Source organism: Streptomyces sp. NBC_01471, assembly GCF_041438865.1.
Taxonomy (GTDB): Bacteria; Actinomycetota; Actinomycetes; order Streptomycetales; family Streptomycetaceae; genus Streptomyces.
The window spans coordinates 4,129,092-4,170,000 of record NZ_CP109450.1 but is presented as its reverse complement, the minus strand read 5'-3'; the positions used below and the strand labels follow the sequence as shown (position 1 = coordinate 4,170,000).

At 70.2% G+C, this 40,909-nt stretch carries 33 protein-coding genes, 1 tRNA gene and 1 riboswitch (1 of these 35 running past the window's edge); of the genes, 18 read left to right on the top strand and 16 right to left on the bottom strand.

Annotation, left to right across the window (positions count from 1 at the left end):
• Positions 1-806, top strand: partial view of an MFS transporter gene (locus OG285_RS18375; protein ID WP_356835032.1) — the 3' portion only. 463 nt of this gene lie to the left of the window's left edge; 806 of the gene's 1,269 nt are visible here — the last part of the coding sequence; its start codon lies off the left edge, out of view; the stop codon is at positions 804-806.
• A 48-nt stretch (positions 807-854) separates the two neighbouring features.
• Here the strand turns inward: OG285_RS18375 and OG285_RS18370 are convergent, their stop codons facing one another.
• Together OG285_RS18370 and OG285_RS18365 are read right to left on the bottom strand one after the other, a co-directional pair.
• Positions 855-2,534: a SpoIIE family protein phosphatase gene (locus tag OG285_RS18370; RefSeq protein ID WP_371791586.1), complete on the bottom strand. Its 1,680-nt coding sequence runs from the start codon at positions 2,532-2,534 to the stop codon at positions 855-857.
• 144 nt (positions 2,535-2,678) lie between these two features.
• Positions 2,679-4,103: an NAD(P)/FAD-dependent oxidoreductase gene (locus OG285_RS18365; protein WP_371791585.1), complete on the bottom strand. Its 1,425-nt coding sequence runs from the start codon at positions 4,101-4,103 to the stop codon at positions 2,679-2,681.
• Between the two features lie 290 nt (positions 4,104-4,393).
• On the opposite strand from OG285_RS18365, the gene OG285_RS18360 reads away from it, so the two are divergent.
• Together OG285_RS18360 and OG285_RS18355 are read left to right on the top strand one after the other, a co-directional pair.
• The gene (locus OG285_RS18360) at positions 4,394-5,179 is read left to right on the top strand and encodes a TetR/AcrR family transcriptional regulator (protein ID WP_371791584.1); all 786 of its coding nucleotides are present in this window, start codon (positions 4,394-4,396) and stop codon (positions 5,177-5,179) included.
• A 392-nt stretch (positions 5,180-5,571) separates the two neighbouring features.
• Complete coding sequence (locus OG285_RS18355; RefSeq protein ID WP_371791583.1) at positions 5,572-7,509, top strand: sigma-70 family RNA polymerase sigma factor; 1,938 nt, start codon at positions 5,572-5,574, stop codon at positions 7,507-7,509.
• Positions 7,510-7,635: 126 nt separating this feature from the next.
• On the opposite strand, the gene OG285_RS18350 is transcribed toward OG285_RS18355, so the two are convergent.
• A complete protein-coding gene (locus OG285_RS18350; RefSeq protein ID WP_371791582.1) occupies positions 7,636-9,717 on the bottom strand; it encodes an asparagine synthase-related protein in 2,082 nt (693 codons plus the stop codon).
• Between the two features lie 571 nt (positions 9,718-10,288).
• On the opposite strand from OG285_RS18350, the gene OG285_RS18345 reads away from it, so the two are divergent.
• The 4 genes from OG285_RS18345 (at position 10,289) to OG285_RS18330 (ending at position 15,662) form a co-directional block, all read left to right on the top strand.
• Positions 10,289-11,710 carry an MFS transporter gene (locus OG285_RS18345; protein ID WP_356834861.1) on the top strand — a complete coding sequence of 474 codons (1,422 nt, stop codon included), beginning with the start codon at positions 10,289-10,291 and terminating at the stop codon, positions 11,708-11,710.
• 70 nt (positions 11,711-11,780) lie between these two features.
• Positions 11,781-13,160: an L-2-hydroxyglutarate oxidase gene (lhgO, locus tag OG285_RS18340; RefSeq protein WP_371791581.1), complete on the top strand. Its 1,380-nt coding sequence runs from the start codon at positions 11,781-11,783 to the stop codon at positions 13,158-13,160.
• Positions 13,161-13,292: 132 nt separating this feature from the next.
• The gene (gene trmB, locus OG285_RS18335) at positions 13,293-14,087 is read left to right on the top strand and encodes a tRNA (guanosine(46)-N7)-methyltransferase TrmB (protein ID WP_356834865.1); all 795 of its coding nucleotides are present in this window, start codon (positions 13,293-13,295) and stop codon (positions 14,085-14,087) included.
• 108 nt (positions 14,088-14,195) lie between these two features.
• Positions 14,196-15,662, top strand: coding sequence for a PrsW family intramembrane metalloprotease (locus OG285_RS18330; protein ID WP_356834867.1), 1,467 nt, complete (start codon positions 14,196-14,198; stop codon positions 15,660-15,662).
• A 61-nt stretch (positions 15,663-15,723) separates the two neighbouring features.
• Here OG285_RS18330 and OG285_RS18325 read toward each other — a convergent pair whose 3' ends face one another.
• The 7 genes from OG285_RS18325 to OG285_RS18295 form a co-directional block, all read right to left on the bottom strand.
• Positions 15,724-16,668, bottom strand: coding sequence for an aldo/keto reductase (locus tag OG285_RS18325; protein ID WP_371791580.1), 945 nt, complete (start codon positions 16,666-16,668; stop codon positions 15,724-15,726).
• A 277-nt stretch (positions 16,669-16,945) separates the two neighbouring features.
• A complete protein-coding gene (locus OG285_RS18320) occupies positions 16,946-18,010 on the bottom strand; it encodes a M23 family metallopeptidase (RefSeq protein WP_356834871.1) in 1,065 nt (354 codons plus the stop codon).
• 11 nt (positions 18,011-18,021) lie between these two features.
• Positions 18,022-18,161: riboswitch (cyclic di-AMP (ydaO/yuaA leader) on the bottom strand.
• A gap of 225 nt (positions 18,162-18,386) precedes the next feature.
• The gene (locus OG285_RS18315) at positions 18,387-19,535 is read right to left on the bottom strand and encodes a PP2C family protein-serine/threonine phosphatase (RefSeq protein WP_371791579.1); all 1,149 of its coding nucleotides are present in this window, start codon (positions 19,533-19,535) and stop codon (positions 18,387-18,389) included.
• Between the two features lie 104 nt (positions 19,536-19,639).
• A complete protein-coding gene (locus tag OG285_RS18310; protein ID WP_371791578.1) occupies positions 19,640-19,777 on the bottom strand; it encodes a hypothetical protein in 138 nt (45 codons plus the stop codon).
• A 27-nt stretch (positions 19,778-19,804) separates the two neighbouring features.
• Positions 19,805-19,878: transfer RNA gene (locus OG285_RS18305), tRNA-Met, on the bottom strand.
• 200 nt (positions 19,879-20,078) lie between these two features.
• Positions 20,079-20,795 (bottom strand): DUF4232 domain-containing protein, encoded by a 717-nt coding sequence (locus OG285_RS18300; RefSeq protein WP_371791577.1) that lies wholly within the window; start codon positions 20,793-20,795, stop codon positions 20,079-20,081.
• 931 nt (positions 20,796-21,726) lie between these two features.
• The gene (locus OG285_RS18295) at positions 21,727-23,655 is read right to left on the bottom strand and encodes an ATP-dependent endonuclease (protein WP_371791576.1); all 1,929 of its coding nucleotides are present in this window, start codon (positions 23,653-23,655) and stop codon (positions 21,727-21,729) included.
• A gap of 533 nt (positions 23,656-24,188) precedes the next feature.
• Here OG285_RS18295 and OG285_RS18290 point away from each other — a divergent pair.
• From OG285_RS18290 to OG285_RS18250, 9 genes are all read left to right on the top strand, one after another.
• Positions 24,189-24,842 (top strand): HAD-IA family hydrolase, encoded by a 654-nt coding sequence (locus OG285_RS18290; protein ID WP_371791575.1) that lies wholly within the window; start codon positions 24,189-24,191, stop codon positions 24,840-24,842.
• An 89-nt stretch (positions 24,843-24,931) separates the two neighbouring features.
• On the top strand, positions 24,932-26,134 hold the full coding sequence (locus OG285_RS18285) for a helix-turn-helix domain-containing protein (protein ID WP_371791574.1): 1,203 nt from the start codon (positions 24,932-24,934) through the stop codon (positions 26,132-26,134).
• 193 nt (positions 26,135-26,327) lie between these two features.
• Positions 26,328-26,774, top strand: coding sequence for a hypothetical protein (locus OG285_RS18280; RefSeq protein WP_371791573.1), 447 nt, complete (start codon positions 26,328-26,330; stop codon positions 26,772-26,774).
• 272 nt (positions 26,775-27,046) lie between these two features.
• Positions 27,047-27,934 carry a glycosyltransferase gene (locus OG285_RS18275; RefSeq protein ID WP_371791572.1) on the top strand — a complete coding sequence of 296 codons (888 nt, stop codon included), beginning with the start codon at positions 27,047-27,049 and terminating at the stop codon, positions 27,932-27,934.
• On the top strand, positions 27,931-28,812 hold the full coding sequence (locus OG285_RS18270) for a phosphotransferase (protein ID WP_371791571.1): 882 nt from the start codon (positions 27,931-27,933) through the stop codon (positions 28,810-28,812). Before OG285_RS18275 ends, OG285_RS18270 begins: the two co-directional genes overlap by 4 nt.
• Positions 28,809-29,540 (top strand): glycosyltransferase, encoded by a 732-nt coding sequence (locus tag OG285_RS18265; RefSeq protein ID WP_371791570.1) that lies wholly within the window; start codon positions 28,809-28,811, stop codon positions 29,538-29,540. The genes OG285_RS18270 and OG285_RS18265 overlap by 4 nt, the downstream gene beginning before the upstream one ends.
• 16 nt (positions 29,541-29,556) lie before the next feature.
• Positions 29,557-30,438 (top strand): PIG-L deacetylase family protein, encoded by an 882-nt coding sequence (locus OG285_RS18260; protein ID WP_371791569.1) that lies wholly within the window; start codon positions 29,557-29,559, stop codon positions 30,436-30,438.
• Positions 30,432-31,046 (top strand): hypothetical protein, encoded by a 615-nt coding sequence (locus OG285_RS18255; protein ID WP_371791568.1) that lies wholly within the window; start codon positions 30,432-30,434, stop codon positions 31,044-31,046. Before OG285_RS18260 ends, OG285_RS18255 begins: the two co-directional genes overlap by 7 nt.
• A gap of 2 nt (positions 31,047-31,048) precedes the next feature.
• Positions 31,049-32,083 carry a glycosyltransferase gene (locus tag OG285_RS18250; RefSeq protein ID WP_371791567.1) on the top strand — a complete coding sequence of 345 codons (1,035 nt, stop codon included), beginning with the start codon at positions 31,049-31,051 and terminating at the stop codon, positions 32,081-32,083.
• On the opposite strand, the gene OG285_RS18245 is transcribed toward OG285_RS18250, so the two are convergent.
• From OG285_RS18245 to OG285_RS18220, 6 genes are all read right to left on the bottom strand, one after another.
• The gene (locus OG285_RS18245; RefSeq protein ID WP_371791566.1) at positions 32,080-33,123 is read right to left on the bottom strand and encodes a phosphotransferase; all 1,044 of its coding nucleotides are present in this window, start codon (positions 33,121-33,123) and stop codon (positions 32,080-32,082) included. The genes OG285_RS18250 and OG285_RS18245 overlap by 4 nt on opposite strands.
• A gap of 118 nt (positions 33,124-33,241) precedes the next feature.
• On the bottom strand, positions 33,242-34,945 hold the full coding sequence (locus OG285_RS18240; protein WP_371791565.1) for a relaxase/mobilization nuclease domain-containing protein: 1,704 nt from the start codon (positions 34,943-34,945) through the stop codon (positions 33,242-33,244).
• A 4-nt stretch (positions 34,946-34,949) separates the two neighbouring features.
• Positions 34,950-35,387, bottom strand: a complete 438-nt coding sequence (locus OG285_RS18235) for a plasmid mobilization relaxosome protein MobC (RefSeq protein WP_371791564.1) — start codon at positions 35,385-35,387, stop codon at positions 34,950-34,952.
• A gap of 236 nt (positions 35,388-35,623) precedes the next feature.
• Positions 35,624-36,349 (bottom strand): DUF2637 domain-containing protein, encoded by a 726-nt coding sequence (locus OG285_RS18230; RefSeq protein WP_371791563.1) that lies wholly within the window; start codon positions 36,347-36,349, stop codon positions 35,624-35,626.
• 272 nt (positions 36,350-36,621) lie between these two features.
• Positions 36,622-37,872 carry a DUF3631 domain-containing protein gene (locus OG285_RS18225; RefSeq protein WP_371791562.1) on the bottom strand — a complete coding sequence of 417 codons (1,251 nt, stop codon included), beginning with the start codon at positions 37,870-37,872 and terminating at the stop codon, positions 36,622-36,624.
• A gap of 233 nt (positions 37,873-38,105) precedes the next feature.
• Positions 38,106-38,300: a hypothetical protein gene (locus OG285_RS18220; protein ID WP_371791561.1), complete on the bottom strand. Its 195-nt coding sequence runs from the start codon at positions 38,298-38,300 to the stop codon at positions 38,106-38,108.
• A gap of 130 nt (positions 38,301-38,430) precedes the next feature.
• On the opposite strand from OG285_RS18220, the gene OG285_RS18215 reads away from it, so the two are divergent.
• Both OG285_RS18215 and xerC read left to right on the top strand, forming a co-directional pair.
• Positions 38,431-39,117: a transcriptional regulator gene (locus tag OG285_RS18215; protein WP_371791560.1), complete on the top strand. Its 687-nt coding sequence runs from the start codon at positions 38,431-38,433 to the stop codon at positions 39,115-39,117.
• The gene (xerC, locus tag OG285_RS18210) at positions 39,114-40,745 is read left to right on the top strand and encodes a tyrosine recombinase XerC (protein ID WP_371791559.1); all 1,632 of its coding nucleotides are present in this window, start codon (positions 39,114-39,116) and stop codon (positions 40,743-40,745) included. The genes OG285_RS18215 and xerC overlap by 4 nt, the downstream gene beginning before the upstream one ends.
• Positions 40,746-40,909: the final 164 nt, after the last annotated feature.

Genomic DNA, 40,909 nt, shown 5'->3' with positions numbered 1-40,909 from the left:
GCCGGCCCGGTAGCTTCACGCTGCTCTTCGCCATCGAAGCCGCGATGTTCCTGGCGCTCGCCGGGATCGCGGCCTCGGTCCGGCTGCCGCGCGCTCCCGGTCTTGAACTGGCCCCGCAGCCCCAGGGCGGCGGAGTGCGCGCACTGCTGCGGCACCGCGCGATGGTGCAGCTCTGCGTGCTCGGATTTGTCGTCTTCTTCGCTTGTTATGGGCAATTCGAATCCGGGCTTGCCGCTTACGGGACCGAGGCCGCCGGAATTCAGCCGTCGACACTCGGAATCGCGCTGGCCGCCAATACGGCCGTGATTGTCGTCGCGCAGTTCGTGGTGCTGAAGGTCGTGGAGAAGCGGCGGCGCTCGCGGGTGATCGCCGTAGTGGGTCTCATCTGGGCGTTCGCCTGGGTCATCGCGGGGTACGCAGGGCTGGGGCACGGCAGCCAGACCATGGCGACGGCCGCGTTCATCTCGACGTACGCGCTGTTCGGGCTCGGGGAGTCCATGCTGTCCCCGACCGTCGCACCGCTGGTCGCCGATCTGGCGCCCGATTCCATGGTCGGTCAGTACAACTCGGCCTTCGCGCTGGTCAAGCAGCTGGCCCTGGCCATCGGACCTGCTGTCGGCGGGCCGATGGGGGCTTCGGCCCATCTCGTGTACATCGCGACCTTCGTGGTGTTCTCCCTCGGCATCACCACGCTGGCCCTGCGGCTGGGGCGGCGGCTCACCCCCGTACAGGACAATCCGTCGCTCGGACACGGTTCGCGGGTCGTGGCGTCGCATCTGCCGGAGCCGGCGGCTGCCCCGCACTGACGACCGGCCCCTGGCAGACAGCAGCTCACGGCCGGTGGGGCGGCAGGCCTACGGGAGAGAGCCCTGCCGGTCCGCCGAGTGCTCGGGGAGGGCGAACTCGCACCAGACCGCCTTTCCGCCGCCCGGTGTACGGCGGGAGCCCCAGGACGAGGCGATCGTCGCGATGATCGAGATACCCCGGCCCGCCTCGTCGGCGGGCTCCGCGCGGCGGCGGCGCGGCAGATGGTCGTCGCCGTCCGTCACCTCGATGATCAGCCGGCGATCGGTCCTGCGCAGCCGCAGCCGCATCGGCGGGGTGCCGTGCTGGAGGGAGTTGGCCACGAGTTCGCTGGCTGCCATGACGCCCAGATCGTGCAGTTCCACGTGAAACCTCCAGGACGTCAGCACGCCGGAGGCGAAGGCCCGCGCGCGCGGAGCCGCTTCCACCCCGCCCAGCAGGTCCAGCGCCGCGTTGTGGAACAGCTCGGCGGCCGGGCCCGTCCGCGCGGGATGCTGGACGACCAGGACCGCGACGTCGTCGTCGTGCTCGGCCGTGACGCCGAGCGAGCGGATCAGCCGGTCGCAGACGACCTGCGGGGCACCGGACGCACCGGACAGAGCCCGCTCCAGAGCGGCCACGCCCTCGTCGATGTCCTCACCCCGGCGCTCCACCAGGCCGTCGGTGTAGAGCACGGCGGCGGAGCCGGGCGGCAGCGCGATCGAGTCCGATGTGTGCTGCCAGCCGCCCGTCCCGAGCGGCGGCCCCGTCGGGTCGGCGGCGCGGCGTACCGTGCCGTCCTCGTCCCTGACCAGGACCGGCAGATGGCCGGCCGACGCGTAGACCAGGCGCCCCTCGTTGGGGTCGTGGACCGCGTAGAGGCAGGTGGCGATCTGGTTGGCGTCGATCTCGGAGGCGAGGCCGTCCAGGAGCTGGAGGATCTCGTGCGGGGGCAGGTCGAGCCGGGCGTAGGCCCGGACTGCCGTACGCAGCTGGCCCATGACCGCGGCGGCCCGGACCCCGCGGCCCATGACATCGCCGATGACCAGGGCGGTGCGCCCGGCGCCCAGGGTGATCACGTCGTACCAGTCGCCGCCGACGGCCGCGTCCGTGCCGCCCGGCTGGTAGGTGGCCGCGATGCGCAGGTCGTCGGGCTGCTCCAGCTCCTGGGGCAGCAGTGATCTCTGGAGGGTGACTGCCGTTTCGCGCTGTCTGCGCTCGCTGGTCCGCAATCGTTCGGCCGCGTCGGCGTGGTCGGAGACGTCGGCGGCGAAGACGAGGACCCCGCCGTGCTCCGGGAGGTTGGGGACCGGGGTGCAGGTCACGGTGTACGAGCCCGCACCCGGACCGGACTGCACGCGACGCGACTTGACGGTACGGGGGGTTCCGCTCCGCAGTACCTGGTCCATCAGGGGGAGGAGCCCCAGCTCGGCGAGTTCGGGCAGTTCGTCCGCCGCGCACGCGCCGGTGGTGCGGGTGCCGAAGGCCGCGGTGTAGGCGTCGTTGACGTACGCGACGCGGTGCTCGGTCCCGTACACCAGGGCGACCAGTGCGGGCAGGCTGCCGAGGATCTCCCGTACGGAGAGCTCGTCCAGCGCCGGAAGCCGGTCGGTGTCAGCGGTCAACTCGGCTTCCGGGCCCGGGGGCTGGGCGGACTCACCGCGGGCTGCTGGCACGGAACTGTGATCGGTCCGCGCGGCGGCGCGGCGCTGTGTTCCGGGGAGCCGGGCGCTCCAGCGCGTGAAGTTCACTGCTTTTCAAGCCTCGTTTGTCGTGACGGGACGGCTGGGACCTGCTGCTCACCCGGTGGGGGATCCGGGTCGTACGGGGTGTTCTGTGCTGATCTGGAACCACCTATGGTCACACGTCCAGTGTGACCGGCGGCACTCTCGGCGTCAGTCCCGCTGCGGGCGGTCGCCGCCGGCGGCCCATTCGAATTCGGCCCGCGGGTGTTCCAGCGAGCCGAGCGAAACGATCTCGCGTTTGAAGAGTCCGGCGAGCGTCCACTCGGCGAGGACCTTGGCCTTCCGGTTGAAGGTGGGTATACGGCTGAGGTGGTACGCGCGGTGCATGAACCAGGCAGGGTAGCCCTTCACCTTGCGTCCGTAGATGTGGGCGACACCCTTGTGGAGGCCGAGCGAGGCGACCGAACCCGCATACGCGTGTGCGTAGTTGCGCAATGGCCTGCCGTGCAGTGAGGCGACGATGTTCTCGGCGAGGACCTTCGCCTGGCGCACTGCGTGCTGTGCGTTGGGCGCGGTCTCCCTGCCGGGCTCGTCCGATGTGAGGTCGGGGACGGCTGCCGCGTCGCCCGCCGCCCAGGCGTGAGCGGTCCCTTCGACGGTGAGCTGGGCCGTGCAGCGCAGCCGGCCGCGGGCGTCGAGCGGGAGGTCGCTGGCGGCGAGGACCGGGTTCGGTTTGACGCCCGCGGTCCAGACGAGGGTCCGGTTGGGGAAGCGGGCGCCGTCGCTCAGCACGGCGACCCGGTGGTCGCAGCTGTCCAACCGGGTCTCCAGCCGGACGTCGATGTTGCGGTTGCGCAGCTCGCGGATCGCGTACTGGCCCATCTCGTGGCCGACTTCGGGCAGGATGCGGTCGGCGGCCTCCACCAGGATCCAGCTCATGTCGTCGCGGTCGACGTTGTGGTAGTAGCGCGAGGCGTAGCGCGCCATGTCCTCCAGCTCGGCGAGGGCTTCGACCCCCGCGTAGCCGCCGCCGACGAAGACGAAGGTCAGCGCGGCATCGCGGACCGCGGGGTCGCGGGTCGACGAGGCGATGTCCATCTGCTCGATGACGTGGTTGCGCAGGCCGATGGCCTCCTCGATGCTCTTGAAGCCGATGCCGTACTCGGCGAGGCCTGGGATCGGCAGCGTGCGGGACACGGATCCCGGGGCCAGTACGAGTTCGTCGTAGGGGATCTCTGTCGCACCGGTCCCGTCCTCGGGGCCCGCGAGGGTGGTGACGGTCGCGGTGCGCTCGGCGTGGTTGACGGCGGTGGCTTCACCGATGACGATCCGGCACCTGTCGAGGAGCCGCCTGAGCGGCACGACGACATGGCGGGGCGAGATGGAACCGGCCGCGGCCTCGGGGAGGAACGGCTGATACGTCATATAGGGGTCGGGGGTGACCACGGTGATCTCCGCTTCGCCGCCCTTCAGCTTCCGCTGGAGACGCAGCGCCGTGTACAGACCGACATAGCCGCCGCCGACGACGAGAATGCGTGTGCCGGTCCGGGGTCCCTGGCCGGACCCGGGGTTCGTCTCGTGGGAGAGGGGAGCAGTCACTGTCCCATGAGGCAACGAGCAATCGACTTTGTCCACAGGCCCGACAAATTGTGTGACCGGAGAACCCCGGCGCGCAGCAGCGGACCGTTCCCCCGCGGGAAGGGAAGGGCCGCAGGTCAGCGGGTGGGGCGGTCAGCGGGCACTGGGGCGGAATACGGAGAGTCCAGGCCCATACTCCGATCGGGGGGCGCTCCGTGCGGAACTACCCTCTTCTGAATCGCCCCTTGCTCAACTATGTTCGTAGTTCGCCGGGGTGTCGGGTCTGGGCCCCGGCGGGACCAGGCGGGGAGTCTCCGGGGGGAGACATCATTACCGGGGGATCGCATATGCACATTCAGGACGCTCATTGGCAGGCCGCTGTCCCGGCCGGGAGCAGCGCACGGGCGGCTGCGGGCACGGTCCCGCGCTCGGCGCCGCTTCGCGTGGACGCACAGCGCAATCTGGAACATGTACTGCGGGCCGCCCGCGAGGTGTTCGGTGAGCTCGGGTACGGCGCACCGATGGAGGATGTGGCGCGCCGGGCGAGGGTCGGGGTCGGCACCGTGTACCGCCGCTTCCCCAGCAAGGACGTCCTGGTCAGCCGGATAGCGGAGGAGGAGACCTCCCGCCTGACGGAGCAGGCCCGTACGGCACTTGGGCAGGAGGACGACCCGTGGTCCGCGCTCTCGCGCTTCCTGCGGACCTCGGTGGCCTCGGGTGCGGGACGGCTGCTGCCGCCCCAGGTGCTGCGCGTGGGGGTGGCCGAAGCGGCCGAAATCGGCGACGCGGTCCTCGGTGGAGATCCGCAGCAGGCCGGACCGGGCTCCCCGGAGGAGACGCGCGTACCGCAGCAGCGGTCTGCTCCCCAGGGCGCCGACGGACCGCCGGTGACCGGCGCACTGCCCGGGCTCTCCGACGACAGCACAGGGGCCGTGGAGCTGCTGGAGGTCGTGGGCCGGCTGGTGGACCGGGCGCACACAGCAGGGGAGTTGCGGGGCGATGTCACCGTGGCGGACGTCCTGCTGGTGATAGCCACGGCGGCGCCGACGCTGCCCGACGCGGCACAGCAGGCCGCCGCGTCCTCACGGCTGCTGGACATCCTGCTGGAGGGGCTGCGGTCGCGTCCGGCGTGAGCGAAGCCTGAGGCCTCACGGCGGGCTGCCCCACGGCGGCAGCCGTACCGGCAGGCCTCGCAGCGCCGTCCCTCGTATCGGCAGGCCTCGCAGCGGCAGCCGTCGTATCGCAGGTACTCGTATCGCCAGTGCTCGCATCGGCGGCACTCGTTTCGGCCTCGCTGCTCGGTACGGCTCGGCTTCGGCTGCTCGGTACCGCTCGTCCTGCAACCGCTCATCCGGGGCCTGGGGACAATTAGTTGAGCCTTCCCCCATCGAGTGAAGGTTAGTGCTCCGATTCGGGAAAACTCCCCGGATGAGTGGTTGCCGGACGCGGACGGCCGGTTGTAGCCCTCTCTGTGTCAGTCTTGGCCGGTGTTCTGGTCCGAGGGTGTGTACGGGGGCTTTCCGCGATGAGCAGTGAAGGGCGGGACGAGCCACTCGGCGCGGCCGGCGGAGCGCATCGGCTCCCCGGACAGGTCCCGGGTCAGTCGTCCGGGAAGGCATCCGGGCAGACATCCGGCAAGGGGCCCGGGCCGGCGTCCGGCCAGGGCGGGCCTCCGGACGGTGAGTGGTTCGCGAGCGTGCCCCAGCAGCGTGAGGGCGGCAGCAGCGTGCTCCCGCCGCCGCGCTCCCTGGATCTGCCGCCGTCGGACGCCGAGCTGATCGCGCAGATGAGGGAGGGCGACGACAGCACCGACAGCGCCTACGAGGAGCTGTTCCGCAGGCACTCCGACGCGGTGCGCCGCTACGCCCGTACCTGCTGCCGTGACGCGCACACCGCCGACGACCTGACGGCCGAGGTGTTCGCGCGCACGCTGCAGGCGGTACGGGGCGGGGCAGGGCCCGAGCAGGCGGTGCGGGCGTATCTGCTGACCACGGTGCGCCGGGTCGCGGCCGCCTGGACGAAGACAGCCAAGCGGGAGCAACTGGTCGAGGATTTCGCCCTCTTCGCCGACCAGGCCGCCAGGTCCTCGTCGTCGGAGGTGTCCGACCAGGACACGCTGGACCTGGGCGCCGATGTCCAGGCGATGCGGATCGCCGAGAAGTCGCTGGCCATGGAGGCGTTCCGGTCGCTGCCGGAGCGCTGGCAGGCGGTCCTCTGGCACACCACCGTGGAGGAAGAGTCCCCGAGCGACGTCGCCCCGCTGTTCGGGCTGACGGCCAATGCCACCGCGGTCCTGGCCAGCCGGGCCCGTGAAGGGCTCAAGCAGGCCTACCTCCAGGCCCATGTGAGCCAGACGCTCACGGCGGGCGGCGACTGCGCGCAGTACGCCGACCGGCTCGGCGCGTACGCCCGCGGCGGCCTGCGGATGCGGGCCGAACGGGGGCTGCGGAAGCATCTGGAGGAGTGCGCCAAGTGCCGGCTCGCCGCGGGCGAGCTGAAGGACGTCAACTCCGGGATTCCCGGGCTCGTTCCGGTCGCGGTCATCGGCTGGTTCGCCGGGGGGTCCGCGCTCAAGGCCGCCGGGCTCGTCGCGGGCGGCGCCGCCGGGGCAGCCGGCGCGGGCGCCGCGTCGGGCGGAGGTTCAGCGGGCGGCGGGGCTGCCGCGTCCGAAGGGCTCGGCATGCCCGCGAAGGCCGGTATCGCAGCCGGTGTCGTCGTCGCGGCGGCCGCCGGTCTGGCGTTCGCGCTGTCGGGCAGCGACGCTCCCGCACCGAAGCCGCACGCGGCGCCCCCCGCCGCGCAGCCTGTCGTACCGCCCAAGCCCACACTGCCGCCACGGCCGAAGGCACCGCCCGCTCCCCCGGCACCCGCGCCCAGGCCCGCCCCGAAGCCGAAGCCCGCGCCGGAACCCCCGAAGGCCGCGCCCAAGCCCCCCGCGCCGAAGCCGGCCCCCACCCCACCGCCGACGCACAGACCCACCCCACCGCCGAAGCCCACCCCGACCCCGAAGCCGCCGCCCGCGCCGGTACCGGCCGTCTACCAGGTCGCCGCCCTCGCGTACTCGCTCGTCGGCGACCACACCGCGCCCGAGCTCAGCCTCAAAGACAGCGGCCCGGTCTGGCAGCGCCGCCAGCCGGTCATGCGGGGAACCCAGTACAACAGGGGCATCAGCGTGCACGCCCCGTCCAGCGTGACCATCCAGCTCAACCGCCAGTGCTCCACCTACGAAGCACTGGCCGGGCTGGACGACATGTCGCTCGGGCTCGGCGCGGTGCGCTTCTCGGTGTACGGGGACGCGACCCGGCTGTGGAGTTCGCCCGTCGTGCACGGCCGGGATCCGGCCAGGCGGGTGCGGGTCGCCATCGCGGGCTACCGGACGCTCCGGCTCGTCGTCGAACGGAGCGGACCGTTCGGCTCGGTGGCGGTGGCCGACTGGGCGCAGTCACAGATCAGCTGCCGTTGACCGACCGGACCTGATCCCGGCTCGCGAGTTCCGGGCGGCCCCGCGAGCCGCTGCTTCCCTCCCCCCGATTGCCCCTGACCGCGCGAGTCCCTGGCCACGCCGCCTCCGCCCTCCGCGCGTGAGCCCCTAAAGACTCCGCCGCGGCACGACCCCGCCCGCCACCGCCCGCTGTTTCGGTGCCGCTGTCCCGGTCCAGCAGCTGCCGCGCCGGGACAGCAGTCTGCGCAGCCACAGCTCCGTGGAGACCAGGTCGGCGAGCCCGTCGAGTGGCAGCCGCTCCCCCTCGGCGGCCGCACGCAGCGCCTTGCGGACCACCCGCGCCTCGATCAGGCCGGCGTCCGCGAGCAGCGGGGCGTCGAACAGGGCGATCAGCGAGGGGAGCGAGGCGCGCAGCCCCTGGTGGAACGAGGCCGTCGCGGTGGTGTGGGACGGGGCGCCCCAGCCGGCCGGCAGGTCGTGGATGCCCGCGCCCGCCAGCACCGTACGGAGGATCTCGGCCCGGGCGCCCGGCTGGACCCGCAGCGATTCGGGGAGCAGCCGGGCCGCCCGTACCACCTGGTTGTCGAGGAACGGCGCGTGCAGCCGCTGGCTCCGTACCTCCGCCGCCTGTTCGAAGACCCGGTGGTCCGCCGCGTACCGGGCGAGAGCGGCGCGGGCGCGGGCCTCACCGGGGCGCTGCACCGAGGTGGGGCGCAGCGCCGACTCCTCGAGGCGTACGGAGACTTCGGCGAGCGCCTCACCGGTCAGCCAGCGCGCCGCGGGCCCCGGACGTGACCAGGTGAGGGCCGCCAGCGAGGCGTCCAGCGTGGAGCCTTCCGCGATGTGCTGGACATCGCGGTCGCGCAGCAGGGCGGCGGCCGCCTCGATGCCCGCGCGGTACGGGGTGCGGGCCAGTCTGCGCGCGGCGCGGTAGACGGTGAAGGGGATGAGGACCGATCCGTCCGCCTTGGCCAGCGCCGCCACCGGTTTGACCAGATGGCGTCTGCGACGGTCCATCAGCAGGTCGGCCAGGCGCGCGGGGTGGGCGTCGAGCACCTGCCGTGCGCCGTCCCCCACCAGGTGGTCCGCGCTGCCCGCGGCGAGCCGCAGCCGGTGGCGCTCCGAAGTGATCAGCGACGGGCCCGGCTCGTCGGTCAGCGGGCCCGACTCCAGATCGGCGTACGGCAGGGCCTCTTCGCCGCCCGCGACGACCACGTGGTGCAGTCTCGGATTGGCCGCGATGGCGCCCGCCCGTTCCAGTTCGGGCCCGTGGCCCCGCGCGGAGAGGTCGTTGAAGGTGACGGCGAGGAGACGCTCCCCGGCACCCGTGCCATGGCCGAGGATCGTGCCCGGCACCCCGGGCAGTCCGGCCGCGAGGAGCGTGAGAGTGGCGGACGCGCTTCCGCCGGAGAGGTCGGCGCCGATTCCGGGGGCGGGCGCCGGGGCCCCGCGGGCCGCGCGCCGTTCGGCCGGGCCCATCCCCGGGACCGGGCCGGGATCGGGCGGCAGCGTCTCGGGGGCGTGGCGCGGCGCGGTGAGCCGGGCGCGTACGGCTTCGACGAGCGCGTCCCGTACGCCGTCCACGGCCCGGTCCGGGTCGATCTGGGCGGCGGCCACGGCGAGCGAGGCCACCTGTTCGTACCCGGTGATCTCCCGGGAGCCCTCGCGCAGGATGAGGGCGTGGCCCGGCGGGATGCGCCGCACCCCGGCGTAGGGGGTCGAGTCGCGCAGCGCCTCGGGTACGTCGGGGCAGGCGAGCAGCGCGGCCAAGTAGCCGATGTCCAGCTGGGCTTCGACCAGGTCGGCGAGGGGGAGGGCCGCGGTGGCGTACGCGGTGCCGTTGGCCCAGGGGGTGTGGAAGACGGGCCGTGCGCCGGCCAGGTCGCCGACGACGGTGACCCGGCGCCCGGACTGCACGACGACCGTGTAACTGCCCGCCCAGGCCGTGAGATGGCGCAGGGCGCCACCGCGCGCGGCGAACAGACCGACCCGCAGCTCCTCGTCCGTCGCGGCACAACAGCCCAGTACGGCAAGGCGGGTGAAGGGATCGACCGAGATGACCCGCACCTCGTCCGGCCGCCAGTCACCGACCGCCCAGAGGGGGTCGGGGTCGCCCCACAGCAGCTGCGAGCCGACGGGGTGAACCGTGCGGCCCTCGTCCGTGCCGCCCACCGAACCGGCCGTGCCGAAGCTCGCGGCGGTACTGCTCCACCCCACCAACCACCGCATCGCCGCCTCCACAGGCTGTGGACAACTGAACGCCGGGGGCGTTCAGGACCATGCTGCCATGACAACGGCGTACCGGAGGGGGTACGGGAGCGCGCACCCACATGCGAATGCGCCCCCGGCAAAGGCCATTCGGTCTTGCACCACGAGGGTCGTCATCCGGCCATTCTGGCGGAGTGGCATCTGTGCGGGAACGGGGGCCGACGGGCCGCAGAGCGCTTCGGTCCGGGAGACGTCACACGCCTCCCGGACCGGCCGGCCGCCCGCGGGGATTGAGGCGGCCGTATCCCCCAGCCCACTGGATCCTGTGCAGCGGGCCGACCCACGCACTCCACATGGAAGACCTCACCGGACGGCCGGACCAGAGCGCACGGCCGGGCGCACGGCCACACAACGGGAGCACGGGCCGCGGTTGAGAGCGCTCCGTGCGGGCAACAATCCCGCCATCCGGAACATCACCCCTTAACGGTAGGGATGCGGCGAACTACGCTGGGTTTACGAATGCCGTGCACGGCTTCTCGGACAAGAGGAGTTGCCGCGACACGGCGGCCGTCTGTGTGTCGAGGGGTGGCGCATGTCCAGGGAGCTACGCGGGCCGAACGACAAACTCGGCACCGTTCTCGCCGTAGCGGGAATCAGCAACGCCGGACTGGCGCGACGGGTCAACGACCTCGGCGCCCAGCGCGGCCTGACGCTTCGGTACGACAAGACGTCCGTGGCCAGGTGGGTCTCCAAGGGCATGGTGCCCCAGGGCGCCGCGCCCCACCTGATCGCGGCGGCGATCGGCGCCAAGCTGGGCCGGCCCGTACCGCTGCACGAGATAGGCCTCGCGGACGCGGATCCGGCCCCCGAGGTCGGGCTCGCCTTCCACCGCGACGTCAGCTCAGCCGTGGTGTCGGCGACCGATCTGTACCGGCTGGACCTCGCGGGGCGCCGGGCCGGAAGTGGCGGGATCTGGCAGTCGCTCGCCGGGTCGTTCGCGGTCACGGCATATGCGACCCCTGCTTCGCGGTGGCTGATAACACCCGCCGACTCCTCGGTGGAGCGGGGTGCCGAGGAGCTGGCGGACCCGGCCGCGCTGCGGGTCGGCCACAGCGACGTGACCAAACTGCGGGAGGCCGCGGAGGACGCCCGGCGCTGGGACTCCAAGTACGGCGGCGGGGACTGGCGTTCGTCGATGGTGCCCGAGTGCCTCCGGGTGGACGCGGCTCCACTGCTCCTCGGCTCGTACTCCGACGAGGTGGGCCGCGGGCTCTTCGGCGCGACCGCCGAACTGACCAGGCTCGCCGGGTGGATGGCGTTCGACACCGGCCAGCAGGAGGCCGCCCAGCGCTACTACATCCAGGCGCTGCGGCTCGCCCGCGCGGCAGCCGATGTCCCGCTGGGGGGATATGTCCTGGCTTCGATGTCGCTCCAGGCGGTCTACCGCGGCTTCGGGGACGAGGGGGTGGACCTCGCGCAGGCGGCGGTCGAACGCAACAGGGGCCTCGCGACGGCCCGCACGATGAGCTTCTTCCGACTGGTCGAAGCACGGGCGCACGCGCGCGCCGGTGACTCGGCGGCGGCCGGCGCGGCACTGAAGGCGGCCGAGGGCTGGCTGGAACGCTCGCGCGAAGGCGACGCCGATCCGTCCTGGCTCGGCTTCTACTCGTACGACCGCTTCGCCGCCGACGCCGCCGAGTGCTACCACGATCTGAAGGCGCCGCGGCAGGTGCGGCGCTTCACCGAGCAGGCGCTGTCGAAGCCGACGGAGGAGTTCGTCCGGTCGCACGGGCTGCGGCTGGTGGTGAGCGCGGTGGCGGAGCTGGAGTCCGGCAACCTCGACGCGGCGTGCGCCGCGGGCACCCGGGCGGTGGAGGTAGCCGGGCGGATCTCGTCGGCGCGCACCACCGAGTACGTACGGGATCTGCTGCACCGCCTTGAACCGTACGGCGACGAGCCGAGAGTGGTGGAGTTACGGGAGCGGGCCAGACCACTTCTGGTGGCGCCCGCGTAGAACGGTCCTCCCCCCTGGTTTGAGGGCATTGTCAGTGGGCCAGTGCACTATCGGGGTGGGAGGAGGTGCGATGTCTTACGGGAACGGCAGCACGCGAAGCAGCGGCACGCGTGGCGACAACAGGCATGGCGGCAACAGGCATGGCGGCAGCAGCCGGGACAGCGGCGGCGCTCATGGCGGCAGCAGCCGGGGCAGCGGCAGTCGGGACAGCGGCACCCGGGACGGCCACGGCGGCTACCGCGGCGGTTTCGACTGCGATGTGCTGATCATCGGCGGCGGGATCGTCGGGCTGTCCACGGCGTACGCCCTGACGCGCTCCGCACCGGGCACGCGGGTCCTGGTGCTGGAGAAGGAACAGCGCACCGCCCACCACCAGACGGGCCGCAACAGCGGGGTCATCCACAGCGGGATCTACTACCGGCCCGGCTCCCTGAAGGCGCGGTTCGCGGTGCGCGGCGCTGCCGAGATGACCGAGTTCTGCGCGGAGCACTCCCTGCCGTACGAGGTGACGGGCAAGCTGATCGTCGCCACGGAGCGGGACGAGCTGCCCCGGCTGCACGCCCTGGCCCAGCGCGGCCGGGAGAACGGGATTCCGGTACGGGAGCTGGGTCCCGCCCAGATCGCCGACGACGAGCCCGGGGTCCGGGGACTGGCCGCGATCCGGGTCGCCACCACCGGGATCGCCGACTACGGCGCGGTGGCCGCGCGCCTCGCGGAGCTCTCGGAGTCGGCGGGGGCCGAGATCCGGTGCGGGGCCGAGGCCGTCCGGATAGCGCGGCGCCCGGAAGGCGTCGCGGTCGCCACATCGGACGGAGCGGTGATACGGGCCAGGGCCCTGGTCAACTGCGCAGGGCTGCACTGCGACCGGATCGCACGGCTCGCGGGCGACGACCCGGGGATGCGGATCGTGCCCTTCCGGGGTGAGTACTACACGCTGGCCCGCCCCGGCATGGTGCGTGGCCTCGTCTATCCGGTGCCCGACCCGGCCTTCCCCTTCCTCGGCGTCCATCTGACCCGGGGCACCGACGGCACCGTCCACGTCGGGCCGAACGCGGTGCCGGCGCTGGCCCGCGAGGGGTACGACTGGGGCACGGTGCGCCCCGCCGAGCTGGGCACGACGCTGGCCTGGCCGGGCGCGTGGCGGATAGCGGGGCGCCACTGGCGGTACGGGGCGGGCGAACTGCACCGCTCGCTGTCCAAGCGCGCCTTCACCGAAGCGGTGCGGCGGCTGCTGCCCGCTGTCGAGGAGGCGGATCTGCGCCGTTCCCCGGCCGGGGTGCGGGCCCAGGCGGTGCTCAGGGACGGCACGCTGGTCGACGACTTCCTGATCCGGGAGGCCCCGCGCACGGTCCACGTGCTGAACGCCCCCTCACCCGCCGCGACGGCAGCCCTGCCGATCGGCCGCGAGATCGCCCGCAGGGCACTGGCCTCGGTGGGGGTACGGGCCTGAGCGTGCGGCGCGACCGCGGGGCCGGGGCACCGGCGGGATCGTCGAGGCGTCGCACCGGCGAGACCACAGAGCCGGGGCACCGGCGGGACCGAAAAGGCGCCGCACCGGCGGGACCGTAGAATCGGGGGCACTGTGTCCGATCTCCTGAACCCCCCACCAGAGCCCTCGCCGCCCCGCCGCGCCAAGGGCGAGCCGCGCTTCCCCGGCGGGCCCGCGGCCGACCCCGCGGGCTCGCACCACGAGCGCCGGATCCGCAGCTTCCAGCCGCGCCGCAGCCGCGTCACGACCGGGCAGGCCGACGCCCTGGAGCGGCTGTGGCCGCAGTGGGGCCTGGACATCGACGGGCGGCGGGTCCTCGATCTGCCCACCCTGTTCGACGGTCTCCCCGTGGTCCTGGAGATCGGCTTCGGCATGGGCGAGGCCACCGCGCAGATGGCCGCGGCCGACCCGTCGACCGGGATCCTCGCATCCGATGTGCACACCCCGGGCCAGGGCAACCTGCTGCGTCTCGCGGAGCGGAACGGGCTGTCCAACATCCGGGTGGCCAACGGCGACGCGATCATCCTGCTCCGCGAGATGCTGAAACCCGACGCGCTCGCCGGACTGCGGGTGTACTTCCCCGACCCGTGGCCCAAGAGCCGCCACCACAAGAGGCGCCTGATCCAGCCCGAGTTCCTCGACCTGGCCGCGGCCAGGCTCGCACCGGACGCCGTTCTGCACTGCGCGACCGACTGGGTCCCGTACGCCGAACAGATGCTGGAGGTGCTCACCGCGCACCCCTGCTTCGAGAACACCACGGCGGACGGCGGCTACGCACCGAGGCCCGGCTTCCGGCCGCTGACCAGGTTCGAGGGCCAGGGACTCGACAAGGGCCACGCGGTGCACGACCTGCTGTTCCGCCGCAACGACCGCCCGAGCGACCACTAGGGTCTTCCGTCCGGGTCAGCCACGGGCACGCACGGGCAGGGCGCGGAAACGGCGTGGAAAGCCGGTACGGCGTCGCGGTTGTCAGTGCCGCTCGTTAGGCTCAATCGGGTGTACGAGTCGAGCGCGCCGCCCGGGGCGGCCCATCCGGTGGTCCCGGTGTACGAGGAGCAGCCGCGCTTCGACGCCGTTCCACCGCGTGCACACTGGCGCTACGCACCCCGCAGGGACTTCTGGCGGAGCAAGGCGCTGCGCGCCTCCGCGGTGATCATCGTCCTCGCGATCTGCGGCCTGCTGATCCTCTCGCTGGTCCGCGAACAGACCGGCACCGAAGGCTTCCTGGTCGGCATCGGTCTTGCCGTGCTCCCGGTACCACTGCTCATGGCGGCCTTCCGCTGGCTGGACCGGGTCGATCCGGGGCCCTGGCGCAACCTGATCTTCGCCTTCGCCTGGGGTGCGTGCGCCGCGGCGCTCGTCGCGATCATCGCCAACTCCTTCGCCACGCACTGGATAGCGACGGCCACAGCGGACCCGACGAGCGCGGACACCCTCGGCGCGAGAGTGGTGGCGCCGATCGTCGAGGAGAGCGCGAAGGCCGCGGCGATCCTGCTGATCTTCCTCTTCCGCAGGCGCCACTTCACCGGGATCGTGGACGGTGTGGTCTTCGCGGGCTTCACGGCGACCGGCTTCGCCTTCACCGAGAACATCCTGTACCTGGGCAGCGCCTTCGGCGAGGACAAGTCCCTCGGGTTCTCGGGCGTTCCCTCCGTGACGGCGGCGACCTTCTTCGCCCGGGTGGTCCTCTCGCCCTTCGCGCACCCGCTGTTCACCGTGCTGACCGGCATCGGCTTCGGCGTCGCGGCGCTGGCCGCCGAGCACCAGCGGCTGCGCCGGACCGTGCCGCCACTGCTCGGCCTCCTCTGCGCCATGGGGATGCACGCCCTGTGGAACAGCTCCTCGGCCTTCGGCACCTATGGCTTCTATCTGGTCTACGGCGCGTTCATGGTCCCGGTCTTCGGGGTGATCACCTGGCTCTCGATCTGGACCCGCCAGCGGGAGCTGCGTACGATATCGGCCGAACTGCCCGCGTACGCGGCGGCGGGCTGGCTGGCTCCCGCGGAGCCGCTGGCACTCTCGTCGATGCGGGCGCGCGCCATGGCCCGGGGCTTCGCGGCGCGCACGTTCGGCGGAGGGTTCGGCGCGACGAGCCCGCACCTGGGCCCCCACCCCGACGCAGCCCCGCACGCCCCCGGCCCGTATCCCCCCGGTCCGTACGGCCAGAGCCCGTACCACCGGCCGCCCGCGCACGCCGATGCGAAGTCGCGGGCCAGGGCAGCGTCCCGCGCGGTCTCCGAGTACGAGGCCTTCGCGACCACCCTCGCCTTTCTGCGGCACCGGGCCCACCGCGGGGTCGTGGGCCCGGACTTCGAGGCGCGTGAGCAGGAGCTGCTGCACCACCTCTGGCAGCGCAAGGAGATCGCCGGACCCGCGCTGCTCTACGCGGCGCAGGCGACCGGGCGGGTACGGGTGCCGCCGCCGCACCTGCACTACGGCGGCTACAACCCGTACCAGCACTGATCGGCCACCCCGGCCGTTCCTCAGGCGGAGAACTCAGGGCGGAGGACTCAGGGCGGAGGACTCAGGCGGAGGCCGCGGTCAGCTCCGCCACCTCGGCGTCGGTGAGCTCCAGCTCGGCCACGGCGGTCAGCGCCGGCAGCTGCCCGACCGTACGGGCCGAAGCGATCGGCGCGACGACGGTCGGCTGTGCGGCCAGCCACACCAGGGCGACGGTCGCGACCTCGGCTCCGTGCGCCGCGGCGACCTTGTCGAGTGCGGCCAGGACCTTCGGTCCCCGCTCGGTCCCGAGGTGCTTGGCCGCACCCTCGGCCCGCACACTGTCGACGTCCACACCGGGCCGGTACTTGCCCGTGAGGAAGCCGGAGGCCAGCGAGAAGTACGGCACGGCCGCCAGACCGTGCCGGGCCGCCGCGTCCTGGAGCCCGCCCTCGTACGTGTCGCGGGAGACCAGGTTGTAGTGGGGCTGCAGGGCGACGTACCGGGCGAGCCCTTCGGCCTCGGAGAACGCCATGAAGGCGTCTAGCCGCTCGGCGCTCACATTGGACGCGGCGATGGCGCGCACCTTGCCGGCCTTCACCAGCTCGTCGAGGGTGGAGATGATCTCCTCGACCGGGACGGAGACGTCGTCGAAGTGCGTGTAGTACAGGTCGATGTAATCGGTGCGCAGCCTGCGCAGCGACTCGTCGGCCGCGGCCTTGATGTTCGCGGCCGAGAGCCCCTTGTACTCGGGGTGTGCGCCGACCTTGGTGGCTACCACCACATCGGAGCGGTTCCCCCGCGCGGCCAGCCAGTTGCCGATGACGGTCTCGGACTCGCCGCCCTCGTTGCCGGGCACCCATGACGAGTAGGTGTCCGCGGTGTCGATGAAGTTGCCGCCGACGGCGGTGTAGGCGTCGAGGACGGAGAAGGACTGCTGTTCGTCGGCGCTCCATCCGAAGACGTTGCCGCCGAGGGAGAGCGGGAAGACCTGGAGGCCGGAAGAGCCGAGTGCGCGGAGAGAAGTCATACGCTGATCAACCCTGGGGAGACGCGGCGCTATTCCGCCGGACCGGCCGTACGGGTGGCCGGGCCGGACAGGTGCCGATGCCTGCACACGACGAACCGGCAGCCCTGACGTCGGGGGGATGTCGTCAGGGCTGCCGGGGTACGGGGGGGCGGGGCCGCGCGAACCGGCGGTACGCGTCAGCCACACCTCGACGGTGCGCGCCAGGCGAGGGGGACTAACCCCTTGGAGGACGTTCAGCCCCCGGGGCCTGTTCGGTCACTCGGGGACGTTCAGCCCCTCACGGGTGGAGGCCCTTGCCCTGGAGCCAGGTCATCGGGTCGATCGGGTCGCCGCCGCCCGGGCGGACCTCCAGGTGCACATGCGGCCCCGTGACATTGCCGGTGGCGCCGACCCGGCCGATGACCTCGCCGGTGCTGACCTTCTGGCCCGCGCTGACCGAGAGCGAGGACTGGTGGCAGAACCACAGCTCCGTACCGTCGTCGAGTGTGACGACCGTGCGGTAGCCGTACGCCCCGGCCCAGCCTGCGGACTTGACCGTTCCGCTGTGCACGGCCTTGATCGGAGTGCCGGTCGGGGCGGCGAAGTCGAGGCCGGTGTGGTGGCCCGAAGACCACATCGAACCGCCGTCGTCGAACCGCGAGGTGAGGGTGTACGAGGAGACCGGGAGCGAGTAACTGGCGGCCAGCTTGGCGAGCCGCTCCTTCTCCGCCTTGGCCTTGGCCTCCGCCTCGGCCTTCTCCTTGGCCGCCTTCTCCTTGGCCGCCGCCTCGTCCTGCTTCTTCGCGGCCTCCGCCGACGCCTTCTCCGCCGCTGCCTTCTCGGCTGCCGCCTTGGCCTCGTCGTCGACCGCGCCCTGCTGCTGCTCGGCCTGCTGGAGTATCCGGGCGCGAAGGGCCTCGCCCGCGTTCGCGCTGCCCTTGGTGCCGGCCACCGCTGTGGTGAGCGCCGCGTCGGTGGCGTCCGTGCCCGTGCCACCGTGGTCCGAGGAGTGATCGCCGAGGTCGGAGATCAGCGTCCCCACGCCGGGCAGCGACTCGGCTTCCGGCAGCTTGTCCTTGACGGACTGCGGAAGGTCGGGGAGGGAGATCGCGACCGCGGGCTTGCCCTGCGCGCTGGCCATGCCGCCCGCGCCGACGGCTGCGATCACGCCAACGCCGAGCACCGTCGAACTGCGGGCGAGACCGCTGCGCTGCTTGGCCACACGGTGCTTGCCCCGGACCGGACGGAGGGAATCCTCGGTGGGATTCCACTCATCGAGCGGACCGCCGTCCTCACCGCCGAAACCGAGAGCATCGTCGTTCGGGAAGTAAAGCGTTTCGGGGGCAGGGTTGTTGGACGCCACGGAGGCGCACTCCTTTCCTTCCTTACCGCCTACCGGGTTAGCTGACGGGTTCGGAGCAGGAAGGTCTCCTACGGGCAGCCCTGACGGATAGCCCGATTCACCCCAATTGGTGGTTCCCCGGTTCCCTTGCGGGATTCGGCGCGTGCGCACGGTGTCGCCTCTTGCGACGACTGGGACAACCGCGCTGCGTTATCGAACGTTAATAGACGCGAGGGCCGGATTCCAAGCTGTTCCGACTGATCGTTAACGTCTTTGGCCTGCACTTATCGGGGCATAAGGGGGCGGATTCGGGCGACTTGATCAACCCTCAGCCGCCGCCGGGAAACATCGAGTTTCTGATAGTGCATCAAACGTTATGCGGAGGGGTGCTCTTCGACTACGGATCGTGTCGTTCGCGGTGCACGATCTCGACCGTCCTGCGCCGGTCCGGCTGCCCCTGGAGCGGACGGCCCACGGCGAGCAGCGCCATGTCGTCCGTGGAGCGCCCGCCCGTGTGCAGCCGCACGTCGTCGGTCACCGCCGTCAACAGCTCCTCGGGCCCCGGAAAGATCCGCCCGCGCAGGCGCTCCTGCGGTTCGTAGAAGGCCCCCTGCGCGTTCCTCGCCTCGGACAGCCCGTCGGTGTAGAGCAGCAGCGTGGCCCCCGGCGGGAACGCCGTCTCGTCCGCCCGGTCCGGCCAGGCCGCCAGATCGGCCAGCCCCAGCGGCAGCGCGGGGTCGGTCGGCTCGAGGACGTGGATGCCCCCGTCCGCGTACAGCAGCAGCGGCTCGGGGTGGCCCCGGTTGAGCAGCCGGATCAGCCCCTGGTCACTGCGCGGGATCTCGGCGAGCGCCGCCGTGGTGAACCCCTCGAAGGCGTCAAGCCCCTCCCGCCGCACCCCTTCACGGGTCAGCGCACGCTCCAGCCGCTGGGCGACCTGCTCGATCGTCACCTCCTGCTCGGCGGCCTCCCGGAAGGCCCCGATCACCACGGCGACGGCCTCGACCGCACCGAGCCCCTTGCCCCGTACGTCACCCACCACCAGCCGGACCCCGTACGGGGTGTCCTGCACGGCGAAGAGGTCACCGCCGATGAAGGTGCCGGCCTGCGCCGCCTCGTACCGCGCCGCGACGTGCAGCCCGGCGATCCGTTCGGAGGGCACCGGCAGCACCGCACGCTGCGCGGTCTCCGCCACCACGCGCGCCGACGCGAGCTCCTCACCGCTGACCCGGATGACGCGATTGATGATGAGGGCGACGACGGACACCGTGAGGACAGTGATCAGCTCGGTGATCGCCGCGCCCTTGGACGAGGTGTTGTTGTAGACGTGCAGCCCCGCCATGGACAGCACCGCGATGATCCCGGTGATCAGAGTGGCCCGGTACGAGAAGAACGGGGCGGCGATCACCGGCGCTGCGGCGAAGAACGGGGCAGCCGTGAACGCGGCCGGTGTCAGCTGGTCGAAGACCAGCCCGCCCACGATCAGCACGGCAGGCAGCGCCCGGACGAACCGACGCGCCCAGCCCGAGTCCTCTCGCTGCCCCACCAGTACCCTCCTGCCCGGTCCGCGGCGGACGGTACCGCACCCCACCAGGCTGGCCGCACCCGCGCCGGTGTGCGATTCGGCCTCGGCCAAGTGGGGGAAGGGCGTCAGCCCGGCAGCGCGACCACCGACCCCGTCACCACGGCGAGCACCATCGCGACGAACAGCAGACAGGCCCGCAGCGCCCGCCCCCGATCGATGCCCCGGCCCGGAACCTGGCCGGGAAACGACTGAAGGCCCAGCACATGATGTGCTGGGCCTTCGGTCTTGAGTAGCGGGGACAGGATTTGAACCTGCGACCTCTGGGTTATGAGCCCAGCGAGCTACCGAGCTGCTCCACCCCGCGTCGGTAAACCCAACTCTACGGCATGCGCGGGGGTGGTTCGAACCATTAACCGCTGCGGACAGCCAACGAGATCAAGTGACCCCAGCCACTGCTGTGCTGCCCGCCGTCCTCGGCACCGTCAATACGGCGGCGTCGCGTTCCGCCCTTGATGAAGCGCCGGAGTGACGAGGGTCAAGGGCACGCGTCGCCGTCAGTGGCTGTCAGTGGCTGTCCACGCCGTCACCGGGAACGGCGTTCTGGGCCGTGGTGTGCCAGTTGGTGACGATCGGCTTGTCGACGGTGATGCTGCCGGTGTGCAGGCTGACCGGGTCGGTCCGGTCGTCCTCGCTCACCGAGGTGATGATCTCGTTCAGTTCCTTGCCGCCATTGGTGTTGGTGGTCTTGGGGTTCACCCCGGCGTAGGCGGTGGTGGCGCCGCTCAGTTCCACTTCTTCGCCGACGGCCTGCTCGGCCGGCCCCGCCTGGGTGCCGTCGGACCCGAACGCCACCATCGGAAGCGCAGCCGGGAGGGAGCAGGTGATACCCGGCTTGGCCTTCACCGAGATGAGGATGTAGCCACCGGCCTGGGTCTCGGAACTGGCGTTCCACGTGAGGTCGTTGGCGCCACAGACCTGCCCGTAACGGCCGGTGTGACCGTTCCCGTTGCCGCCGCTGCCCGACGCGCTGGTGCCATTTCCTGCCGCGCTGCTGCCCGTCGGACTCCCGCTCTCCGACCTTGCCGAGGTGTCGGCCCCGGAGCCCACGGCCTTGCCGCCCCCGCCGCCCTCGGCTTCCTGCCCCTTGTCCGCAGACTGCGCCGCGCTGCGCGAGGACGAAGTGCCAGCGGAGCCGGGCCCGCCCTCGCAGGCGCTCAGCGACAGGACGGCGGCCACCGCCATGGCGGCCAGGGTGGTCGTGCGGATGAGGTTCTTGCGCATGGGTGGACTCCCCCGTAGAGATTCGGACCGCTTACGCCGGACACGGCGCCGGACCGGCGCCTGCTGGCAACAACGAGCTTCGTGGCGGGCCGGCCGCACCCGCAATGCTCTACGGAAAGGCAGGGACACTGGAACGGCGGAACAGCCCCTGAGCTGCGAGAACTCCCCACCGCTGGAACGGTGTCCCGGAACAGGGAGACGGACAGGAATGCTGAGCAGCACGCCACGAACGGCCCGAACGAAGAAGATCGAGGGCGGTGAGTTCGGTGAGTTCGGTGAGGCCGATCGCGGTCGAACCAGGGGCGGTGATGAGGGACGCGAGGGATCGAGGGCGGGTCAGGGCAGGCGCGAGTCTCCTGGCGAGGGCGCGTCACCGCTCACGCATCACTCAGGCCTGGCCCCGGAAAACGCGGGAGCGCCCCGACCGGATCACTCCGGTCGGGGCGCTCCCCAGCAGGTCAGAAGGGGTTTGGCCCTCCCGCGCTTCGTAGACCGTGTGGGACTCGAACCCACAACCAATGGATTAAAAGTCCCGGCGGTCTCCTGTCAGGGCGGTCCGGACGGTGCTCGGCTGTCGGGACTTGCCCGGTCAGAGACGTACGCTCTGCCGCTTGATCCGGTTGATGACGTCCTTTGCCGCGCCGTCCGCTCACGCATCGCTCACGCATGAGGCTCCGCCGGACGAGCGCCGAAACCACGGGAGCACTCGGTCGGGCCGACCGCCCTGGGATGAGTCGGGGCCTCTGCCGGGGAGGAGCGGCTACGAGCGTCAGCGCTGAGCCTTGGGTGGGGAGGTCGGACGGAGGCCGTTGCCGTCACCTGGGCGACCCCGAAGTCACACCTCCCGTGGTGTGCGCCCAAGTAGAGGTTGGATGCCGTCTCGCGGGATGAGTCCGTGCAAGTGGCCGGCACCAGAATGAGGCTTCGCTCCCTACTTGACGAGCGCCGCCGCGTTCTCCAAGAGCGCCAGGAGAACGAAGGGAGGCTCCCCGTCGGCCGTCCTCGCCGCTTCCCTGTACGTCGCGGCATTCTTCGCGGGAAAGCCCTCACCGGAGTCGATCAACTCCCTGACCCTCCTTCCCCAAGCAGGCCACGACTCAGCGAGGAGCGCCTCCAAGTGATCCTCGAACACCGCGTGCCCTGCAGCGGACTCCGTCGTCGGCCATGGCACGCGCGAAGACGCTCCGAGATACCCCAGAAGGTTCGCGTTCTCGCCCGCATCCCGCCTGTACTCGTCCTCGATGGCCCGCTCCTTCTTCGCCCTCTCCTCCCCCACGATGCTCGGCTGAATGTTCCCCAGACTGCGCTCGCGCTTGCCCGCGTCACCGTCGAAGACGGCGTAACAAGAGACACCCATCGCGTTGAGGATGGCGTGACAGAGTGCGATGTTGCCCTTCCCGCCCGCATTGATCACGCTGATCCCCTGGGCACCCCAGTTCCGCCGCTCCCGCTCCGAGCAGCCGAGAATGACCGCACGGTCGGTGACGCCTTCGACGAGCACAACGGCTCGGGCGAAGAACCCTTCCGCTAGGTTCTCGGCACACAGGATGCCCACCTTGCGCCGGACGGCACCCTCGCTCACCAGTTCCTCCGGCAGCACCTGGATGAGCTCGGGCTCAGACACCTGCCAGACCTTGGTGACGGGGTGTTCCTCGGCGCCGTCGCAGCTGAGCCGCCGGATCTCGTGGTAACTGCGCGGCTCGATGAAGACCGGGTTGTGCGTCGCGTACATCACCTGCGTGAGCCCGGCCGGGGACTCGTCCACGAGGGCGCGCAACACCTCGGCAAAAGTCCTGGCCTGCGGAGGATGCTGATAGAGCTCCGGCTCCTCGATCGCCAGACAGAGCGTGCGCGTCCCGCCCTCCGGGCGCCTCTGCAAGGCGAGGTATTTGAGCGCCGCGATGATCAGTGCCCGCTGGAAGCCGTGTCCCTGCCGGTGGACGGAGGTCTGGGCGGCACCGTCCCTGACGGTGATCTGAAACCCCGTCCGCGCGGCCCTCTGCGGCTGCACCGTGGGCGTGACGACGATGTCCCGGCCGGTGGTGAACTCCGCGAGCCCCCGTGAGAGCGCGGCCGAAAGCCTCCCGAGCGGCTCGCCGTACTCGGCTGCCTGCGCCTCCTGCCGTGCCTGGTGCGCGGACTCGTCGATGTCGGCGAGCCTCTTGTTGACCGCGGTGCGGTCCACGGAGTGTTCCAGGATCCGGCCGAGCGCCGTTGCCTTGCTGTCGTCGGCCTCTTCGTAGGCGCGGAGGTCAGCAGAGACAAAGACGAAGTCGATCAGCTCTGCCAACTTGCTCTGCCCGGCGAACCCGAAGAAGTGCGTCGCCTCGACCTCAGTCTCCGTGAGCCGGTCGCGGTGCAGGGACTCCCAAGCGGTCATGGCTGCTTCGGCAGCGGCCTTGCTACCGGCGGGCGAGAGCCCGAGGGAGGGATCGGACTCCCGGAGCTCCTTGTACGCGTTCCGCAACTCCGTGGCAGTGGTGTGCAGCCGGACCCGCTCGAAGGGCCCGTACGCGAATGCCTTGCCAGTGATCTTGTCGTCGCCGTCCTCCCAGGTACGCCAGATGCTCACGGTCTCCGCACCCTCGGGCGCGTACCGCCCGAGGGCGGCGCGGTCGGCGTCGGTCAGTCCGTCGAATTCCACCTCGACGATGATCCGTCCGCCCTCCTCGACTGCGGAGTGGACGTCCTCCGTGCTGAGTCCGGTCTCCTTTTCCCCATTGAAGAACCAGTCGAGGCCCCGAAGAACGGTGGACTTGCCTGCGCCGGTGGGCCCGACGAAGCAGGTGATCGCGTCGAAGGCAATGTCCACCTTGTGCAGACAACGGAAGTTCTCGATGCGAACGCGTTTGATCTTCAAAGGAATTGTCCTGGGAACGTGAGGATGGCGCCGGGACGGTGGTGTGCCCGGTGGGATAGATGTGATGTTAGCGGCATATGTGATTGGAGATCAGTTTGTTTTTGCGACAGGGGCGTTGATGGACAACGGCGCGATCGTCGCCAGTTTGAGATGGGTACCAGGAATCGTTCCTGACAGCGCTGACAGCGCTGACAGCGCTGACAGCGCTGACAGCGGGAAACGGCCCAGTACTGCGCTCAGTTCCTGTGGCATGCAAGATCAGCTAACGGAAGTGCATGCCGTAGGGGCATGCCGGGTCAGAATGGACCAAAATGGATTATCGATCCCAAAAAGTAGCGACTGGCGCAATAGCGCGGTGCGAGCCGCTGTAGTGGCGCGTGCTGGCACGCTTGACCAGCTCACCAAAGTGGTTTACCGCGAGCCAGCCAGAGCATGTGGAAGACCAGAGACATTAGGGATGCCTCGCACTTCCACGTAGGTGGGGGCACGGTAGCGTCGCCGGGAGAACCCAGCAGGGAAGGGAAGATCACCGGATGCCGCACGGGACCGATGGCGCCGAAATTCACGGCCTGATCCTCGACTTCGCCGGAGTCCTTACCGCCAACCCCGGCCCCGTACATCGCGCCTGGTGCACCTCGGAGGGGCTGGCCCAGGGGGCGTGGCGCAGCACCCTCAACGATCACCCCGAAGGGCGGCGCCTCTACACCGCGCTGGAGATTGGCGAGATAGGGCAGGCCCAGTGGAACGAGGGCACGGCCGCTCTCCTCGGGAAGCACGTGGATCCGGTGAACCTGATGGGGCGGGCCTGGGCAGGGGTTCCTGTAGCTCGCCGGATGGTCGCACTCGCCCGAGCCGCGCGTTCCGCCGGTCACCGGCTGGCCCTGCTGTCAAACAGCTTCGGCCTCGACCCGTTCAACCCGTACGAACACGTCGGTATCTGGGACCTGTTCGACGTGCACGTCGTATCCGAGCTGGTCGGAATGGCAAAGCCTGATCCTGCGATCTACCGTCTCACCCTGGATCGGATCGGGTTGCCCGCAGAGCGGTGCGTCTTCGTGGACGATCACGCGGTGAACCTTCCGCCGGCGGCCGATTTGGGCGTCACAACCGTCCACGTCACAGACGAGGACGCGGCCGTAGCTGAGCTGGAGGAGCTCCTCGACGTCACGGCGGTTCTCGCCGCGTGAGCCCAACAGCATAGTGATTCAGAGGCTGTTGGCGCACTGCTCCAGCCAGTACTGTCCGTGTAGAGACCATCACGCGGAGGTTCTGGATCATGCAGTGGTCGGAATACACCACCTCTGAGCGCATGAAGGCGCTCCGCGGTGGCATGACGCAGGAGCAGTTGGCAGAAGCCGCCGCTGTTTCCGTCGGCGTGGTCCGCAAGCTCGAACGCGGTGGGACCGCTTCCCTCCCGTCCCTGCTCTCGATCGCCGACGCACTCGGCACGGACATCGCCGTGCTCCTCGGCCAGCAGGCGCCACGGCGGTCCATGGACCGCGACGAGCGGGCCGCCTTGCGCCTGGTCTCCGCAGCCACCCATGACGCCGCTATTGGCATCCCCGCCGATGTCGAGCCCGGCACCGCCGAAGAACTCCGTGCCGTCGTCCGCCGTGCGGACGCCGCTTACTGGGCAGGCCGGTACACCGAACTCGGCACCCTCCTGGGGCAACTTCTCCCCGAGGCGCGAGCCAGGTTCGACGTGACCGGCCCCGCCGAGCGGGAGGCCGCCGCCGGCATCCTGATCGACACCTTCCAGACCGCGGGCATGGCCGCCAACGTGCTCGGTTCCCGCGATCTCGCGTACGCGGCACTTACGTACGGCCGCCAGATCGCCGTGCAAGCCGGTGACGATCTGCGTGACGCCCACCTCGCAGCCACAACTGCGTGGGTCAACCTTAGAGACGGCCGTACGAAGCAAGGGTTCCTCCTCGCCGCAGCCCAGGCCGACCGGATCGAGCCCAAGATGAGCGAGCACGATCCGGACCGGCTGAGCGTGTACGGGCAGCTCGTCACCAACGCTGCCGTCGCCGCGTCCCGAGGCGGTGCCGGTGCGGACAGTGCCCGCGAGTACCTCTCCCAGGCTCATGCCGTCGCCGCCCGCATCGGTAAGGAATGTGCCCGTGGCTTCCACGCCCAGCCGTACGGGCCGATGTACGCCGCTACGCAGGCCATGAGCATCGCCGTGGCGCTCGGCGACACCGCAGGAGCGCTGCGGCTGATGGACACCGTTCGCCTGGACGACAACGTCCCCCTGGCCACCCGGGCACGCTACGGCCTGGACGTCGCCCTCACCCAGGTTGAATCCCGGCGCTGGGACGCCGCCGCCGACACCCTCCAGGCCGTCTGCACGATGGCCCCGGGGTGGGTGCGCCACCAGATGCTCCCCGGCGTCATCATCAGTCGGCTCGCCGGGGTGTCCGTCCACCGGCTGAGGGGGCTCGCCGACTCGGCAGGTGTTCCTCTCGGCGTGCGCTGACCTCCGTCGGCACTGCAACGCTCCATGGTGGTCGTAGGGCTGCCATCGGCCGGACTGATACGGGTCGTTACACCTGACCGAGCGGGCTTTCCTCCGCTGCCACGGGACGTGGCACAGCAACAAGGTACGGAGTGCCGTCGACGTCACGGGCCGTGCCTGGGCTCATGCGGGCCAGCACAGCAGCCTTGTGGGCATGCCGATCAATCCACCCGGTGGTCTGGGAAACGTCCCCGTCGCCATCTACGCCTGCGCCCCCACCTCCAGCGCCACCCATGAGGGAGAAGAGCGAGGTCGCTACTACGCCGGCGCTCGCCTCTGGCACGTGGCAGGCGTCTGGTCCGACTTCGATCCGGCGCTTCCGCTCGCGGAACGGCCCGGCTGGCAGGCCGTCACGTCCGCCCTCTCCGCCGGGATGATCAGGGGCGTCATCGTCAGCACCCTGAACCACGTCGCCATCGATGAAGCCCAGTTCGCCGGCCTCGGTGCCCTCATCCGTGAGCGAGGCGGGTTCCTGGTGGATGCCTCGGGCGCCTCGCCCGCCCGTCGTACCCCCGGCCAGAGCGGGCGACGGCGCGACATCGCGGACGCGGCCTCCGGATGGTCTCCGCGGAGCGATGCGCCCGAGGAGGGCACCGCGTGACTGTGGAGCGGGCCTGGGTCGGCGATCTCGTCAGGGACGGAAGCGGACGCCGAGCGATCGTCACCGACGTGCGAGCCGGCGGCACCGTGTGGGTATTGCGACCGCCGACCGGCGGCGGCCCTCACTGGGAGACCGACGGCCCCAACACCCTCGAAGTCCTCGCCCGTGCAAGAACCCGGGACAGTCCGTAAGCCCCCACGCACCCGGTGCCCTTCGACAGCTGTCGACCTGTTCCTCATGCCCGTGCACCACGCCCGAAAGGCGAAGCGCCCATGTACGCGTTCGGCCTGTGCATCGACCAGCAATATCTTGTCCCCGGCCTCGCCGCCCTCGGTGGCCTGGCCGACAGTCTCACTCCTACCGCCCGCCGCAGCGCGGCCGTGCGGGTCCTCACTCTCGACCTCACCCGGGCACAGTCCCTGCTCCTCTCCGACTTCGCCAAGCGAAGGGGCTTCGGCTCCTTCGACATCCGTCGCTGCTCACCACTGCGGACCTCACGGATGGCCGACGCCTCCTACATCACCGTCACCACCTATCTGCGCTTCGAGTTCACCCTGGCCTTCGTCCGCCGGCCTTACCTGATCTACGTGGACGCGGACGTTCTCGTACGGGGAGACCTCACCGGCCCGCTGGGCTCCCTCGGGCCGGACGAGACCGGTGCCGTACGCGACGAGTTCAACCCGGCCGTGGGTGAGTGCCCTGCGCTGCCCGGAGCAGCTGAACGCTGGCCCCATCTGCGCGGACGCCCTTACTTCAACGCGGGCGTGCTCTGGACCTACACCGACCGGATGCCCCGCATTCGCCGAGGCGTCGAGCACGCCCTGACCCACGCCCGGCGGCACATCCTCCACAACGACCAGGACGCTCTGAACCTGTGGCTCCTGCGAGCCGGCCGAGTGCGACCGGTGCCCGGCGGATTCAACCGGTTCGAAGTCGGCCGGTTCCTCGAACGTGGGAACTGGGTGCGCCGGGTCGTCACGCGGTCGCCGAAGCCCGATCCGGCCGCCGCCCTCGTGCACTTCGTCGGGCCCCTGAAGCCGTGGCAGGCCGACTGCCCCGTCACGGAGGATGTCGTCGAGTACCGCCGACACCTGGCGGGTGCCATGAGGCAGGTCCGCCGACTGGGCGCTGTCGGCATGGAACCTGCGGGTGTGCGGTGATCGGGGCGGTCCCGGCCGTCGTCGCGCGCGCTGCCCTCGCCCTGGCCGGTGTTCCGGCCCACGCCGCATGCCGCCTGTCCGCCCGCTCGCGCACGGCCGTGTACCGGGTGGGCCTGGCGGACGGGAGGAGCGTGGTGATCAAGCTGTACGCGGCCACCGCCCGCCGGAACGCGACCACGGAGAGCGCTGCGATCCGAGCGGTGTCCGGCCACGTACCCGTACCGGCTGTCAACGGATACGGGCACGTCCCCGGTCACGAGGCGACCGCCCTCATCACCTCCGATCTCGGTCCGCTGACACTCGGCAGCGCCATGCGCTGCGGCCGGGTTTCCGACGAGCGGGCCCTGAAGGACCTGGCCGGTCTGCTCGGGCGCCTGCACCGAGCACCCGTCCAGCCGTGGGCGTCACGTCGGCCGTTCTACGAGCAGGTCGCCTCGCTCGGACGTCGTTGCCCGCCCAGCAGCCTGGATCGCCTCGGGCCCGCCCTGGCCGCTATCGCCGATGCCTCAGACTCGGCGCTCGTGTGGTGCCACGGTGACCTGCACGGTGACAACGTCGTGCTCGCCGGCCCCCGCGCTGTCCGCCACCTGGTCGACTTCACCGATGCCGCAGTCGGTCCCCGCGAGTCCGACATCGCCCAGACCCTGGTCATGATGGATGCCCTGTCGCCGCTCCGGGTCCGCACGGTCACCCATGCCTACCCTCTCGCCCTCGACCAGCACTTGCTGGCCGCATGGGCCGTCTTCCACACCATGCGCTGCTGGGCGCACTCATCCCCGGGTGACGACGGCGTCCTGTGGGAACGCCGCCTGGACGACCTGAACCGACGCGCCCCGCACCTCTTCCGCACCCGCCGCCCGGAAAGGACGCGCCGATGACCACCCCTGCTCTGTCGGTAGTGATCCCTGCCTACAACGAAGCCGCCTACTTACCCCGTTACCTGCCCTCCGTCCTCGCATCTCTCATCCGCTGGGAGGAGGCCACCGGTCACAAGGGAGAGGTGATCCTCGTCGACAACGCCAGCACCGACGCCACCGCCGACATGGCAGCCTCCTTCGGCGTCCGCGTCGTGACCGAGGACGTCCGCAACATCGGCCGGGTCCGCAACACCGGAGCGACCGCAGCCCGCGGCGATCGGCTGTTCTTCACCGACGCCGACGTGGCACTTCCTCTGGAGGCGGTCACCGCAGCCGCTGCGGCCATGGACGCCGGAGCCGTCGGCGGCGCCATCCCTCCGCTCTACACGCCCGAACGCCTTGGCGCCCGCCTGCTGTGCGCCTACTGGGACCACTACCGCACCCGGCGCGGGGGCGCCCAGGGCGTCAACCAGTTCTGCACAGCCGACGCCTTCCACCGCCTCGGCGGATACCGGGACGACCTGTTCATGAGCGAGGACGTGGAGTTCTTCGCCCGTCTCGTCTCCCACGGACAGGTCACCGGCAGACCCGTGACGATCCTCGACGAACTGCGGGTACGCCCGTCGACGCGCCGCTACGACCAGTGGTCGAGCCTGCGGATGCTCTGGTGGCAGAACCCGTTGACCGCCCGTCTGCGTCTGCGGTCGCCCCGTAGATGGCGCCACTGGTACGAGACCACCGTGCGATGACGAAGGAGCCCCCCCTGTGCGCTCGCCCCTGCCCGTACCGGACGGACACGGCATCTACACCTTCCCCGACGACCTCCACCGCGCTCATCAGGAGTGGACCCGGCACCTCGCCGACCGCCACCATGCCCACGACCGCCGTGTCCTTCAGATGGCCGCGCCCCACGCCCGGGTCCCGTACTTCATCGAGCCCCGCACCCCCGTCGGCCGTCCGGTCCTCGTCATCGAACCGCACCACGACGACTTCACCCTGTCCGCCTCCGGTACCTTCCTCGCCCACCCCCGACCGCTCACCGTCGCGACCGTCTTCACCCGATCCCGCAGCGTCCACCCCGCCCTGGAGACCACGTACGCCGACACCAGAACGGTTTCCGAACTACGCGCCCGTGAAGGAGCCGCCGCGCTCGCGCCGTTCGCCGCCCGTCGGCACCTCCTCGGTCACAAGGACGCCGATCCTCCATACCGGCCCTACGCCCCCGAGAGCATCGACCGAATCACCGAAGAGCTCCGCCGGATCGTCGCCTCCCACCCCGGCGCCGAGCTCCTCGCGCCCGCCGCCGTCACCCGCCACCCCGACCACCTCCTCGTTCACGCGGCAGCCGTCCGTCTCGGGTGCCGCTGGTTCTGGGAAGACCTCGCCTTCTGGTCCACGTACGCTCTCGCCGGCTGCGACCAGCACCTCTTCCGTACGCGCACGGGGGCGACGATGCGGCCCGAGCTGGTCGACATCACCGACGTCGTCCTGGACAAGGTCACCGTCCTGCGGATGCATGCCTCCCAGATGTATCCGGCCCGGAAGATGTACCGGCCGATCAGGCATGCGTTCACCACGGCCGCCGACCTCGTCGGCCCGCCCGGTCTCTACGCCGAACGCTTCTACCGAACGGAGCCGACGTGCTGATCGTCGCCCTGGAGGGGCCCTCCTATGCCGGCAAGTCCACGGCGATACGCCACTTCCGCCAAACCGCCCTCGGAACCCAGGCGTTCGTCTCCGAGTGCTACGTCAGACACATCGCCCACCACGACGACATTCCCCCGGCCCGCTCCGGGTCCGCAGCTGCCCAACTCGCCGCCTTCGAGAAGTTCATGGAGATCGAGGCCGCCAGGGTCGCCCAGGCCACCGCGAGCGGCAGGCCCCTGGTGATCCTCGACCGTTCCGTGGACACCCTGCTCGCCCACGCGTACGCCCTGGACGCCCTGTTCGGGTACGGCGTCCACCACCAGCTTCACCACCGGCTCCAGGCGCTCCCGTTCCTGCGCCCCGATCACACCCTTTACCTCGACGTTCAGGCCGAATCCCTCCACCTGCGGCGCATGGCCGCAGGCCACGCCGCTGCCGGATCTGACTACTTCCTCCACGAACCCGGTTTCCTCGGCCATGCCCACGACTACTTCGTGCACTCGGCCCGGCAGCCCGTGACACGAGAACTCACCGTCCTGGCCGCAGAAGCCGGACCGGACGAGATCGCCCAGGCCGTGGAAGCCCTCATCTCCTTCTGGGCCAGGTGATCATGATGCCCACCGCCCTCTTCGCATGGCGTCGCACACCGCCCCCGTTCCTCATCGGCGGCGCCGAGGTCACACAGCAGCTCCTCGCCGAAGAACTCGCCGTCTCGGGCTGGCACGTCATCTACCTCGGCTCGCACGAAACCCCCTGGAACGGGACCACCCAGCTCCCGGAGATGCGCGCCCACCTTGACTTGCACCGCGTCCCGTACAACGAGGAAGCAGGCGCTCTGCGCTACCGGTGGAACGGGATCGAGTGCGCGGCGTTGACGCAGAACAACGTGGAGCATGTATTCGGGAGCCTGCTGAGTACGCTCCATCCCGACGTCGTGTTCACCTCACAGGAGGGCTCGGCACAGCTCGCCGCCCACGCCCGGACGACCACGCTCGTCGCCGGCCTGCTGCACTCCGTCTCCGCCACGGGCTTGGCTGTTCTCGCGGGTCGACCCCATTACGGTCTCGCCGTGTCGGAGTTCGTCCGGGCGCGCGCACTTCAGGCTGCGGGAACGCGCCTTGCCGTGATGTACCCACCGTTCGCTTCACCCGGACTACGCAGTGACGAGATCCGTTCCGCGTCCGTACTGATGATCAACCCCATCCCGGCCAAGGGGTCGGAACTGCTGCACCGGCTCCTCGTGCTCATGCCGGAACAGCACTTCACCCTGGTCGAAGGCTGGTGGGACACCGCCGCCGACTTCGCCGCCCGCTCGAACGTGACGTACGTGCCCCGCGTGTATGACATGGGGCCCCTGTACCGAAGCCACCGACTGCTTCTGGTCCCGTCCGTCGTGGAGGACGCCTTCCCTCGCGTGATCATCGAGGCCGCGCTGCATGGCATCCCGGCCATCGGAACCGACAGGGGCGGCATCCCCGAGGCGATCGGCGACGCAGGGATCGTCCTGCCCGGCACCGCCCATCCCGAGACGTGGGCGCGAACGATCCGGAACGCCGACTGCGAGGCGCTGGGACTGAGGGCCCTGCGCAGGGCGGCCCGGTTCACGCGACCGTGCCTTCCCGAACTCCAGGAACTCGGTATCTAGGCAGCCCCGGCGAACGCCCGCTCCACCGCATCGAGCCGCTCCGTCCACCAGTGAAGCAGCGCCTCGTCGGCAAGGAACAGATCGTCGCAGGACTGGTCGTGCCGGTCGTAGTGGAATTCGAGCTGCCAGAAGTCCGTCATCCGCTTCCACCACAGCCGCTCGGCGGCGGCGACCAGCACGGCCGACTCCAGTGGGATCACCGACCGGTAGCCGGCCGCGAACGTCGACACCCGCTCCAGGTCGAAGACGCCTTCCACTCCGAACTGCACCTGCGCCGTACGCGCGACCTCCTCCGCGTACGGCCGGATGCCCAGCCGGTCCCAGTCCAGGACCGTGGCCAGCTCACCATTCGCCCAGAGGAGGTTCCGGTACTGGAAATCACCGTGCGTCCAGCCGTGCGGCCCCATAGGGAGGTCACCCTCGGGGCGCAGGTGGGCGTACTTGTCGAGGAGGATCTTGCGCTCTTCGATGGCAGTGGAAGCAGCCACGTCGAAGGCGTCGCCGACGCTCTGCGCAAACACCGCCCTGGCAAGCCGGTCAGCCTTCTCCACGGCTCGTCCGGCCTCCGTCACCTCGGCGGTGGCCGAGGCCGGCATGGGCAGCTCCGCGCCTTCGGCGGCGTGGCCCAGCGCCACATGGAGTCGAGCGAGGTGTGCGCCGAGTTCGGACACCTGCGACAAGGACAGATCGATTCCGCGCACGTGCTTCCCGTCCGACCAGGGGAACAGGCAATAGCTGCTACCGCCGATTTCGGCGATCACATCGCCCGAAACGGTGGGCAGCGGAGCGCACGCGGGAACGTCGTGCGAGACAAGGACGGGGAGGACCGCGAGGCTATGCCGCAGCCGTTCGCGCGGCACGTCCGTGACCCTCTTGAGGGCGAACCTGCCGACCAGGGTGTCCAGCTGCCAGTTCACGTTCATCAGGCCGTCGGCCAGGTACCGCCGATCCAGCACCTCGCCGATGTCGAAGACCCTGATCAGCTCGGCAAGATCGTCTGCGGGGATGTGCGTTCTGTCCACCACATTCGCGTCGGTCACCCGGGCGACGATACGGGAGCCGGCAGCTCAGGCGCACAAGGATCATCGGGCTGCTTCCGCAGGGCCGAGCGTTTACGGGGTCACCTTGTTTACCCTCATGCCACCCAGACCACAGTGATCAGCGTCGCCGCACGTGTGGCGACTGCGGTGTGGTCGATGTGACCACCGATGGGTGGATCGGAGCAGCGGTGCGTCGTGTGGTGCTGCGGGCTATGGCTGCTTGGGCGCGGGGGCTGGGTGTGTGGCGTTGGCCGAGGCGGTGGATGCGCCAGGTCAGGGTGCGGGCGGGGTTGCGGGCGTCGGCGAAGGTGCGCTGGCCGAGGGCTTGGCCGAGGAGGGTGGCCGCGTTATGCCCGGCTGTTTCTGCGTCGGCAAGGGCGGTGCTGAGGGCGTCCCAGGCGGGGTCCTGGAGGATGCGGTCGGCATGCTTGGGGATGATCTGCTGGAGGTGGCGGGCGTAGCGGTGTTTGGTCTGCAGGCCGGGAGCGCAACGGGCGAGGTCCTCCAGGACTGGGACGGCGACATGTGCGTACGCGGTCTGGAGGTGGACGAGTGTCTGCTGGGCTGCCGCTTCCTGCTGGGCGTGCTGATGTGTGCGGTGCCAGTGCCTTGCGAACGCCACGGCGATCAGGACAGCGTCCAGCAGCATCGCCAGCCCGGCTCCGTCGCCCGTTGTGGTGGGGGTGCGCAGGATCGTCTGAATGCTGCGGCGCAGGACGCGGGTGTTGTCGAGGTCGGCCATGATCCGGGAGCGGGTGGCGCGCTCGAAGACGGCGGCGGCCTGTTCGAGTTCCCCCTTCGCATCGGCCGGTGCGGTGAGCGGCAGCAGGTCGAGCACTCCACCGAGCGCGACGAGCTGGCCCTGGGCGATGTGGTCACTGCTGCGGCTGAGGTGGTCAGGTATGCGTTCGGTGGCGGCGGTGGCCTGATGCCAAGGGTCAACTGACCGAGCGGTGACAGGTTCGGGGCCGGTGTCGGTGAGGCGGTGGCGGATCTTGGGGAGGGAGAGGTCACCGGCGAGGGTGGAGCCGGAGAACCAGACCAGCTCGCCGTATTTGTTGACGTCGCCGGGTAGAGCGACGCTGTAGCCGAGGACGTCGCCGGACGGTCCGGTCTTGGGCCGAACACTCACGCCGGTCACCTCCAACAGAGCGAAGAACTCCGTCTCGTTGGAAGCGGCGGCCACCGCTCGCCGCACGCGCGTGCGCAGGATCTCGCGGGTCGTGGTGTCCTGTCCTTGGCGCTTGGCCTTGAAGTGCTCCTTGCTGGTGGGACGTTTGGCGGCAGTGCCGTCGCCAGGGTTGAGGCGGCGGAGGCCGAAGTCGGCTTCGATCTTGCGGGCTTCACGCTGGACGGCGCGGATGTCGTGGTCTCGGTGGGGGCGGCGGCCATCCTGGCGTACGAGGGTGGCGGCGATGTGGATGTGGTCCTCGGCATGACGGACTGCCACCCATCGGCAGGCTTCCTGGTCGCCTTCGGGGGCGATGCCGGCCACGGCCACGATCCGACGGGCGATGTCCGCCCACTGGGCGTCGCTCAGGATCGGGTCCCCGGGTGCGGCGCGGACCGGGCAGTGCCACATCGTGGTCGTCGGGGCTTTGTCGCCGAGCATCTTCACGGGCTGGTCGAGCTGTGCGGTGAGCTGGCCCTCGACATGTTTGGGGTTGTGGTGGGAACTGCGGCCAGGGTCGGGGGCGAAGCCGTTCCAGGACGCGACCAGGTGCGGGTCGGTGTGCTCGTTGGCGCTGCCCGGCCCATAGAGGTAGCCGATGAGGCGGCGGATGGCGCGTCCGCCCTTGCCGAGGATGATCTTCGGTATCACGTGGTCACCGTCCGGTGATCACCTGCGCGACGGCCACGTCCACGTCGGCGATCGACGCCTCGATGTGGTGCAGCAGCCGCCACACGATGTCCAGGTCGGGCCAGGGGCCATCCTGATTGAGGTGGCCGGCGAGCTGGTTGAGATTGCTGCCGATCTTGGCGAGCTGTCCGTTGGCGGCCATCAGTGCCTTGACCATGGCCCGGTAGTCGGCGACCGCGGAGGTGGGGTCGTCGGCGCGGGCGGCGGCGATCGAGGTCTCAGCGACGTAGCCGCCGACCGGCATGCGGCTCAGACCTGCGGCGTTCACGAGAAGGGAGAACTCTTCGTCGCTGTAACGCGGGTGGACTCGCTTCTTGCGCAGTGTGGGTTCGCGCAGACGACGACGCGGCTTGGGCGGCTGCGTGGCCTCTTCCCGAGTCGGCTCCCCCGGGCCGACCGCCACCGTCGCCCCCTCGGCGACGGATGCTTCCGCCTCCTCTGGGGCGGAAGCCGGGTAAGGACTCCTTACCCGACAACTTGCTCGTGTCGAGATTGGGTCTGTGGTCATCGGCTTCTGAGGTGCCACGAGTTCGTGATCGGTGTCGCACATGTGGGCTCCTGCGAGCGGTGGTGGGGAAGCCGCCCGTCCCTCCGGGCTGATTCGCGGGAGGGACGGGCGGGGATGGGGCGGCTGTGAGTTCAGCTGATGCCCGGCGTGGCCTTGTCGCGTTCGGCCTGCAGCAGGTTCTTGACCTCGTCCAGGCGGCTGCGGGCCATGCCGAACCCTTGGTCTCGGATTGCTTGCTCAACGTTGCGGCGTGAGACGCGGTCACCCCGTCCGAGGGGTGCGCTGCGGCCGATGTCGATGGCCTGTTCCACCGAGATGCTCGGTGATGCGCCTCCGAGCTCGGAGGGCCGGTGCGGGGGCTTCGCTACGGCCTTCTCCACCGGTCGCTCCACGTCGTTGGAGCTTGGGGTGGGTGGCGGTGCCGTCTCGCTTCCCTTGGCGTTTTCGTGGCGGCCGTTGGTGTTGTGGTTCTTGTTGTGGCAGTCGGTGGCGGGGCCCCGGGCGACGAGAAGGTAGAAGTGGACGGCTCCGGCCAGGGCGAGTGGAGCGATGGCTGAGATAGCTCCGACGGTGACGTCATCGAGGGCGAGTCCTGTGTACCGGGCTTGCTGGTTGAGGCGGATGGCATGCAGGACGTTGGCCCAGATACTTGTGGCGGTGGCGATGCCGACCAGCACCGAGACGTAGAGCCGGGCGGACAGAGGCGCCGTCCGCAGGACGAGCAGAGCACCGATCCCGATGGCGATGAACCCGTCGATGACGAGCGGGAAAGCGTACGTGAGCGCCCGGTGGATGTGGCTGGCAGCGGCCATCTGACGCAGAGCATCGTAGGAGAGCGCGAAGGCAGCCACGGCCAACAGCGCTACACCTGTGCGAATCGCGCCGGCCAGCGCCACTGGTGCAGCGGACTGTGCGCTGGTGGTGGGGTGAGACAAGGGGAAGTGCTCCAGGAGTGCGGTAAGACAGGGCTCAAATGGCCCGAGGAATGGGGGCGACCCGTCGCGACTCGTCGCATGCCTGGTCAAGGCAGATACGGGTGGCCCGGCGATGTCGAGTGGACTCGTCACCGGACCTCGACTCGTCACCGCGCTGACCTGCGCGGCGACGGGTCGTGACGGGTCGTGCCGGGTCAGGCCCCGATCGTGTCTGGCGGTACGGGTGGTACGGCTTCGGGGCAGTAGCGCGCCCACGAGTCCGCGAAATGCAGGCAGGCGTAGCCGCGGGCCTGGACGTTGCCGTGGAAGCGCCGGGGGGCGGAGCTGATGTCGTACTCCTTGAGCAGGATCTGAAGGCCCCGAGGGGTCAGGCCCTTTTTGGTGTACTCCGGCCACGGTGTCTCGACGTCCTCGTTGAGGATGTCGAGGAGACGGCTGGTGCGAAGCGCCGGCGGGTTGCCTTCGGTGGCGAAGGCGCGGCGGATGTCGGCCAGGAGGCGGATGCTCAGGCTGCTGCGGTCCTGGTCATGATCGGCCTCGTGCTTCGCCATGACCCGGCAGGCGGTGCGCGCGAGCTCGGGCCACGGGCCGCCCGCGAGGTCCGCGACGGATACCAGCGGCTGCCAGGTGTCGGCCGCGCGGTCATGGACCGGCATGGCCGGTGTCAGCTCCATCGCATCGGCGTGGAGCGGTGCCAACCAGGCGACGAGCCGGTCGCGCAGGGCATGGAGCGGCGGGGTGTCACGGTAGGTGCGGAACTCCTGCACTTCCTCGCCGGTCCTGCGACGGCGCATCCGGATGACGATCGACCGGTCCATGATCGTGTCGGGCAGGTCTCCGATGCCCGCGAGGGCCGCCATGGCGAAGGTGGGGAACTTCGCCACCTCGTGGTTGGGGCCGGAGACCCGCAGGGTAGGGCGGTTGCGCTGGTGGCCCGCGTTGAGCAGGCCGCGCATCTCTTCGTTCTTCTCCGCGACCTTCGCGGAGCCGAAAAGAGTGTCGGCCTCGTCGACCAGCAGGGTGGGCGGGGTGTCGGTGATCGACCGGAACACCGCGGCGGCCGAGGCGTTGACCGTGATGAGCGGATCATGGACGCTCTCGGTGATCACGTCCAGCAGCCTTGACTTGCCGCACCGCTTCGCCGGTCCGACGACGGCCAGCCGTGGAGCGTGCTGCCATGCGGTCTGCAGGTGCGTCGCCGCGACCCACAGCGTTACCGCCGTGAAGGCTCCCTCGCTCGGCAGCACAACATACCGGCGTATCTGCTCCCGCAGTTCCGTCAGTACCTGCTCGCCTTCGGATACCGGGGCGGTATCGGACATGGCGGCGGACAGCTCTTCCAGTGACGGCAGGAAAGAGCGGCCGGACGGCTGTCCGGGGATGGCGACCGGCGGCCAGGAAGGCTCGTCCGGTGTGGAATAGGGCTCGGCTCCGGCATGTTCCACGGGGCAGCTCCTCGTCTGGCGGTGGCGGGCTTGCGCGCCCTTGCCGCCGGGTTGGTTCTTCGCGGGCCGTGTGGGGTTGCTGGGGCCTCCGGCGTTGCACCGCCGGAGGCCCGTTCCCGTCTCGCGGGCATGAGGCCACCGCGAGGGAACACGGACCGTACGTCCCCACCCGCCAACAGTCCAGCGAATCTGTGTCAGCTCAGCGCAGAAGCGTTTGTTAGCTTGCCGTCCGCTCACGCCGCCAGCCCGAGCAGATCCAGCAGATCCGCAGTCACGACCCGGTAGGCGTTCCCGAGCCGCAGGACCTTGCACGGGTAGGCGCCCCGCTTCGCCAGCTCATAGCCCTTGCTCCGCCCGAGACCCAAGGCGCGATTACTCGTCTCCAGGTCAACGGCGACTGGCAGGGCCAGCAGCTCCTCCCGACTCATACCCCGCGACTCTCCGCCGGTCATACCTGCGCGCATACGGCGACCCTTTCGGTACAGCCTTCGGCGAACGTGTCCATCACGTCCGGCTCCAGGCGTCTACCAATCAGAGTCCTCAAGCTAATGTGTCTGCATGACACAACGCGATTTCGATGATGAAGAGGACGACTTCCCGGAGTGGGTGGACAGGATCAAGGCCAACGTGGCCGCCGAAGTCCGCCGGAGAAGGAAAGAGATGGGATGGAGCGCCCAGGACTTGGCGGAGCAATGCGAGCAGCTCGGGCATCCCATCCCGCGCAACGTGATCGCCAACATGGAGTCCGGACGGCGGGCCAGCCTCCCGCTGGTGGACGTCATGGTCCTGGCAGCCGCGCTGGAGACCTACCCGGTCTGCCTGATCTTCCCGGTCGGGTACGTCGAGCAGACCCAGGAACTCCCGTTCCAGGACCTCGTGCCCACCTGGGATGCCCTAAGGCGATTCACCGGCGAACAAGAAGTACCCCTGCACGACGCTGGCCTGGTCCCCGATTTCGAGGCCCACGCCAGCCTCGTCAGCACGGCCCTGGCGGCACTCGCAGAAGAAGAACAGGCCCGGTTCGCAGCCAGGACGGCAACCAGCCGCGCCCAGCAGGAAGAAGCCGAACGCAAGCGGTCTACGTACGCCGACCAGGCCATCTCCGCCAAGTACAACCTCCGCTACCTCCGCCGGGACCTCCGCGACGACGGAGCCACACCGCCCGACCTGCCACCCGCATTGGGCGATGTTGATCTACCCGAAGCCGATACGGACACCAACACCACCACGGAGGAACGCCTTTGAAAGGCTCCACGCATCGCCGCTGCTACTGCCGCGACCCCAAGACCGGTAAGCCGTTCGGCAAGAAGTGCCCCAAGCTCACCAGCCGCAAGCACGGCTCCTACTCCATCCGCCAGGAACTCCCTCCCCGCGAAGACGGCACCCGCCGCTCCTTCAACCGCGCCGGCTACGAGTCCCTCAAGGCCGCTCAGGCCGACCTCGACCACGTGCGTGCCCTGATCGGCCTCGCCGACACCGACGACCCCGACAGCGTCCAGAGGATCACCCAGCTCCTGGAACAGCTGGCCGCCGAGAAGGCCCCACTCCCCGACACCGAAGAGACACGTCGGCGCCTCAAGGCCGGGCTCGACCTTCGCAGCAGCACCACCGTCGGGGAGTGGCTCGACCTGTGGTTCGCCTCGAAGAAGCGTCGCAGGACGACCCTCAACGGCTATGCCTCGCACATCCGCGTCCACCTGAAACCGCGTATCGGGCACGTCCGCCTCGACCGCCTCAACGTCAGCCACCTGGTCGCGATGTTCGACGGCATAGCCGACGACAACGAGGTGATCGCCGCCGAGAACCAGGCCCGCCGCGAACAGATAGCCCGCACCAAGCCGAGCAGGCCGGGCCCGGTAGCCGCCGAGCGCGCGCGCCTCGCCATCGAGCGGGCGAAGCTCGCCGAGATGAAGCCATTCCGGAAGGTGAACAAGCCCGCCACCTGGCAGGCGATCCGCCGCACCCTGCGTGCCGCACTGAACTCGGCGATCTCGCAGCAACTCATCACCTTCAACCCCGCGTCCCACGTCGAACTGGCCTCTGGGAAGCGCCCCAAGCCACTCCTTTGGACAGAGGAGCGTGTACGACGCTGGCGCGAGACGGGCGAGATCCCCGGTCCGGTCATGGTGTGGACGCCTACTCAGCTCGGCACTTACCTGGACGCAGCCGAGGAGGACCGCCTGTACGCCGCCTTCCACCTCATGGGCACCCGCGGTCTCCGCCGAGGCGAGGCCGCCGGGCAGGAGTGGCTCGACCTTGATCTCGACGCCGGCAGCATCACCCCGGCGAAGGAACTCGTGGTCGACGGCTGGGACGCCTACGAGTCGGACCCGAAAACCGACGGCAGCGCGGACACCATCGCGCTCGACTCGGTCAACGTCGCCGTGCTCGGTGTGCACCGAGCGCACCAGAACGCGGAGCGCGAGAAGTGGGGACCGGCCTGGAAAGACAGCGGCAAGGTCTTCGCGCAGGAGGACGGCTCCCGGCTGCACCCCGAGATGCTCTCGAACGCCTTCCGCCGCATCCTGGCCACCACCGACCTGCCACCCATCAACCTGCGTGACCTGCGCCACGTCGCCGCCACGCTTACACACGCGGGCGGCGGCGACATCCACACGGTGAAGGCGACCCTGCGGCACTCCACCATCACCCTGACCTCGGACACCTACACGAGCCTGCTCCCCGAACTCGACCGCGAGATCGCCGAGAAGGCCGCGAACCTGGTCCCCCGGTCGCGTCTCGCCGCAGCGTCCGTTCCCAAGGCGGCCGACAACGCCGATCTCTCATCGCCCGAGCAAGAGCCCGAGAACAAGGAAGCACCCGCGCAAAAGGATGTCCATGCTCACAGGTCGCCCGCTTCTCACGCGGGATGACCAAGAAGTCATCCCGTTCCCTCATGGGCTGTAAAGCAGCATGGCTGCTGGCCGGGCTCTAGCTGCTGATTTACAGGACTTCTCCCGAAAAACCGGGACGATTCTGAGCAACGATGGAAGCCGCGTCCCGACCCGGCGGGAGCTGCCACTCAACTACGTGCAGG

Bases quoted from the DNA above. Each gene is read 5' to 3' on its own strand.
- OG285_RS18350 (WP_371791582.1), bottom strand. From the start codon at position 9,717: ATGCGGTGGTTGGTGGGGTGGAGCAGTACCGCCGCGAGCTTCGGCACG.
- OG285_RS18220 (WP_371791561.1), bottom strand. From the start codon at position 38,300: ATGAGTCGGGAGGAGCTGCTGGCCCTGCCAGTCGCCGTTGACCTGGAG.
- OG285_RS18280 (WP_371791573.1), top strand. From the start codon at position 26,328: ATGCCGATCAATCCACCCGGTGGTCTGGGAAACGTCCCCGTCGCCATC.
- OG285_RS18285 (WP_371791574.1), top strand. From the start codon at position 24,932: ATGCAGTGGTCGGAATACACCACCTCTGAGCGCATGAAGGCGCTCCGC.
- OG285_RS18265 (WP_371791570.1), top strand. From the start codon at position 28,809: ATGACCACCCCTGCTCTGTCGGTAGTGATCCCTGCCTACAACGAAGCC.
- OG285_RS18300 (WP_371791577.1), bottom strand. From the start codon at position 20,795: ATGCGCAAGAACCTCATCCGCACGACCACCCTGGCCGCCATGGCGGTG.
- OG285_RS18360 (WP_371791584.1), top strand. From the start codon at position 4,394: ATGCACATTCAGGACGCTCATTGGCAGGCCGCTGTCCCGGCCGGGAGC.
- OG285_RS18215 (WP_371791560.1), top strand. From the start codon at position 38,431: ATGACACAACGCGATTTCGATGATGAAGAGGACGACTTCCCGGAGTGG.
- lhgO (WP_371791581.1), top strand. From the start codon at position 11,781: ATGTCTTACGGGAACGGCAGCACGCGAAGCAGCGGCACGCGTGGCGAC.
- OG285_RS18355 (WP_371791583.1), top strand. From the start codon at position 5,572: ATGAGCAGTGAAGGGCGGGACGAGCCACTCGGCGCGGCCGGCGGAGCG.
- OG285_RS18345 (WP_356834861.1), top strand. From the start codon at position 10,289: ATGTCCAGGGAGCTACGCGGGCCGAACGACAAACTCGGCACCGTTCTC.
- OG285_RS18250 (WP_371791567.1), top strand. From the start codon at position 31,049: ATGATGCCCACCGCCCTCTTCGCATGGCGTCGCACACCGCCCCCGTTC.
- OG285_RS18290 (WP_371791575.1), top strand. From the start codon at position 24,189: ATGCCGCACGGGACCGATGGCGCCGAAATTCACGGCCTGATCCTCGAC.
- OG285_RS18325 (WP_371791580.1), bottom strand. From the start codon at position 16,668: ATGACTTCTCTCCGCGCACTCGGCTCTTCCGGCCTCCAGGTCTTCCCG.
- OG285_RS18275 (WP_371791572.1), top strand. From the start codon at position 27,047: ATGTACGCGTTCGGCCTGTGCATCGACCAGCAATATCTTGTCCCCGGC.